This is a genomic window from Flavisolibacter ginsengiterrae DSM 18136 (assembly GCF_059568575.1).
Genome location: NZ_JCANTR010000002.1, coordinates 173015 through 230685, shown reverse-complemented (window position 1 = coordinate 230685; position 57671 = coordinate 173015). Strand labels below are relative to the sequence as shown.

Genomic DNA, 57671 nt, shown 5'->3' with positions numbered 1-57671 from the left:
TTGAATGGCTTCACGCATGAATGCTTCCTGCTGCTCTGTGTTCATTTTGCAAGAATAAGAATTAGAACGTAAACTTATTAAAGCGGGTCAAAATTGCATGGAAAAGACCGTACCCCTGCCCTCAATCGATTGAACCTGAATGGTGCCACGGTGCAGCATCACGATCTGTTTACAAAGACTCAACCCGATTCCACTTCCATTTTTTTTAGTGCTGAAAAAAGGGATAAATATCTTATCCAACACTTCTTCGGGAATACCCGGGCCATTGTCCGCTACCTTTAGGATTACCTTCTTGTTGAGGGTTTGTTCTGCAGATAGGATGATCCTCGGTTCTTCCTGGTCCTTTACTGCTTCTATAGCATTTACGATCAGGTTGATCAGCACCTGTTCAATCAGGCTCGGATCGGCTTCCAGCACCAGGTCTGTTTCTTTTAAAATAATCTCCAGGTCAATCCCCTTTTGCTCAAATGTGGGAGCCATCAGTTGGTGCAGGTTGCCAAATAGTTCCCTTATATACACCTTTTGAAGGTTGAGCTTTGTTATTTTATTCAGGTTACGGTAGGTTTCGGCAAACTTCAACAAACCTTCACTTCGTCTCTGGATGGTATCAATACCTAATTCAAGATCTTCCAAAGTATTGGTATCAGTAGAAGTAAGGCGTTTTTTCAGTGTTTCGGCCAGCGAAGAAATGGGTGCTACGGAATTCATGATCTCATGGGTCATTACACTCAGTAATTTTTGCCATGCCCGGGATTCTGTTTCATCAAGGGCTTCATTTACATTTTGAAAAGCGACCAGTTTGAACTTCTTTCCTTCTGTCTGAAAGGCTGTGGCCGACAATAAGATCTTAAAATGGGATTTTTCCAGGTGGGCCGTGGCGATCTTACTTTCCCCCGGCTTCAGAATGCTGATTTCCGTAAATAAAGTGCTATCTCTTTTTTCCAGTGAATGGATGGTTTTCAGGTAAGGCAACTGCAACATTTTCTTTAAGGATTCGTTCATCCAGACAACTTCGCCAGTTTCCATTTCGTAGGAAAGGATACCTGTATCCACCAGTTCAAGGATCTTTTGCAGGTACTGGTACTGGGTCTCTTTTTCCTTGGATATTACTTTAAAGGTGCTGTTGATCTCATTAAATCCTTTGCGCAGTGGCTGAATATCGGCGGAAGCATGCTTGACATCAAAATACCTTGAGAAGTCCCGGTAATGTACTGCTTCAACAAACTGGTTCACTTCATCATAGGTCTTTTTCTGGAATCGAAGGAATTCTATGATCTGGTAAATAACAAGTGGTGAGATGAGTGCCAGGTAAACATGCCATTGTTTTACCAGGAAAAATGAGGCAGCGGTTAAAGTGATCACCAGGAGTAAGACCCTGGATAAAATGCGCCACTGGAAATCTTTAAAGATCATAATGAATGTATAGATGGATATAGGTCCGGTAACTGGAAAAGATGATGTTTAACTATTAAATATCATATTTATTCAAGCGCCTGTATAAAGCGGTTCGTGTAATACCTAACTCTTTGGCTGCTTTGGAAATATTACCACTATGCTTTTCTATTACGCGAAGTATGGTATTTTTTTCTACCGTGCTCAAATTAGAGAACTGCACTTCCTCCGTGGCCATGGTTTGCTCAATGGGGGAGAAGATAATGTCCTTAGCCGTTAAACTATTGCCTTCTGACATGATCACTGCCCGCTCAATGGTATATTGAAGTTCTCTTACATTCCCTGGATAATTGTAGTGCATTAGTTTTTCAATGGCTTTCTCATCAAATTCCAAAGTAGGCTTCAGGTATTTATTGCTATAGATCCTGCTGAAATGTTTGGCAAGTAAAATAATGTCTTTTTCCCTGCGTCGCAGGGGTGGCACTATGATCTCTACCGTATTGATGCGGTAAATAAGATCCTTTCTAAACCTTGCTTCATTGGCCAGTTCAGAGATAGGTATATTGGTAGCGCATACCAGCCTTATATCAATAGGTATGGCCTCGTTACTTCCCAACCTTGTTACTGTTCGGTTTTGTAAAACACTCAGCAGCTTGGCCTGCTGGTGAAGGGAAATATTCCCGATCTCATCTAGAAAAAGTGTTCCTCCATTAGCCAGTTCAAACCGTCCCATCCTGTCTTCCCTTGCATCTGTAAAAGCCCCTTTTTTATGGCCAAATAATTCACTTTCAAATAGGGATTCTGTCAGTGCACCCACATCTACTTTTACAAATGGCTGTGTTGACCTGGCGGAAAAATGATGGATTGCTTTGGCTATCAGTTCCTTCCCGGTTCCATTCTCTCCCAGTATGAGAATATTGGCATCGGTGGGAGCTATTTTCTGGATCTTGTAAAAAATATCCTGCATGCACTCCGATTTTCCCAGCAACTCGGTTTCAAACAGGGAGGAGGTGGGAAGGGTTGCAGTGCCCGAGCCTTTGGTTTCCTTTCGTTTGACTGCTTCTTTAATGGTTGTGATCAGTCTTTCATTATGCCAGGGCTTTACCACGAAATCAAATGCTCCCTCTTTTAATGAGCGAATGGCCAGGTCAATATCACCATAAGCGGTGATCATGATGACTGCAGCCGCGGAGCGGAACTCTTCCTTTATCTTTTTGAGCCAGTAAATCCCTTCATTGCCTGTGTTAATGGAACTATTAAAGTTCATGTCCAGCAAGATGACATCAAATTCCTGTTTAGCTAAAATTGACCGCAGGTTCTCAGGATTTTTTTCCGTAACAATTTCTTTCACTTCCGGGCGTAATAATAAGCGTACAGCAGTCAATACATCAATATCATCATCAATTACCAGGACTGAAGCAGTTTTTAAAGACATAACTATTAGTACAATGATTTGGTAGTAGCGAAACTACAAATATGCCAGTAATGCAAGGCTTTGAAAATGAAGCCTCCATTTAAGGTGTTCAGTTGAGCGGTGTATCAAAAGCGTACACTTTCTGTACGGTAACGAACAGCTTCGTAGATTGCAAAAATTGTAACTTATTGAAAACCATAATCGTCAAACATTGGCATTGGTTTCGACTCAGTCATGTAATAAAGCAGGACCGGATATTAAGTGCCGGTGCCATTTGAAAGAACGAGTTTACATTAAAACCATAAAATCTAACGCTCAGTGGATAGAAAAATTGAAAAAAAGAAGTGGACCCAAAAAAGGATTCTCACCATTGCAGGTATTACCGGACTTGTGTTGCTTATCGCCGGCAGTCTTTATTTTACCTCAGGAAAGGCCAAGCTGAATGTAGATGCGGAACGCATTACGATCAGTGAAGTTAAAAAAGGCGCTTTCCAGGAATTCATACCTGTCAATGGAGTGGTGCTTCCGCTGACAACTATTTACCTTGATGCCATTGAAGGTGGGAGGGTAGAAGAGAAACTGGTTGATGATGGGGCTCTTGTAAAAAAAGGTCAACCTATCCTTCGCCTTTCAAATACAGATCTTGCCTTAAGCCTGGTGAACCAGCAAACCTCTGTGTACAATTTATTGACCCAGATGCAGATAGCAAGGAATGCGGCACAGCAGAATACTACAACGAAGCTGAACCAGATGACTGATGTTGATAACCAGTTGAAGGAAGCCAAAAGGATCTATGAACTGAACAAGACCTTATATGAGCAAAAGGCAATTGGTTTGCAGGAGTTCAAACAATCTGAGAATAATTATAATTACCAGCTGGAAAAGAAAGGACTCACTGAAAAGATCCTGAAGCAGGATGAATCTTCCAATGCCCAGCAGGTGTCCCAGGCCCAGCAATCCTACCTGGGATCACAGAATGCACTGAATGTAATGCGAAAGAAAGTAGGTGACCTGATCGTAAGAGCGCCCATTGATGGCCAGCTGACATCTCTGGATGCGGAAGTGGGACAGAGTAAGAATAAGGGCGAGCGCCTGGGCCAGATAGACGTATTAAGCGGCTATAAGGTACGTGTAGATGTTGACGAACATTATATCTCGCGGGTATTCATTGGCCTGATGGGTGAAACATCTTTTGCAGGCAAAAATTACAAGTTAAAGATCAATAAAGTATTTACGCAGGTAAACAGCGGCCGCTTCCAGGTTGATATGGAATTCATCGATGCAGTACCAGAAGGGATACGTCGCGGTCAAACGCTGCAAATTCGCCTGGCATTAAGCGACGAAACCCAGGCCTTGCTGCTGGCAAAGGGTGGCTTTTACCAACAAACTGGTGGGAACTGGGTTTTCAAGGTCGACAAAGATGGCAAGACCGCTTATAAAGTAGATGTGCAGCTTGGCCGGCAGAATCCAGATTACTATGAAGTGCTGAGTGGCCTGCAGCCCGGCGATAAGATCGTGACCTCCAGTTATGAGAATTATGGAAATATGCAGGAACTGGTGCTTAAAAAATAAAGTTCAAAACCAACAACACATACACGTAAACTTTCTGCCATGAAACTCTTCTTTTTAATGATCCCGCTTTTAGGTGTTCATTGTATCACAACAGCCTGTTTTCAAAAGATCAAAGAAAGAAAACCTGAGGTGAAGAAAGAAACCGTGGCCTTCCAGATCCTGCCCGGAAACCTGTTATTAAATTTCAATTAATTCCAACTGTTTATAAACAAATCAAAATGATAAAGATTAAAAACCTCGAAAAGATCTATCGCACAGAAGATGTGGAAACTGTAGCATTGAACAAACTTTCTCTTTCCGTAGCAGAGGGTGAATTTGTCGCTATCATGGGCCCTTCAGGTTGTGGCAAATCCACCTTATTAAATATCCTGGGTCTTCTTGACGATCCGGATAGCGGAAGCTTTTTGTTCAATGGAATTGAGGTAGCTGATTTTAATGAAAGAAAAAGAGCAGACCTGCGCAAAAGAAATATTGGGTTTGTATTCCAGAGTTTTAATCTTATAGATGAACTGACTGTTTTTGAAAATGTGGAACTGCCATTGATCTATTTGGGTGCAAGACCTTCTGAACGCAAACAAAGAGTGGAAGAAGTGCTGGATAAAATGCAGATCATGCACCGCCGCAACCACTACCCGCAACAACTCTCCGGTGGACAGCAACAACGTGTGGCAGTTGCCAGGGCAGTGGTGAATAACCCTAAGCTGATATTGGCTGATGAACCTACTGGTAACCTGGATTCCAGTAATGGTAACGAAGTCATGCAAATGCTGACAGACCTGAATGAACAAGGTACAACCGTAGTAATGGTAACACACTCTGAACATGATGCCCGGTATAGTCACCGTATTGTGCGCATGCTTGACGGACAGACCGTACTCGAAAATATCATGGTGTGACAAATAGCCTGATGCACAGGAGGATCTAACTACAAAACCAATTTCATGTTCACCACTTATATTAAACTTGCCTGGCGCAACCTGGTTAAGCATAAAGTTTTTTCCTTTATCAATATCGCAGGACTTACTATTGGTATGGCCTGCACCTTACTGATCCTGGTATGGGTGTATAATGAACGCTCCTGGGACCGGAATAATAAGCATTACGATACTATTTACCATGTAATGTGTAATCGTGATTTTAACGGCGAGATCAATACGGGTCAGGATATGATGTATCCATTGCCTAAGGCTGCCAAAGCAAACTTTCCTGAAATAGAACATGCAGCCATTGTATCTTTTGGAGAGACCACCTTATTCACGGCAGGGGATAAGCGAATGAATAAGGCTACTTTAACTGTATCACCCGAGTTTTTTGACATCTTTAGTTATGAACCATTGCAGGGAGATCTCTCCACTGCGGTTAAAGATGCTGATGCAGTCATCCTTACTGAATCTACCGCTAAGGCTTTGTTTGGGAATGTAAATGTGATCAACCAGCCGGTTGAGATCAACAATCATAGAACGGCCTATGTCAAGGCTGTCATTAAAGACGCACCCCGTAATTCGACCTTGCAGTTTGAAGGTATCATCCCCTTCAATCCTTCTTCTCCTGACATAGTAAAATCTGAAACCGAATGGGTGAACTGTGGCAACCGCGTGTTCTTTCAAACGCATAGCGGTACTAATATTCCTGCACTGGCTTCCAGGGTTATGAAACTGGTACAGGAACATACAGAAGGAGAGAATCCTACTACAAGGGGAAGTATTGTATTACATCCAATGAGTAAATGGAGGTTGTATGGAGATTTCAGCAATGGCGTCAATACCGGCGGCAGAATAGAATATGTTAACCTTTTCACCTGGATAGCCGTGATCATTTTGATCATAGCCTGCGTCAATTTCATGAACCTGTCTACCGCACGTTCTGAAAAAAGAGCCAAGGAAGTAGGAATTCGCAAAACCCTGGGATCAGAGCGCAAGCAATTGCTCTACCAGTTCATTTCAGAATCGCTTTTGCTTTCTGTTTTAGCATTTGTTTTGGCTGCTGCCATAGTCATTGCCCTGGTGCCAACCTTTAGCCAATTATTGAAAGAAGACCTGGTAATACCTTTTGACCAGCCTGTTACCTGGGTACTTGTTGTTGCCATGATCCTGGTCACTGGACTAGTAGCCGGTAGTTACCCTGCTTTTTATTTATCAGGGTTCAATCCCATAAAAGTATTGAAAGGAACTTTCCTGCCAGGGAAGCAGGCCTTACTGCCAAGAAAGATATTGGTGACTTTCCAGTTCATTGCTTCCATCATTTTGATATCAGCTACGGTAGTTATCTATAAACAGTTGCAATATGTAAAGGACCGGGATCTCGGATATGACCAGGATAACCTGGTTATGGTTAATTCTACCCCTGAAACGGACAAGAGTTTTGACGCGTTAAAAAACGACCTGCTGCAGACAGGACTGGTATCGTCAGTTAACCGCACTTCCAGCCCTATCACGGATATCTATATGTCCACTTCTGGCATAAGGTGGGCAGGTGCTCCTCCAAGTTCTAACCTCGTAATTGGATTCATTTTTACCAATGAAGATTTTGCACAAACCGTACGAACTAAAATACTTGATGGAAGAGACTTTCGTAGTGGCGATTCCGATGCTGTAGTTTTCAATAAAGAAGCGATCAGGCTTATGGGTTTAAAAACACCCTTGGGTACAAAGATCAACTGGGCGGGCAAGGATCGTACTATTGTTGGAGTGCTGGATGATATGGTGATCACTTCTCCCTATAAACCTGCAGATCCATTGATGCTGGTGTATGAGAACAAATGGTCCGGAAGATTAAACCTTCGTCTTGCTAAAAATGCAGACCTTAAAAACGCATTGGCGGCTGTAGAAAAGACCTATAAGAAATACAGTATTGAATATCCTTTTGAATACAAATTCATTGATGAAGAGTTTAACCAGAAGTTCATCAACGAACAATTGATTGGCAAGCTCTCTGTGATCTTTGCCGGCCTGGCTATATTCATTTGTTGCCTTGGCTTATTTGGTCTCGTGGCCTCTTCCATTGAACGCAGGCGCAAAGAAATTGGCATCCGTAAGGTACTGGGTGCTTCACTGCAACAATTACTATTGCTCATGTCAAAAGAATTTCTATGGCTGGTTGCTCTTGCCTTTGTAGTGGCTATTCCCATAGCCTGGTGGGGAATGAATAAATGGCTACAAAACTATAGTTACCGCACTGATATAAGTGTTGGGGTATTTGCCATGGTAGGCATCGTCATTCTCTTTATCGCGTTACTCACTGTAAGTCTCAATGCATCCAGGGCGGCCCTGAGCAACCCGGTCAAAACATTAAGAAGCGAATAAACATTGAACTATGTTTTATAATTATTTTAAAATAGCTTTCAGGAACCTGGTAAAATATAAGTTCATTTCCTTCATTAACCTGTTCGGGTTAACACTGGGATTAACCTGTTGCCTGCTGATCAGCACATATATCATCAATGAATTAAGTTATGACCGGTATAATACCAATACCGATCACATATTCAGGGTCGAAAGGACCTTTGTCAATCCTGAAACAGGTGCGCTTAATCTGAAGTTGGCAGCGGTGGCACCTCCTGTGGGTCCATTGCTGAAAAATGATTTCAAGGAGATCAGGCAGGTTACACGCCTGTTACAAAACAGCCCTACACCTTTCCGCTATGAAGATAAAAAGTTTAATGAGCAACATTCTTATTTCGCCGATGAACATCTGTTTGATGTGTTCAATGTGCAGGTGACAAAAGGCAATCCTGCCAAAGCATTGAACGAACCCTATTCGGTCATGCTTACAGAGGATATTGCTAAAAAATATTTTGGCAACGATGAGCCATTGAATAAGGTTCTGAGAATGAATAACCAGTTTGATTTGAAAGTTACTGGTGTTTACAAATCTTTTCCTTCTAATGCACACCTGCATCCTGAGTTGATGATCTCATTTAATTCATTAAATGACACGGCAGTGTATGGCGCGAATAACCTTGCAACCAACTGGGGCAATAATGCCTTCTTTACTTATGTTCTTTTACCGCAGGGATATGACCCCTCCAAACTGGAGGCCCAGTTACCTGCTTTTTTAAACCGCCATATTAATGACGGCGACAAGTACAAGCCTTCTCAGTATACCAGTTTGTCTTTACGTAAACTTTCTGATATCCACCTGTTGTCTCATATGGATGATGAAGCGGAAGAGAATGGGGATATTAAAAGGGTGTACGTATTCTCGGCCATAGCCCTGTTCATTCTGTTGATTGCCTGTATCAACTATATGAATCTTTCCACGGCAAGATCTGTTTTACGTGGAAAGGAAATCGGAATTCGTAAGGTGGTAGGAGCTCAGAAGAAAGAACTGGTATTACAATTCCTTTGTGAATCGGTCCTTATTTGCTGGATAGCCACCTTGTTGGCCATTCTGCTGACCAGGCTTTCACTACCGTGGTTGAATGATATTTCTGGCCAGGATCTTTCCATAAGCAGTTTGTTCAAATGGCAGTTCTTATTGCCTTTACTATCCTTACCATTTGTTATTGGTATCCTTTCGGGCATCTACCCGGCACTATTCCTTTCTTCCTTCCAGCCAATTAAGGTATTGAAAGGTATAATGAAGGTGGGAGGTCATAGCTTGTCTTTTCGCAAAGCACTGGTAGTTGTGCAGTTTTCTATTTCAATTATTCTCATTATTTGTACCACCATTGTTTTCCAGCAACTGCGTTATATGCAGCAGAAAGCCTTAGGCTTTAATAAAGATCATATTATAACACTGGCATACAATTCAGGCCTTAATGACAAGTACGAATCTTTCAAAACACAGATACTGGATAATCCTGGTATAAAAGGTGTCACCCGTTCTTCAAGGATACCCTCAGGACGTTTGCTCGATAACATGGGCGCCCAGATAAACAGGGGTGATTCATTGACTCCTGTCCAGGCGGATATAAAGTTTGTGGTGGCCGACGAGGATTTCATACCTACCTATGGCGTAGGCATGGTGCAGGGCAGAAATTTTTCCAAAAGTTATGGCATGGATACTTCGGCTTTCCTGGTGAATGAAGCTGCCGTAAAAGTATTGGGTTTGGAAACCAACGAAGAAGCCATCGGCAAACAATTTCAATATGGCAGGAAGAAAGGCCAGCTGGTAGGAGTCTTTAATGATTTTCATTTTGAATCCATGCACCAGCGTATCCTTCCCCTAATATTGTTTATTCCCCAGAATGGAAACAATTTCGGTAGGATTTCCATTAAGGTCTCAGGTAGCATTCCTGCTGCTATTGCACATATAGAATCCACATGGAAACAATTTTTGCCTGAAATACCATTTGATTATACTTTTCTCGATGAAAACTTCTCACGTTTGTACCAGTCAGAACACAGGCAGGAAAGCATCTTCACTATATTCTCTTTCATTGCCATTTTCATTGCCTGTCTTGGCCTGCTGGGATTATCAGCTTTCACTATCAGTCAAAGAATCAAGGAAATTGGAATACGCAAGGTGCTTGGGGCAACTGTGAGTACTATTGTTACACTGCTTTCAAAAGACTTCCTGAAGCTTGTGCTTATTGCAGGCATCATTGCTTTTCCTGTTGCGTGGTTTGCCATGAACAAATGGCTGGAAGATTTTGCTTACCGCATCAATATTCCATGGTGGGTGTTCCTGTTTGCAGGGTTTATGGCTGCATTGGTGGCATTTGCCACAATCGGGTTCCAGGCGGTCAAAGCTGCCAGGGCTAACCCTGTTAAAAATCTAAGAACTGAATAAAAAATTGAATGGAAAGGATTGATCAAGGAACCATCATGTAAACCAGGGACTATGCTTAAAAGTTATCTCAAAATTGCCTTTCGCAACCTGCTTCGGAATAAGGCTTTCTCCATTATCAATATTTCTGGTCTTGCCATTGGCATGGCCAGTGCTATTTTGATCCTGTTATGGATACAGAATGAAGTAAGCTTTGAACAGTTTCATGAAAAGAAGGACCGTATATATGAAGCCTGGAATAAGGCTCATTTCAGTGGCAAGCTACAGGCATGGAATACCACACCTAAAATATTGGCGCGCACATTAGAGCAGGACTATCCTGAGGTAGAGCAGGCGGTGCGTGTGTATTGGGATCATGTATACCTTTTCAGCGTAGGCGATAAGCGGTTGACTGTAAGTGGCAATATGGTCGATTCCAATTTTCTCCAGGTATTTAGCTTTCCGTTGATCAAGGGCAATGCAAAAACAGCATTGATGGATATGCACTCCATAGTGATCACAGAAAAACTGGCAAAAAAACTTTATGGTGACGAAGATCCAATCGGTAAGGTCCTTAAGCTGGATAACAAGGATAATTTCCAGGTAACAGGTTTGCTTAAAGATCTGCCCAATAATACCCGTTTCAAGTTTGAATACTTATTGCCCTGGTCCTATTTACGGTATGTGGGTGAAGATGATGCCAATTGGGGCAACAATTCTACGCGCACCTATGTAATGTTGAAGCCAAAGGCTTCTGTGGTTGCATTGAATGCAAAATTGAAAACAATCCGCCAGCGCTATGCAGACAGTGATAAGGAAGGTGAAATGTTCGTGTATCCCATGAGTCGCTGGCGTCTGTATTCCAGCTTTAAGGAAGGTGTGGAGGATGGTGGTCGTATTGAATTTGTCAGGCTGTTTGGAATTATTGCTGTATTCATATTACTGATCGCCTGCATCAATTTTATGAACCTTAGTACCGCACGCAGTGAAAAACGCGCAAAGGAAGTGGGTATCCGCAAGGTTGTGGGTGCGCCAAAAGGAGCTCTGGTGAGCCAGTTCATTGGAGAATCTGTTCTGCTTGCATTCATCGCGGGTATATTGGCCGTTCTTATTGTACAAGTAAGTCTGCCGGCCTTCAACAGGCTTACGGATAAAGAATTATTTATTGATTATAGTAATTACCGGAACTGGGTATTTGCCATTGGCTTTATAGTGTTGACAGGTGTGATTGCCGGAAGTTATCCTGCATTTTTTCTTTCTTCATTCCAACCAGTAAAAGTTTTAAAAGGGGTATTCAGGTCCAGTAAAGCGCTGATAGCTCCACGCAAAATATTGGTTGTTCTACAGTTTTCTTTTGCCATTATCCTCATCATAGGCACCCTGGTAGTCAAACACCAGATCAGTTATGCCAGGGAAAGAGAAGCGGGGTATGATAAAAGAAATTTGATCTACCATTCGCTTTCAGGTGATCTTGATAAGAATTACGAGCTTGTAAAAAATGAATTACTGGAAGCTGGTGTTGCCACTTCTGTAAGCAAGACCAACGCACCCGTAACCCAGGGTTGGAGCGATAGCTGGGATTTTCAATGGGCTGGAAAAGATCCTAATGATAAAACAGATTTCGACAGGTTTTCTGCTGACCAGGATATTGTCAAAACTGCAGGTTTTCAATTGGTAAAGGGCCGTGATTTCAACCTCAAGCAATTCCCAACCGATTCCACTGCTGTATTGTTAAATGAATCTGCCGTTAAAGCCATGAATTTTAAGGATCCTGTTGGACAGATCATTGAAGATATCGGGATAAAATGGCATGTGGTGGGCGTTATTAAAGACTTTATCCTGCAATCACCATATTATCCATTAAAACCTATGGTCATAGAAGGAGCCAGGGGATGGTTTAATGTAATGCATATCAAGTTAAACCCGGCAAGATCCACCGAATCAAATCTTAAAATTGCGGAAGGAATATTTAAAAAATATAATCCAGAATATCCTTTTGAATATAAGTTTATAGATGAAGAATATGCCAGGAAGTTTGATGATGAGAAAAGGACCGGCATACTTACCGCATTGTTTGCCGGGTTGACCATTTTCATTTCCTGCCTGGGGCTATTTGGATTAGCTGCCTATATGGCCCAGAACCGCATCAAGGAAATTGGTGTACGCAAAGTATTGGGTGCATCAGTAACCAGTATTACCACCTTGCTTTCAAAAGATTTTTTAAAACTGGTCATTATTGCTCTGCTGATCGCTTCACCAATTGCAGGTTTCACCATGTATAAATGGTTGCAGAATTATCCCTACAGGGTGAACCTGGAATGGTGGGTATTTGCCGTTGCTGGTATGAGTGCCATTTCCATTGCCATTCTAACTGTGAGTTTCCAGGCCATTAAGGCGGCTATGGCTAACCCCGTAAAAAACTTGCGTACAGAATAAACAATAAGCAAACACTCGTATAGCAACCGTTATCTAGAAAAGTAAGAATTACATACCAGGTAAATCAGAAGATATGTTCAAAAGTTACGTAAAACTTGCATGGAGAAACATTTGGAGAAATAAGGCATTTTCCATCACTAACCTCTCAGGTCTTACAATCGGTATGACCTGTACCATGCTAATACTGTTATGGGTACAGGATGAAATGAACTGGGATAAGTTTCACCCTGACCACAAGCATATTTACCAGTTAATGGTGAACAGGGATTTTAACGGGGAAGTAAATACTGACAAGTCTGTACCATTTCCTTTAGCCGGCGAACTGAAAAGAAACTTTCCACAGGTAAAAAATGCAACTACAGATAATTATGGCAGTGATATCATTTTAAAATACAATGAAACGATCATTAAAAGAAGGGCATTGAATGTTTCGCAGGAATACAATGATGTGTTTCAATGGAAGGTTGTGAAAGGTTCAGCTGTCAGGGCCCTTGCCAACCCCGAGGATATTATTTTGACTGCTTCAACTGCCAGGGCTTTATTTGGAGATGCTGATCCGCTGGGAAAAGTAGTCCGTATTGATAATCATTCCGATCATACCGTAAGTGCTGTAGTGGAGGATGTGCCGTCCAATTCCTCCATCCAGTTCAATGCACTCTTGCCTTTTAATCCCTACAGTGATTTTGTGAAACAGGCCAGTACCGATTGGGTTAATTGTTTTAGTGAAACTTTCATTCGGTTACAGCCGGGAACCAATGTTGCTGCCTTGAACAAACAGATATCTGATTTAGCCAACAGCCGGGGAGAGAAAAAGAACTTTGTCTATTTTCTTCATCCTATGGATAAATGGAGATTGTACAGCGATTTTAAAAATGGCATTAATACGGGAGGTATGATATCCTATGTCAAATTATTTACCATTATTGCCATAATCATTCTATTGATCGCCTGTGTCAATTTCATGAATCTCAGTACAGCAAAATCTGAAAAAAGGGCTAGAGAGGTAGGTATTCGTAAAACACTTGGATCGGAGAGAAGGCAATTGCTTTTACAGTTTTACAGTGAGTCTATGATATTTTCATTTATTGCCTTCCTGTTTTCTGTGATTGCAGTATGGATACTGTTGCCATTGTTTAACAGCATGATCAATAAACAATTGCATCTTAATATTTTGGATCCATTGTTTCTTTTGGTTGCTTTTATTCTAATAGTAATTACAGGCCTTGTCGCAGGGAGTTATCCTGCCCTTTACCTGTCTTCATTTAATCCTGTTAAAGTGTTGAAGGGAACATTTCTTGCAGGAAAAAATGCAGCCATTCCCCGCAAAGTATTGGTCGTGCTGCAGTTCAGCATTTCCGTTTTACTGATATCATCCACTATCCTTGTGTACCAGCAGATTCAGCATGTAAAAGGAAGGGATCTTGGATACAATCCCAATAATCTTATTTCCATTCCTTCATCTGATGATGCCAATAGAAATGCAGAAGTGATTAAGAATGAATTGCCCCAGACAGGGTTGGTATCTGCTGTTACCCGCACCTCTTCTCCAATAACTGATATATGGAATTATACGCCTGCACCTAACTGGAAAGGAAAGCCACAGAACGAGGACCTGATCATGAGCGCTATGCGCAGTGATATTGATTTTGGGAAAACTGTAAGTGCCAGGATGATAAAGGGGCGGGACTTTATGAATACGCCGGGAGATTCATCAGTGATGTTATTGAATAAAGAAGCAGTATCGCTCATGCAGTTAAAAGACCCGATTGGTATGGAAATGCAATATGGAAACAGGAATTATACGGTTGTGGGAGTTACAGATAATATAGTCATGACATCTCCCTATGCACCTGTAAAGCCCATGATGGTGTTGCTGGAAAGAAAAGGCTCCGCATTTTTTCTGGTTCGGTTAAAAGATGGTGTGCAGCCACAACAGGCGCTTACCCATATAGAAACCATCTTTAAAAAATACAATCCACAATATCCTTTTGATTTCAGTTTCGTCGACCAGCAGTTCAACCAGAAGTTTGTAACCGAAGACCTGATTGGAAAACTAACCAATTTGTTTGCCGGCCTGGCCATATTTATATGTTGCCTGGGGCTCTCCGGTCTCACAGCCTTCACCATTGAAAAGAGATTTAAGGAAATTGGCATCCGCAAGGTGCTTGGTGCATCCATTCGCCAATTATTGTTTTTGATATCTAAAGAATTTTTGTACCTGGTTTTACTGGCAGCCCTGATCAGCATACCGGTTACCTGGTGGTTATTGCACAATTGGCTGGAAGGTTATGAATACAGGGTCACGATCAGCATTTGGTTATTTGCCGGTAGCTGTGCAGGTGTATTGCTTTTAACCATGGTGATCGTTTGGCTTAATTCATTGAGGGCAGCTTTAGCGAACCCTGTGAATAGTTTACGATCTGAATAAGACAATACATAATCTGAAACCTAGGGAAAGCTTTTATGGCATGAGGATTAGATAACCAATAAATCTTTTTTATGCTCAGGAATTATCTTAAAGTTGCGTTACGCAACCTCTGGAAAAACAAAAGCTTCTCAGCGATTAACATCTTTGGCCTGGCCATTGGTTTAGCTACCTGTCTGCTAATCGTATTATATGTAGTTGATGAACTGAGTTACGATACTTACAATGATAAGGGTGAACGAATTTACAGGGTAAATACGGATATCCGGTTTGGTGGGGGAGATCTTCACCTGACTGTTGCCAGCGACCCGATGGGTCCTACATTAAAAAGAGATTACCCGCAGGTAGAGGAATACACACGTATGTATGCATCCAGCGGATCAAAACTAATCAGGAAAGGTGGACAGTTTATTGATGAACCTAATGTAGCACATGTTGATTCAACCTTTTTCAATGTATTTACACTGCCGGCTATTGAAGGAAATACCAGGACTGCACTAAATGAACCCAATACAGTCGTTATTTCTGCTTCCACTGCCAAAAAATACTTTGGTACCACGCATGCTTTGAACAAGATTGTTGAAGCGGATAAAATACCCTATAAGGTAACAGCTGTTATCAAGGACATACCAAAGAACTCGCACTTCCATTTTGATTTTATGTTCAGTATGGATAATGCAGATTATAAATGGGGCAACTTCCTGAGCAATAATTTTCAAACCTATATTGTTTTAAAGGAAGGGACTGATTACAAAGCCTTTGAAAAGAATTTTAAAACGGTAGTAGCCAAATACCTGGTGCCGCAGGCAAAACAATTCATGCAGATCAACAGCATGGAAGAATTTGAAAAGGCAGGTAATAAGCTGGAGTACAGCCTCATGCCGCTGAAAGATATTCACCTGCGTTCAGACAGGTTTCCCGAATTGTCAGTAAACGGCAATATCCAGTATGTGTATGTTTTTAGCGCCGTTGCCTTTTTTGTACTCCTGATTGCCTGCATCAATTTTATGAACCTTTCCACAGCCCGTTCAGCCAATCGTGCCAAAGAGGTGGGCATACGAAAGGTCCTTGGCACTGAAAGAAAGACACTGGTTTACCAGTTCCTGATCGAGTCATTTCTCACTGTTGTTATAGCACTCCTGCTGGCAATAGGTATTGCATTCCTTGTATTGCCCTTGTTCAACGATGTGGCAGCAAAAACGCTTTCTATCAAAGAGTTACTGGGTAAAAGAATTCTACCTTTTTTAATTATACTACCATTCATAGTTGGATTGCTGGCTGGTACTTACCCCGCGTTATTCTTATCCCGGTTTAAACCCATTGTTGTCCTCAAAGGCTCGGCAAGTTCAGGGTTTAAAAAAAGCAGTTTGAGAAGTGCCCTTGTCGTTTTTCAATTTGCTACATCCATTATCCTGATTATTGGCACTATCATCGTTTACCGGCAGTTAAATTATATTCAGAATAAAAAGTTGGGATTTAATAAAGAGCAGGTTCTGATCGTCAACGGAACAGGAGCCCTGGGTAATAATGTACGGTCATTCAAAAATGAAGTACTGAATATGCAGGGAGTGAGCAGTGGAACTATCAGTGGTTTTCTGCCAGTGTCCAATTCCTCCAGGAATGACAATTCGCTTTCTAAAACACCTGTAATAGATGCCAAAAACGGAATCAATATGCAGCGATGGGCCGTAGACTATGATTATCTAAGGACGATGGGTATGCATATGGTGCGGGGCAGGAACTTTTCTCCTGATTACGGTTCTGATTCCTCTGCCATTATCATCAATGAAACTGCAGCCAGATTGATTGGATACGATAATCCGGTAGGTAAAAAGATATATAGCTATAATGATGAAAATAAACCAATAGCTTACGAGATCATAGGAGTGGTTCAAAATTTTAATTATGAATCATTGCGCCAATCCATAGGTCCGTTGTACATGGTTTTAGGAAATTCGCCCTGGCTGACATCCTTTAAAGTGCAAACAGCCAATATTACAGCGTTGGTTAGCCAGGTGGAGACAGCATGGAAGTTAATGGCGCCGGGAATGCCTTTCAGTTACAGGTTTTTAGATGATTCTTTTGATGAAATGTATAGGGGAGAAGAAAGGGTGGGAAAAGTGGCCATTACATTTGCCATACTGGCCATACTTATTGCCTGTCTTGGTTTGTTTGGCCTGGTTACTTATGCTGCTGAACAGCGTATCAAGGAGATTGGTATCAGGAAGGTATTAGGCGCATCGATCGGTAATATTGTGGGACTGCTATCCAAAGATTTTATGTTACTGGTAGGATTATCTGCCTGTATTGCCTTCCCCTTAGCCTGGTGGGCCATGCATAAGTGGCTGGAAGATTTTGCCTTTAGAACCAATATTTCCTGGTGGATGTTCATGGTAGCTGCCTGTATTGCCATATTGATTGCATTGGTCACCATTAGTTTCCAGGCTATAAAGGCTGCTATGGCCAACCCGGTAAAAAATTTAAGAACTGAATAAAGAATATGATCGCTAATTATATCAGGATCGCGTGGAGAAATTATACCAGGAACTGGTTTTATCCTTTATTGAATATTGCCGGTTTATCCATAGGCCTTGCTTTTACTTTTTTGATCGGGGCATTTGCCTGGAAGGAAACCAGGGTAAATAAGGACCTGGCAGATTACAGGAACCAATATATTATACAAAGCAAATGGGCAAACCCTGATATGGGATTGGAGATTACTTCTGTTGGTCCGATGGCTAAAGCCCTTAACGAGCAATACCCTGATCTTGTAGCCAATTATTACCGTTGGGATGGGGTAACTACTAATGTATCCAAAGGTGATAAGGTATTCAGGGAGGGGTTGCAAATAGGGGACAGCACATTTCTTGGAATGTTCGGGTTTCATTTGCTATACGGAGATAAGACCTCAGCCCTCAAACAACCATATACTGTTGTGATCAGGGAGGACAAAGCACTTAAATACTTCGGTAAAAAAGACGTAGTGGGTCAAACACTCAGCTTACAAAGTTTTACAGGAACCAGTCATGAGTTTCTGATTACAGGCGTTTTGCAGGCGCCGGAAGAAAATTCTGTGACCTTTCTGAACAAGGAAAATGATAATGGGTTCTTTGTGTCTGATGCGAGTATAAGTTTTTTCGGCAGGAACCTTGAAGACTGGAACAATCCATACATCGTTGATTACATTCAATTAAGGGAAGGCGTTTCCCCGGAAGCTTTACAAAAACCCATGCAACAGTTGCTGACAAAGAACGCCTCGGTATTGATCGCTAAAGATATGCAACCCTGGCTGGCACCACTGCATAACTATTATTTGGAAAAAGACAATGGTTCGGTAAAGAAGATGTTATATACCATTTCATTTATTGCAGTGTTTTTGCTGGCAATGGCCGTTATCAATTTTATTACACTTTCCATTAGTCGTTCTTCAACCCGCATTAGGGAGATCGGTGTTAGGAAAGTAATGGGTGGTACCCGCAAACAATTGATCGTTCAATTCCTTGTGGAATCTTTTATTATGGTATTGCTTTCAGCCATGATCGCAATAGTCATTTATTCATTAGCACGACCTTTCATTTCAGGTATCCTTTTAAAACAGGTGCCCACGCTCAGCCAGCTACCAGTTTCATTTGGAATTGCCGCGATGATGTTGGTATTTCTGGTAGCCTTCCTGGCAGGTATTTATCCTTCCCTGGTATTATCCGCATTTAAGGCGGTTGATTCTCTCAAAGGAAAATTGCAGGTAAAAGAAAAAACATATTTGAGAACAGGCTTATTGGGATTTCAATTTTTTACAGCCTCACTTGTATTGGCAGGAACCCTGATAGTTACCGGCCAGGTAGCTTATTTTTTTAACAGGGATCTTGGTTATGATAAATCATTCGTGGTTTCAGCACAGGTGCCAAGGGATTGGAGCAGGGCAGGTGCCAGCCATATGCAGGCTATATCCAGGGAATTTGCTTCCTTGCCACAGGTAAGTCATGCAAGCCTCTCCTGGCAGATACCCAATGGATGGGATAATGGTTTCCTCCCTGTTTATAAGGAAGGAAAAGACTCTTCTGAGGCTGTCAATACAGAGCAAATGGAAGCGGATGAAAATTATTGCGCCACCTATGGAATACCCCTAATTACAGGAAGGAATTTCAGTGATAACAGGGATACGCTTAACCTGTTGATCAACGAATCGGCCGTTAAAGCTTTCGGATGGAAAGAGCCTGCCAAAGCTATTGGCAAAAGAGTATTCTTTCCGGGCAATTTTCCAATGAATATTATTGGAGTGGTCAAAGATTTTCATTCAGCATCTATGAAGGAAAAGATACAGCCAACAGTTATTTCGCACGTTTCGCTTAATAACCGGTATCGCTTCCTGTCTTTTAAATTGAAGCCGGGAAATGTAGCTTCTTCTATAGATGCACTACGCAAAAAATGGTCAGTCTTGCTTCCTGGTTCAGCATTCGAGTACGGTTTTATAGATGATACCCTGGCAAGGCTTTACCAGTCAGAAATACGTTTGAAGAAAGCATCACAATTGGCAACCATGCTGGCCCTGGTCATTGTTGTACTTGGCGTTACAGGACTTGTTTCCTTAAGTGTTCAAAAAAGAACAAAGGAGATAGGAATTCGTAAAGTATTGGGCGCCACCATTCCTTCTATTTGTTACCTGTTTATGAAAGATTTTTTGCCCATAATGATTATAGCTGGTATCATTTCCATTCCTGTTGCCTGGAACATTATGCAGGGGTGGCTGAATAGTTATGCCTACAGGATACCCATTACACTTTTGCCATTTATATATTCCTTATTGTTTTTGTCCTTATTGACCTTAGTGCTTATCTCAGTCCAGGCAGCAAGGACAGCCCTGGCCAACCCAACCAAAAATTTAAGAACAGAATAGTAAGCTGGATGCTTTATTCAACTATACAAAAATGAACAACCACTGTATCAAAAACGTACACTTGATCTTTCCGGGAAACCATAAACTATTGTATTTCAGTAGCCAAAAAAACTGGTACGGCTTTGATGCAAATGCAGGTATTAGTTTAAGTTTCCAGGCTGGGTCCCTTTTCGATCAGGCCATTCCCATATATGCCCTAAATACATTAAACCGAAATTCAATAATTATTAATACCTCATTATGATTCAACTTCAGCATATATCAAAATGGTACAATGTAGGAGGAAAGCCCACATTCATCCTGAAAGACATTAACATCAAGATTACGGAAGGAGAATTTGTTTCGATTATGGGTCCTTCAGGTTCAGGTAAAACAACCCTATTAAATATCATAGGTATGCTTGACCTTCCATCAGAGGGCTCTTACCAGTTTTTTGACCAGTCAGTATACGACCTGAGAGAAAAACACAGAACGGAATTGTATAAAAAGAACATTGGTTTCATCTTCCAGGCTTATCACCTTATTGATGAATTGACTGTTTATGAAAATATTGAAACTCCTCTTTTGTACCAGGATGTAAAGTCGTCTGAAAGGAAAGCTATGGTCTCAGACATGCTGGACAAGTTTAATATAGTTGGCAAAAAAGATCTTTTTCCTTCACAACTTTCCGGTGGCCAGCAACAACTGGTTGGTATTGTAAGAGCGCTGATCGCCAAGCCTAAATTGCTGCTGGCGGATGAACCTACAGGAAATCTTAATTCAAAACAGGGCGAGGAGATCATGGATCTCTTTCAAAAAATAAATGAAGAAGAAGGTGTTACCATTGTGCAGGTAACACATTCAGAAAAAAATGCCGACTATGGCCATCGTATCATCAACCTGCTTGATGGACGCGTAGAATCAATTGCAGAAAAACCTCTAAAACAAGTTTAAACAATGAACCGTGTATTGATCTTATTATTTTTATTGGTAGCTGCCCAGGGCCATGCCCAGACCTATACCCTTGACCAGGCCATTGATACAGCCCTTTCTTCCAATATACCTGTTAAACAGGGTGGCTTGTTGGTTCAAAATTCGAAAGTGTACCTGAACCAGGCTATGTTAAATCGTTTGCCCTACCTGACAGCTGATGTTAGTCATGGAATATATAATGGAAGAAGTATAGATCCTTCCTCCAATGGTTATGTAAACCAAAACCTCAATTCCGCCAATTACCAGTTGAACAGTGGCTTTGTGTTATTCAATGGCGGAAGCATTCAAAGTACTGTCAAACAAAATGAGGCGGCTTATGAATCCAGCAAATTGACCTGGCAACAAGCCAAGGATAACCTGGTACTGAATGTCATCCTGGCTTACCTGCAGGTACTTAATAATGAAGACCTGGTTGCCTCGGCAACCAACCAGGCTGGCGTTAGCCAAAAACAATTGGAAAGACTGGATGTTTTAAATAAACAGGGTGCAATAAAACCTTCAGAGTTTTCAGACCTGAAAGGACAACTCATGAACGACCAATTGGCGATTGTTTCGGCAAAAACTGCTTTGGAAGAATCCAAGCTTACCCTGGCCCAGCTAATGAACAAGCAATACGATAAGAATATGAAGCTGGAACGGATAGATGTAAGCGAATTCCTGGCAAATTATACTGCTTCACCACAGGAAGTGTATCAAAGTGCATTGGAGCAATTCCCGCTGGTTAAATCCGTTGAACTGCAAACAAAAAGCTATGCCTATGGATCAAAAGCTGCAAGGGGTGCTTTATTTCCAACAGTATCAATCGGTGGAGGTCTCAATACCAACTATTCCAGTATTGCTCAAAATGCGGCTGGAAAGATCTCCTATAACAACCAGTTAAAGAACAATGTTTCCACATCAGTGGGGCTTGGAATCAGTATCCCGATCTTCAACAGGTTACAACAGCGCAACCGCGTTAAGTTGGCAGATATACAATTAAAGAACAGTGAGCTGGAAGAAGAAAGAACAAAGACTTTGCTGCAGCAACAGATCGACCAGGCATACCTAAATATGACAAATGCATATGACCGTTATAAGGTTCTGCTGGAACAGGTAGCAGCCTATACGGAATCTTTTAAAGCGGCAGAAGTACGTTACAATTCAGGTGTTGGCACTTCTATAGATTATCTAACGGCCAAGGACAGGCTTGACAGGGCTAATATAAATCTGATCATAGCTAAATATGATTTTGTATTAAGAAAGAAAGTGCTGGATTATTATTCCAACCCCTCAACTTTAAGGCAATAATAAGCGAAAGGAAGAATAGGTCTAAGGCTGCAATCATTTGCAGCCTTTTATTCTCATGAAATATATTCAGTAATGGTTTTTTTCATTTCATTCTTTGATAATGCGTTTTCGTGCACTATGCAAAGTATTCATTCATGACCTGTTGCAATTTTATGCTTTGAGGAAGGATCTGTAAAAGTTTTGTTAATGCAATCATTCCTACCCAACGGTTTTGTGAGCCACAGGGGTATTCCTATAAATGATCACCATGAAAAAAAATTTTACCACCAATGAAGCAATAGTAAAAACCAGTTCAGTTTCTACATACAGGTATACAGCACCACTAAGCCTGCTGATAATTTTGTTTTCCTGCACAACGGCCAAACTTTCAGTGCCTGAAAAATTCAGTACACAGGCTACCAGGATGCATGTAAAAGGCATTAATGGATGGCAGGTTGGACATAAATTAACTTTCGGTGCTTTTGCCACTTCTACCATCAAAAGAGGATGGGATTTTACTTCATCATTACAATACACCAAATTCCGGATTCGTCCTGAAGAAGCTGTACTAAAAGTTTTTGATATCTCAACGGATAACAACATTAATAAACAGCGCAGCAAATTCCAGTATAGCATCACTGACGGCGATAACCTGGCGGAAATATTTGCCACCGAAAAATTTAGCGAAAAGCAACTGGTATATAAAAGCAACAATCCCTGGATAGGCAATGCATCCAGGACAAAGAAATACGAATATTCGTTTACTGCTGCCATTGTGCCGGTAGAAAGAAATGTAGAACCATGGTCGTTGGTGCTGGTTAACTCTTATGACATCAATAAGGACACCGCTCATAGAATTTTTGACAAACCTTATGTTGAAGAAGAAGGATATGCTACTGATGGAAAAGAAAATATTACCATTCGCCCATTACGCATCGAAAAGTTGACCACTAAAAATGGCAGGCAAACCAGGGTGCTTGGGGGTAAGATGTTATCAGGCTACGAACTGCAATGGGATGGTGGGGTAGTGGCCATCATTGATATACTGGACAATAATATCTGGATCTACAATGACCTGGAGCCCAAAGAAAAAATGATATTGTCTGCTATTTCCTCTGCTATACTGTTGAAAAGAATGCAGGATGTGGAGAAAGACAGGGAAAGCTTTGACCAATAAAATACTATTTCGAAATTCTTTATAAATAAACAATCAAACCATCACCCTTAACCTTAAATTTTATTCAGATGAATTACAAAGTAAAATCAATTGTAGTTGCGGCTGCCATTGGAATGATAGGCTTTAGCTCCTGTAAAAAAGATGATGTGCCTGCAAAAGCATCGATTGTAAAAAACAATCTTATGGCTCATACCTGGCAAATGGAAAAGGTCATTGAATATACATCAGGTAATTCCACCGTTTCCTACCAGCGTGGGGCAGCCGATAACCAGGAAGACTATTCCATGATCCGTCAAACGTACAAAGCAGATGGCTCCATAACCTATATTGACCAGGGCGGCGAGTCTGGCACAGATGGTATCTATGAATTGTTGAATAATGATACCAGGATCAGGATCGGATTGGCTTCCATGGGGCTTAGCGTAATAGGTAATAATCTAAAAGTGGATCATAGTTCTTTTGGCTATACCATCAACACAGCTGATGGAGATTCCACCCGATTTATTTTCAGTGTACAATAGCAAGCTACCAGGCCATCAGATTATATAGATGGTCTGGAAATTATAAAGAGCTCCCTTTCATGCAGGCCGTAGAACAGGATATCAACCAACTTATTGAAGGCTGTCTCGCGAATGACCGCAAGGCGCAGCATGGTTTATATCACCAGTTCTACGGCTTTGCCATGAAGATAGCCCTGCGTTATTCCCGTGATGAACATGACGCTGCGGATATTCTCAGCCAGGCTTTTATAAAAGTTTTTAAAAGCATCAGGGCCTTTGACCCTTCCAAAGGAACTTTTCATGCCTGGCTCAAAAGGATCGTTGTCAATGAAGGTTTGGATCATATTAAAGGGCGTTATCGCTTTAGTGAAAACATGGAACTGGAAACTGTGGCTGAGCCCTCCGTCAACAATAGTGTGCTGGCTGAAATGGGTGCAGAAGAGATCATGGATATCATTAAAAAATTACCTCCGGCTACCCATGCGGTCTTTATACTTTATGCGGTGGAGGGATATAACCACCGTGAAATCGCCCAGCAATTGGGTATCAGTGAGGGAACCTCAAAATGGCACCTGAGCGAAGCAAGAAAAACACTGCAAAAACAAATACAGTATTTGAGAACAGGATGAATCAAAAGCTTACATATGAACAAACTATAACCGGGAAACTGGAAGCCCTTCCTGTACCGGATATGGAGGCAGCCATCTGGAAGCGTATTGAATTCCAGCTAGATATTGATATGCCATCAGGGGGAGATGCAGATGCTACGCAACCTCCCCGTTTTCCAAAACCCGGGCCCTTGATGTTAGGTGCAGTGAGCATTGTTTTCTTAACCGTATTATTAGTTTACTACCTGTTTAAAGATAAAGATCATACTAACCCTACAAAATTTTCCAATCCGATAACAGCACCCACCATTGTTTCAAAACCGAATGATCGCGAGCCTCAACGACCAGTGAAAAAAGTTAAGCCATCATCTTCTGTAAATGCTGTTGCAAACCCATCAACTATACTGGTAGATTCAAATAGATTTGTGCAACCAACTGTCCTTCCACCAGACAGCAATGCGTTAATTAAGGATCGGGGTGATGTGATCATTATTCCACCTGCCGCTCCCGGGAAGGATGCTGAACACATCCCCAAAAAGAAAAAAGGAGTAAAAGGATTAACAGACGAAGACTACCGGATTGTACCAGGGAACAAGGATAGCTTACCATAAAACCAGTTCCCGGATAGTGCTACCAAAATAGACCTATTAATTCTGCAAGCTTTAATGAGACAAACAATATACCTTTTGGATCTGGTCTTGCATGTTTTGAATATTTAAATGAGTATTGCCATATTGCTGTGGCCGTATAATGAAAGATTATTCGTAAATTTACGTATAGCTCCAGTAAAAGTCCTCCCTTGTTTACGTATATACCCTAATTGGAAAATGAAGCATAAATGCCATTGACGGGCCTGGTTAAGTAGTATAGCTTTGTGGTAGAAGTTGATTGATAGTATATCAATCCATCCAGTATCCCAGGAAGACAGCCCTTAGAATGTATGATCCAGCCGGCAAAAGACCGGTACCGAAATAATCCAATATCGATCAACTTCTCCTTTTCCTTACGAAGGCTTTTACATCCATCCGTTCATTCCAAACCTATAGAAGATCCAGGCGTCCGGTATCGATTAACCAGAACATGTAACATTATCGCCTGAACATACTGTCCCCTTTGTAAAGGGGATTATTTTTTGAGGAAAACCATATTTGACCTTACAGGTTAAAGTTTTTTTAGGTTTTCATAATTAGGATACGGCTTAAACGGGCTGAGGTTTCTACCCCAGCCCTTCTTTTTGCCCTCTCACTTGCAGTTTCACATCCTTTCTTGTATTTTGCTCCCGGCTTTTAATCAAAACGTACCCCTGTTATGAAAACTGTTACCCTCCGTTTTCCATCCTTTAATGTGCTATGGGAATTCAAGCTAACGACCAACACCAGCAATTTTAAGATCAATACCATCCAGCTTACCTTAACAGCAGAATTCAATGACACGCAGATCCAATTGGCCGTTTCTGGCTTTGATGCGGTGATCGTAGAAGAGAAGGTAGCTTAATCCCTTTTGTATAATTATTGAAAATCAATAGCATACAAATTTTGTTGAATAAAATATCCCAGCGGGCTTGTATTTTTTCAACAAATGAATTATTTATGTCTCGTCAAAAAATCCAAATCCTGTTGAAGGATCTATAATCCGTCAATGGCTTAACCCTTTTGTTTCAACATGAGGTTGTTGTTTTTTGATCATTATAAAGCTCCGCACCCTATGTGGCAGGAGCTTTTTTTATTTCAATAATTCAATCTGGTGATTCCATAATTATTGATCCTTCACCGCAACATCATACACTACCACCTTTTCCCATAGCGATGAACAATCAGCAATAAATTGCTGGTGAACAGGATGTTCCTGGTAAATATGCTGGTCCTCCAGTGTGTCGAAGATCAATAACTCAGAAGCACTATAGCTGTCATCGATCACAGGTCTTTTTTCTGTTGCTGCCGGAACACCTATATAAATATCTTTAATTACTTCAATAGACCTCAAGCTTTCTAATCCTTTCAGCAATCGTTCCAGGTCTTCTTGGGATGATGGGTTTTTAAGCCAGAAAAATACATGGTGAACTACAGTGGACATAACAAACAGGAATTAAGTTTAAATATTGATATCAAGATCGTCTTCATGGTGTTTTGGCTTTTCATAATCTTCATTAAGCCTGTGCTCGAGTTCCTTCTTATCCTTCTGGTTTTTAAGTACCAGTAATACAATCAATACCAGCAGCACAATGATGACCAGGATGGTAATGGGGAGGTTGAAATGCATAACAGATATTGTTAGCTAAAGGTAGTTCATTGACATTCTTTGCTGAGTTAAGTTTTAGTTTTTCAAAATCCTGGAGAACTATGTATATGCAGTCAAGCCATCGCTCACATTCACTTACCGCTCACAGTAAACAGGCGTCATTTGTAATAATTTTTTAAACCCCCGTTGAAATGTTTCTATTTTTGTCCTGATACCTCCCTTTGTAACACCCAATCTACTCTACGATTCTGATCCTCTCTACGTAAAGATCCCGTTCCACCCCGATCCTTTCTCTATTTAATTGTCCTGGTTGATTGCTTTTTAACCATTTAAAGGGATACCGTATGTCTCAGGATAAGTTATGCCAACTGCTGCAACGCTTTCTGATCTGTTCATTGACAATTTTTATTGTAAGCCGCAATGCAGAGGCTCAATCTATTATTAAAGGCGTTGTGGTAGATGCCAACCAAAAACCGATGCCGAATGCAAGTGTTTTATTGACCAGTAGCTCGGATTCTGCATTAATCAAAGGATCACTTACAGATAAAACTGGCATGTTCCTGTTTGCTAATGTCCCTCCAGGCAAATACCGGGTCATGTCAACAGGCGTAGGGTATAAGCCAGTATATACAGATTCTTTTGAGTACGACAGTAAAAAAGAAGTGCAATTGCCATTCATCCGGCTTGCCGAAAAGCAGGCAGACCTGCAGGCAGTAACTGTTACCGCTAAAAAGCCATTATTCGAGCAAAAAATGGACAGGATGGTCATCAATGTGGCTTCCAGCATCACGGGTGTAGGAAGCACAGCGTTGGATGTACTGGAACGATCACCAGGCATTACGGTTGACCGCCAAAATAATGCTCTTTCCATGAACGGCAAGGATGGGGTGGTGGTCATGATCAATGATAAGATCAGTCGCATGCCCATGGCTGCATTGGTACAGCTATTGGCAGGCATGAGTGCAGGCAATATTGAAAAAATAGAACTCATTACCACCCCGCCTTCCAAATATGATGCGGAAGGTAATGCGGGATATATCAATATCGTGCTGAAAGAAAACACCCTCTTTGGCACCAATGGGTCTTATACTGCCACCGTAGGTTATGGCAATGGTCTTTCCTTTTCGCCCAGTATAAATTTCAATCACCGCACGCTCAAGACCAATTTCTTCGGAGATGTTTCTTTTTCAAGGACCGCTGTTGACCAGGAGTTTTCCTTCTACAGGAAGGTAGATAAACAGGGCACCCAGGTGGAAAGCGATATTGTTTCTACAAGGGACCCGCTGGTTTATTTTACCAATCTAAGATTGGGGATGGATTACCAGGTGAATAAAAAGATGGTAGCCGGTGTATTATTTTCCGCTTTCGACCGCCAGTGGACCATGGATGCTAATAATCTATCCAAAATTTTCCTGGATCATATGCTGGATACAATTGTAAGAATAAAAAACAAGGAGGTACATAACCTGCGCAACTATGGTTTTAATGGAAACATAGTGTACAATTTCAGCGATCGCGAAAAGATCAGTTTTGACGCTGATTATATATTCTATAAAGATGATAATCCGGTTGATTATAATAATTATTATTTCAATGGCAATGACATGCCCCTGTTTGATCAGTTAACGAAAAGCGGTAAGGAAACACCGATTAAATTCTGGGTCAGTAATGCTGATTATTCGATGAAACTGGGAAGAAAAGTGGACCTGGAAGCTGGCGTCAAAGGAACTGTCTCCCGGTTTAAAAACAATGTATCTGTACAAAATTACCAGCAGGGGTCATGGATAAAGGATCCGGAGCTAACCGCCAACTATAACCTGGAAGAATCCATTTTCGCAGGTTATGCCTCTGTGGGAATCTCATTGAATGAAAAAAATACCATGAAGCTGGGCATGCGTTATGAACGTACCAATTCAACCCTTAATACCGAAGTGCAAAAAGGTATTGTTGACAGGCACTATGGCAATTTCTTTCCTACGGCTTTTTACTCCCATAAGATCAACGATAAAAATTCATTTAACCTGTCTTATAGCCGGCGTATCACCAGGCCAACATTCAATGATATGGCCCCCTTTGTCATCTTTGTAGACCCTAATACTTTGTTCTCTGGTAATCCTGGTTTGCAACCCGCCATTTCCAATGATTTCAAAACTGATTACCTGTTTAAGAGTTTCGTGCTTTCCTTTCAGTACACAGTGGAGCAGGATCCTATAACTAACTTTTCTCCCAAGGTAGATCCTGTTACCAATAAGCAAACACTGGCAGCTGAGAACCAGGACAACCGCAAGACCTTTAATATCATTGTATCGCTCCCCATACGGATTACCAAATGGTGGAATATGCAAAACAATTTATTTGCAACTTCCCAGGAACTCAATGCTATCTATAAAGGCGATCCGCTGGTGTTGAAGCAAAAAACATTCTTTGGCCGCAGCACGCAGACTTTCCGCTTGCCAAAGGATTTTTCTATGGAAGTTTCGGGCTTTTTCCGTTCACCCGGGTTGTTTGGTATTTACAAATCCAATTCATTTGGAGTGCTGGATCTGGGGGTACAGAAAAAGTTCAGTAAAATGCGCTCATCTCTTCGCCTTGCCTATGATAATGTGTTGAACAGCCTGAAGTTCAAGCCAAGTATTGACCTGCCCGATCAAAACCTGGTAGTCAGGGCAAAGTTGCAGTTCAGTTACCCAACCATCCGGCTCACCTGGTCACAGAATTTCGGGAATGATAAATTAAAAGGAAAAAGAAATCACTCTTCAGGAGATGATGCCAGGGAAAGGGTGCAGGTAAATTAAAGTAAAGCATTCAATATTAGCTATGGCCTTATTTCTTATAGTATCTTTCTATGAAGTCGCCATATATGATTGAATCATTTTTATAGATAATCCAATCATTGATATCGTGCTTTTTGATATTGAACTCGTGTCCCAATTTGAGCCTGGTAACATAGGTGGGCGTATTATTTAAAACCGCTTTAAAAGAACTGCCATCAAAATCAACAATATATGACCACATGTATTCAATTTTTCCAGCTTGTTTAAAAGTGGAGTTGATCATATAACTGTAGCTGGTATCATTTGAATGCTGCTGGTAATGCTGTACAAAAAAATCAATACTGTCCTTTGCCTTGAAAATCGTTTTTTGATAGAGAAAATCATCATCGGCGATATCATATGAGGTTCCTGCTTGTTCAGAAGAAGCTTTGGTATTATCGCATGAAGATATAGTAAGTGATAGGGTGCAAATCAGAACCAGGTATTTCATTGTAAGAATGTTAAAACCCGCCGGTATTGAAATGGTTATAATAGGCTATTCCATTTTTTAATCGGCCAGTTTTGGTTGTATAAAAGGTTCGTAAGGTAGAAAACGTAAAGGAAAAATAAAATATGGTTACAGGTATTTTTGAGTTTAAAATGATGGGCTGACGTACTTTGGGAGATTTTAAAAGAAATAATTCAAAAAAATTTTTTAGAAAAAGGCTCAGCCCTTATCTTCGCACTCCCAAAACAAAAAAGGGAGTTTAGCTCAGCTGGTTCAGAGCATTCCGCTTCAATGCGGAAGGGTCGACGGTTCGGTAAAAGATCTCACAAATATTGGGAGTTTAGCTCAGCTGGTTCAGAGCATCTGCCTTACAAGCAGAGGGTCGGCGGTTCGAACCCGTCAACTCCCACAACAATAACCTCAGTAAAACACTGAGGTTTTTTTATGCCTTTTTACACCTACATATTGTATTCGCTGACCAGGGGTCGATACTATATTGGTCATACTGGAGAAGAGCTTCAGGAACGATTGCGTAAACACAATTCAAACCATAAAGGCTTTACTGGTAAAATCGGAGATTGGGAGATAGTTTACAAGGAGATTTTAGATAACAAAGAGTTGGCCTACAAACGAGAAAGGGAAATAAAAGCATGGAAGAGCAAAATAAAAATTCAAAGGCTTATAGCTGGTTCAAAGCATTCCGCTTAAAGGCGGCAGGGGCGGCGGTTTCCCGCAACATGCGGGATCAACTCCCACAATATTAACCTCAGTAAAAAACTGAGGTTTTTTTATGCCTTTTTGCGCCTACATGTTGCATTCACCAACCTTAGGTCGTTAAGGTATTGGTCTTACAGAAGATAACCTTCAGAAGGGTTTCACACTTCAGCAAGTTTAAGCGTTAACAAATTTTTCCTCCACTACTTTTTTTAACCCATTTAGAACCTTATTCCAATTCTCCTCAGAATGCGCTTTCATCTTTTCATCAGGAATATTTTCCTGGAGAACAGTAAGCTTGACATTTTGGTTTTCCCCTGATAATTGATAAGTGACAATTACATAATTCTCTGGTTTGTCTTCAATGCCAGACATAGAACTCCAATAATCATATTTCAGTAACTTATTTTTTTGAATGTCCAGGATGGTCCCTTTGTCTCTGTAAGACTTTCCTTCCCATTCTCCTTCGAATTTGATTGGATGACCAACCTTCCAATCCGTTATCGTATTTGTGCCAAAGAAATATTTCTTAATTATTCCAGGATCAGTTAATGCCTCCCAAACATTGGAGATGGGTGCATGAATATGAATGCTGGCCTGTGCTTTTATAGTACTTTTCATAACCGTTTTTTATAAAGGCTTGCTCAAAATCCGGACCCAATTGCAGATTGTTAAACTAAAATTTTGAGTACTTCGCACAACAATCTGTTTGACAATTAGTAGCAGGGGAAAGAACGATTAGCATTATTGTGAAGTCAGAATGCGGCTGAATGTAAACGGAACTATATAGGAAAATGCCAGGCGTATGACTGTGTTAAGTTAAAATCTTCTTTGTAAAAACGTTCTGTATAGCTTTGTTTATTGAATGGGTAAGAATATATTAATAATAGATGATGAAGAAGGTCTTAGAAAACTTTTAGGCCGAATCATTGGTTTGGAAGGGTTTGCTGTCAGTGAAGCTGGGACTCTTCAAGCTGGTTTTGAAACATTAAAAAGGAAAGAAATTGATGTGATCCTTTGTGATGTCAAACTTCCTGATGGCAATGGAGTTGACTTTGTAAAACAAATAAAAACTCAATATCCGCTTACCGAGATTGTTTTACTGACTGCCTATGGCAATTTGCCAGATGGCGTTCAGGCAATTAAAAACGGAGCTTTTGACTACATCACTAAAGGAAATGACAATGATCGCATACTGCCTTTATTATATCAGGCTTTGAATAAAGTAACGATCCAAAAAGCAAATGCCATAAAGATTAAGGAAAAAGGCACTTACAATTTCAATGACATTATCGGAAACAGTCCTCTTATAAAAGATGCTATATCCTTGGCAAATAAAATTGCCCCCTCTGATGCTACTGTTCTTCTTCTAGGTGAAACAGGTACCGGAAAAGAGGTTTTTGCCAATGCCATTCATTCAGCAAGCAAGCGTTACCTAAAACCATTTATTGCGATCAACTGCAGCGCTTTTACCAGGGAATTACTCGAAGGAGAACTTTTTGGACACAAGGCTGGAGCTTACACCGGTGCAACCAAAGATAAAAAAGGATTAATTGAGCTGGCAAATGATGGTACACTATTCCTTGATGAAATTGGTGAAATGGATTATGAGCTGCAAGCAAAGTTATTGAGGGTTTTAGAGAATGGTGAATTCATCAAATTGGGAGATATAAAAACAACCAGGGTAAATGTCCGCATTATTGCCGCAACAAATCGGGATCTCGAGAAAAGCGTTGCTATGGGAACATTCAGGGAAGATTTATACTATCGCATTAATGTATTCAGCATTGTGCTTCCGGCATTGAGAGATCGGTCGGAAGACATCCTTTTACTTGCCAATCATTTTTTGTTCACATTTGGCACTAAAGCACATAAGCCCTTATTACACCTTGGAAAAGAAGCTTTATCATTATTATTACAACATCCCTGGAAAGGTAATATCCGTGAACTTCGGAATGTAATGGAAAGAGCAGTGGTGTTAACAGACGGTAATACTATATTGCCGGAACATCTCCCTTACGAAATTCAAAAGCACAATACTAATAACGCCTCTAGCCTGACATTGGCATCTGTAGAAAAAAAACATATTGAAAAGGTGCTGATCTATACTAAAGGAAATAAGACCAAGGCTGCAGAGTGCCTGGATATAGGGCTTACAACGCTATACCGTAAAATGGAAGAATATGGCATTCCTAAATAATACAACCCTTCCATTTTGATAATTCACCCTTTCATTTTGAAAGGGTTTTTTATTTCCTTTCCTTTTCTCCAATTGTTTAGAAACAGTATAAATGCTTACCTGGCATGACTTACACCCTGCCTTACTCAAAGCAAAAAAGATAGGCATCCCGTTTGGCATTTGCCTATAAACAAAATTTTCCAAAATGTTGAAGGACAAAAATATAAGGCCTAATCTCTATGGTGATGAAGCGCCGGGTGTAAAAGATTTTTTAATTGTGCTTCTTATAGTTGCAGTGCTTATTGCTTTTGCCTGGATGGCATATTATAAGTTCGGTTGGTTGCATTAATCCCGTTTGATGGTTAACGATATAAATATTCTCATACCTGTATTAAAAATAAAATAAGAAACATGTTGACAATTCTGTTACTCCTGGCCGGGCTTCTTTGCTTCTGGCTGTTTTTTAAATCCATTGATTTTTTTGAAAAAATGTAAAGCCATGATGAATGCACTCTTTATTCTCTCGATCCTGGTGTTTATATACCTGGTGTATGTATTAATCAAACCCGAAAAATTCTAACTAAAACAAACGTATGAATAACGAACTCCCAGGCGTTGTCATTACTTATGGGTTGACCGTTTTGCTGGCCATTCCCTTAGGCATTTACATCGCCAATGTATTCAAAGGCAAACCAAGCGCCATGGGATTTATGGCTCCTGTAGAAAGAGCTATTTACCGCTTTTGCGGTGTCAATCCCAGTGAGCCAATGAACTGGCAACAGTTTTTAAAAGCCATGCTTACCATAAACCTTGTATGGTTTGTATATGCGTTTTTTATGTTGCTGTTACAGGACAAGTTCCCGCTCAAACCAGATGGTAATCCTGCCATGTCAGCCGACCTGTCTTTCAATACAGCCATTTCCTTTTTGGTGAACTGTAACCTGCAGCACTATTCAGGTGAAACAGGATTGACCTACCTTACTCAACTCGCTGTAATCACCTTCCTGCAATTTGTAAGTGCAGCCACAGGTATTGCCTGCCTGGTGGGTGTTATGAATGGGTTCAAAGAAAAAACTTCGAATAACCTTGGTAATTTCTTTGAGATTTTCACCAAAACAATTACAAGAATATTATTGCCCATCAGTATAGTGATTGCCATCATCTTGGTATTTAACGGAACGCCTGCCTCTTTTAAAGGCAAGGATAGTTTTGTTTCCCTGCAGGGCGATACGGTTCATGTTAGTCGGGGCCCGGCTGCGGGTATGATCGCCATTAAGCATTTGGGAACAAATGGTGGTGGATGGTTTGGCGCCAACTCGGCACATCCGCTGGAGAACCCCAATTATTTTACCAACTCAGTTGAACTGATCGCACAGGTGGTCCTTCCCATAGCCATGCTTTTCGCGTTGGGCATCTATATCCGGAATAAAAAATTTGCCTACGTGGTTTTTGGCATCATGACACTCGGGATGCTTTGTCTTGTTGTTCCTACCATCATCAGTGAATTGAATGGCAACCCTGCCATAGCAAAAATGGGTATTAGCCAGGCAACCGGAGCCATGGAAGGAAAGGAAGTCAGGTTTGGTCCTGCCATTTCTGCTTATTGGAGTACTGTGACAACCATCATTTCCACTGGCTCGGTGAACAGCATGCATGATAGTACGATGCCGTTGACAGGTTTGTGGCAATTACTGGGAATGATGATCAATTCATTTTACGGGGGATGTGGTGTAGGATTTTTGAACTACTTTATCTACATCATTATTGCTGTCTTTATTTCCGGCCTGATGGTGGGCCGTACACCGGAGTTTATGGGTCACAAAGTGGAGGCAAGAGAGATCAAGATCGCTGCCTTTGTAACCATATTCCTGAATTTTTTAATCAAAGCCGGAACAGCCCTGGCAGCGTATTATGTGGTGCATCACTCCGATATTGCCTGGAGCGTCAAACCTTCGGCATGGCTCAATAACCCCGGCTATCATGGATTTACAGAAATGTTGTATGAATACACTTCTTCCACCGCCAATAACGGAAGTGGTTTTGAAGGTCTCGGTGATAACAATGTCTTCTGGAATGTTACGACAGGTTTTGCTTTGATCACTGCCCGGTACTTACCCATTATTGGTCCGGTGGCCATAGTAGGTCTTTTGGCCAACAAAAAATACATTCCCGAATCTGCAGGAACACTGAGAACCGACTCGTGGACATTTGGTGTCATGACCTTTGCTGTCATCATCATCATTACTGCCCTGTCATTTTTCCCTGCGCTAACCCTCGGACCCCTTGCAGAATATTTCAGCATGAATTACTAAGAATGATTAAAATGAAACACAAGAAAAAAATATCCATGTTTGCTCCCGAACTGGTACTGCCAGCCCTGAAGCAATCTTTTATAAAACTCGATCCACGGATGATGTTCCGGAATCCCGTAATGTTTACAGTGGAAATCGGAACGGTGGTGATGCTCTTCGTCACCATCTATTCCTTCACTGTTCAGGATCCAACCATTGGCCGTTTCGGCTATAATATCGCCATTTTCATTGTACTCTTCCTTACTTTACTGTTTGCCAATTTTGCAGAGGGTTTGGCCGAAGCAAGGGGAAAAGCACAAGCGGAAAGTTTACGCAAGACAAGAGAAGAAACACCTGCCAAAAGAGTTCCATCCCTGGAAAATATTTACGCTGATAACATCGAAATGATATCATCTTCTCAACTAAAGCTGAACGATCTTTTTGTGTGCGAAGCAGGAGATGTAATTCCTATGGATGGGGAGATTGTCAAAGGCATTGCCACCATAGATGAAAGCGCCATCACAGGCGAATCAGCTCCAGTCATTCGTGAAGTTGGTGGAGATAAATCTTCCGTTACAGGAGGAACCAAGGTGCTCTCAGACCATATCGTTGTTAAAGTAACCACACAGCCTGGCGAAACATTTTTAGATAAAATGATAGCATTAGTGGAGGGTGCCACAAGACAGAAAACGCCAAATGAGATTGCATTAACCATTTTACTGGCAGCTTTCACGTTGGTGTTCATCATCGTTTGTGTAACCTTGAAACCCTTTGCCGATTATGCAAACACACCCATATCAATTGCAGCATTTATTTCACTTTTCGTTTGCCTGGTACCCACAACGATCGGTGGCTTATTAAGTGCCATCGGTATTGCCGGGATGGACAGGGCACTAAGGGCCAATGTGATCTCTAAAAGTGGTAAGGCGGTAGAAACGGCTGGTGATGTGGATGTCTTGCTGCTCGATAAAACAGGAACTATCACCATTGGTAACCGCAAGGCCACCAATTTTTATCCAACCGACAGCATTGGTGAAAAAGAGTTCATGGAATATGCAGTTTTGAGTTCCCTGGCTGATGAAACACCTGAAGGAAAATCCATCGTGGAACTGGCCAAAACAAAAGGCGTTACCCAAACCAAAGAATTGGGGATGGAATTTATTCAGTTCACTGCCGAAACAAGGAGTAGCGGTGTGAATACATCCAACCTGAAGATCCGGAAAGGTGCTTTTGATTCCATTAAAAACATGGTGACGAAAGCTAATAACCTGGTGCCTGCGCAAACAACTGACAGGGTAAAACTAATTGCAGAAAATGGAGGAACGCCACTGGTGGTTTCAGTAAATAATGAAGTGAAAGGTGTAATTGAGTTGCAGGACATCATCAAACCCGGCATACAGGAACGTTTTCAACGGCTGCGGAAAATGGGCGTAAAAACAGTAATGGTTACCGGCGACAATCCGCTTACAGCAAAATACATAGCGGCAAAAGCTGGCGTAGATGATTTTATTGCCGAAGCAAAACCGGAAGATAAAATGAACTATATCAAGGCAGAACAACAAAGTGGGAAGCTGGTAGCCATGATGGGTGATGGAACAAACGATGCTCCGGCTCTTGCACAGGCCGATGTGGGCGTGGCCATGAACAGCGGAACACAGGCGGCTAAAGAAGCTGGCAACATGGTCGACCTGGATAATGATCCCACCAAACTGATTGAAGTGGTGGAAATTGGAAAGCAGTTGTTGATCACCAGAGGTACGATCACCACCTTCTCTATTGCCAACGATGTGGCTAAATATTTTGCCATCGTTCCGGCATTGTTCATCACCTCTATTCCAGCATTACAGGCATTGAATATTATGCACCTAACCAGCCCTGAAAGTGCCATATTATCCGCCGTTATTTTTAACGCCATCATCATTCCATTACTGATTCCTCTTTCCTTACGCGGCGTTGCCTACCGGCCGATCGGTGCTTCTGCACTTTTGCGCAGGAATCTATTGATCTATGGCGTTGGTGGAGTGGTCGCTCCTTTTATCGGCATCAAACTCATTGATCTTTTGCTGGGATTATTCATGTAAAAAACAACTGGTAATGAAAAAGAATTTATTGATATCACTAAAACTCACACTTGTTATGATCCTTCTTTGTTCGGTGCTTTATCCCCTGCTGGTTTCTGTTGCAGGGAAGGCCGCACCAGGCGGCGGTGATGGAGAAAAACTGGTGGTGAATGGAAAGGTGGTTGGCTATGCCAACATCGGTCAAAAATTTACAGAGGATAAATATTTCTGGGGCCGTCCATCGGCTGTTGATTATAATGCCGCAGGATCGGCAGGCAGTAACAAAGGTCCTTCCAATCCTGGTTATTTAAAAACTGTACAGGATAGGATAGATACATTTTTAGTACACAATCCCGGTGTCTCTAAAGAACAAATTCCTGCTGAAATGGTAACTGCTTCAGGTAGTGGATTAGACCCTCATATTTCTCCTGCATCGGCGTATATACAGGTAGCACGGGTAGCAAAAACAAGGGGACTTGATGAATCGAAAGTGAAAGATTTAGTTGACAAAATGGTTGACGTCAACCCCGTAGGCCCCGATGTAGTCAATGTATTACAACTAAATGTGGCTCTAGATGCTTTGAAATAAACAATGGAAATAAATCAAACAAGCGGGTTGCATACAAGTGTGCTACGCAACCGGGGGTAAATAGAAACAAGTTGTCGAATAAAAGTCGGACCTTAAAGATAATCAAATGAAAAGAACAATGATGAGTGCGGCCATGCTCCTTAGCCTGGCTGCCAGTGCACAGGACACTACATCAAACACGCAACCACAATCATCAGGTGCATTAAATTTTAATGGTTTTGTCGAAGGTTATTATAGTTACGATTTAAACCAACCGAAAAACAATAAGAAACCTGCCTTTTTATACAGTCATAACCGGCACAATGAGTTTACTATTAACCTGGCTTTTGTACGGGGAAGCTATACTAAAGAAAGAGGAAGAGCCAACCTAGCCGTGGCGGTGGGCACGTATATGAATGCCAACTATGCAGCTGAACCGGGAGTGCTGAAAAACATCTATGAAGCCGATGCCGGCTATAAGTTAAATCGGAATAAAAACTTGTGGTTCGACATTGGTATTATGCCTTCGCATATTGGATTTGAAACAGCCCATTCTCCCAGTTGCTGGACCTTAACCCGCAGCCTTGGAGCAGATAACTCTCCTTATTTTGAAAGCGGTGCTAAACTTACCTACACAACCAACAATGGTAAATGGGTCTTGAGTGCCATGGCCCTGAACGGGTGGCAACGCATACAGCGGTTGGATGGAAACTCCTTAATGAGTTGGGGAACACAGGTTTATTTTAAACCATCTGGAAAAGTTTTACTGAACTACAGTACATTTTTAGGCACCGACAAACCCGATACCGCAAGGCTGTGGCGGAACTTTCATGATATGTATGGTATTTTCCAAATCACTGATAAAATTGGATTCATAGCCGGTTTTGATATTGGAATGGAGCAAAAAACAATGAACGGCAAAGACTGTTATACCTGGTATACACCCATTGGAATATTGCGGTATACACCTGACAACAAATGGGCCGTAGCTTTACGTATCGAATATTACAGCGACGAACATGGTGTGATCATTGGCACTGGAACGCAAAACGGATTTAAAACCATAGGGGGTTCTACAAATGTGGATTATCTGCCCATGAAAAATGTAGCTCTCAGGCTCGAAGCAAGGCATCTGGATAGCAAGGATGCAATTTTTGCAAAAGAAGGAACAGCAAAAAATAAGAATACTGCCATAACTTTTTCCACTGCTATTAGTTTTTAATGAAAGAAGATCTTAAATATACCGCCGAAGAATGGTTGAAACGGGTGCAACGCAACGAGTCGCAAAAAGGCAAGCTCAAAATTTACATCGGGATGAGTGCCGGTGTAGGTAAAACTTACCGTATGCTCCAGGAGGCACATCAACTGATGCAGGATGGCATAAATGTCCGAATAGGCTATGTTGAAACGCATGGGAGAAAGGAGACGGAAGCGTTAATTGAAGGGCTTCCGATTATTCCAAGAAGAGAGGTTTTTTATAAGGGGAAAAGACTGGAGGAGCTGGATGTACAAGCAATATTATTATTGCATCCGCAGGTAGTCCTGATTGATGAATTGGCCCATACCAATATTCCCGGGAGTAAAAATGAAAAACGTTGGCAGGATGTGTTGGAGGTACTGGAAGCTGGCATTGATGTGATATCTGCAGTAAACATCCAACACATAGAGAGTATTAATGAAGATGTAAAAGAAATAACCGGCATTGAAGTAAAAGAAAGAGTGCCGGATAAGATACTGCAATTAGCAGATGAAGTTGTGAATATTGACTTGCCCGCAAATGAATTGATTCGCCGGTTGAGGGAAGGGAAAATTTACGACCATACTAAGGTTCAACAAGCTCTGGCAAATTTTTTTCAACCCGAAAAGATTTTGCAGTTGCGGGAACTTGCATTAAAAGAAGTAGCTGGCCAGGTTGAAAGAAAAGTAGATTATGAGATCACAGCAAAGACAAAGCCATTCAGGCATGAACGGTTTCTGGCCTGCATATCCAGCAACCATGAAATTGCCCAACGCATTATTCGTAAAACTGCCAGGCTGGCTTCATATTATAACAGCCAATGGTATGTCCTGTATGTACAGACGCCAAAAGAAAGCTCACATAAAATTGGCCTGGCAGAACAAAGACATTTAATCAATAACTTTAAGAACTCCACTCAACTAGGGGCGGAATTAATTCAGAAAAAAGCGGAAAATATTGCAAGTGCAATTATTGAAACAATAGAAGAAAAAAGTATAACTACAGTATGCCTTGGAAAGCCGCATTTAACACTTTGGCAAATAATTTTAAAAACTGGCGTATTTAATCAACTATTGAAAACACTTTCCAAAAACGACGTTGACTTAATTATTTTATCCTGATGCAAAGCGTAAAAAATAAAATTCGCCTGGGAACGATCTTTCTTTTTCTGCTCGTCCTGGCTTCAGGTGGCTTCAGTATATATTTCCTCACCCAATTAAAAAGTCAATCTCAAAACGTTTTAAAATCCAATTATGAAACCATTCAATTCTGCCACAATATGCAGAAAGCATTGGACAGTATTAAGGATAATAAAAAAAACTTTATTGATTCTTTTGATGCTGAATTAAAAAAACAGGAAACAAATATTACTGAACCAGGAGAAACAGAAGCAACAGGGAATCTTCACCTTTCCTTTAATAAATTAAAATCAGGAAATACAACTAAATTAAATTATGATCAGATCAGCTATCAACTTCAACATATCCTGTTGCTCAATATGGTAGCTATCAAAAATAAAAACGATAAGGCTGAAAAATCTGTGACAGATGCAATGTCTCTTCTTATTACGGTTGTCGCTATAATTTTACTGGTTGGATTTAGTTTTGCGTATAATTTTCCTAACATCCTAACAAATCCAATCCGGAAATTGACACAAGCCATACAGGAAATTGGCCAAAAAAACTATTCACACCGCATTCACATAGATTCAAAGGATGAATTTGGAGAGCTGGCCAGGGCATTTAATGAAATGGCGGAACGACTTGAATATTTTGAAAATAGCAACCTTAACAGGTTGATGTTTGAAAAAAGCCGTGCCGAAGCAGTTATAAACAGTCTGAAAGATGCCAGCATCGGCATAGACAAGGATAACAAAGTATTGTTTGCAAACGAACAAGCCTTGCAATTGTTGGGTTTAAGGGCAGATGAAACGGTAGGCAAATTAACAGAGGATGTTAAGAAACGAAATGATTTGTTTCAGTTTTTACTGGATAATGAAGGAAAAAATCCATTTAAAATTGTCGTTGATGGAAGAGAAAATTACTATGTGAAAGAAACTATAGACGTGGTTCAGGGTGAGGCTTCCAATAAAGTGATCGTTCTCAAAAATATTACATCCTTTAAAGAGTTGGACGCTGCTAAAACCGATTTCATAGCTACAATTTCCCATGAATTAAAAACTCCTTTGGCTTCTTCGGATTTTAGCCTGAAACTTTTGGAAGATGAAAGAATTGGTAGACAGGAACAAAAAGAATTAGTAACTCAGTTGAAGAAGGACAATCAACGAATGCTTCGGATTTTGAGTGAGCTTTTAAACATGTCGCAGGTAGAAGCTGGGAAGATACAACTCGATATTCAATCTGCTAATCCCTTCCAGATCATTAAAAATTCCACAAACGCAGTGTATTCAGCAGCAAAAGAAAAGGATATTAATATTGTAGCGGAGACTAAACCAGGCTTGCCTAATATCAAAGCTGATTTAGATAAAATAAGCTGGGTACTGAATAATTTTCTAACAAATGCAATTAAATATGCACCTGCTGGCAGTACTATTACGATAGATTGCCATAAAATAGATGACCTGATTTCATTTTCCGTAATAGATAAGGGCCCAGGAATTGATGAAGCCTACTTAGGCCGCATTTTTGAACGTTATTTTCAGGTACCCGCCCGATCAGATAAAAAAGGCTCAGGTATCGGGCTTGCTATATGTAAAGAATTCATAGAGGCTATGAAGGGACATGTTTGGGTCAAAAGTCAAATTGGTGAGGGGAGTACTTTTGGGTTTGATATTCCGGTTTATTAAAGATTAATGACCATGATATATGGACAAAAGCCAGACTTTAGCCTGGCTTTACATAATTACTGAAATAACGCAGATGATCGGAGTATTTTTACATTATTCTTTCATTTTCATCCCGCAATAAAAGATGCATGCAAAAAGCACCAATGGCCATCACAATATCCCTGACGGCAATATCAAAATATTGACCAGTTAACAATAAATTGATTGCTATGGCAAATAGCCAGCAACTCACGATTATACTTCCAAGCCTGGGCCTGGTCAATACAATGATTCCAGCTACTATTTCTATAATCCCTACAATACTCATGAAAGTATGAGGCTGCAATGGAATGATCCTGGTTACTACAGGTGACAGGTATTGGTCCCAATTGGTCAATATATCAGTGAATTTATCTGCTCCTGCCACTATAGGTACCAGCCCATAGGTCCATTTTAAAATGGTTCTTACCTTTTCAATATTACTGATGGCCCGGGCACCCGTTTCATGGGCATAGTTTGCTGTGATCGTTGACATAATTTGTGGTTTTTGTAAAATAGAGCAGTCAAGTGATCAATTGGTTACAGCATTTCAACAAAAAAATGGGCGGTCGTGTTTTAAATGGTCAACAGTAGGGTTTGAATGAGTAAAATGATTGACATATAAACTAACTGATCTGTGTTTTTTTCACTATATAATGGTAGCTTTAATGATTAAAGATTTTACCTCCTGTTGGAAATGTAATCTCCTGTCCATTACTCTGTTTCAGTGCATATCAAACCTACCACAGTCCTGCAACTATGAACCAATTTTCCTTTCCATTGTGAACTCCATTTTCTAACAATTAAACTTTTTTACAATGAAAAGAACATTAGTTTCTGCATCATTCATTGCAGTAGCCCTGCTTTCTTTAACTAGTTTAAGCAGCTTTAATAAAAGAATGGATCAAAAGCCAAGTCAACAATTGTCCATCCAACAAGGCGGGAATGCGCCGGTCACTATCCATACTTCTATTACGGGGGTTCAACCTGACGGAACAACCTATACCGGGACTGTTTCTATTATTGGTGCCATCAGTCAAACCGGGACCTTTGTAATGCAAACGGAAGCCCTGGGCATGGCCTTACACTGTAACCTGGTGCTTGAACTTCCGGATGGTACACTCACGATACGCATGAATTGCAACATGGGTACCTTGAATGGACGCTGGAAAATTTTATCTGGTACAGGTGCCTATGAAAATGTAAAAGGAGAAGGATCACTGGTGATGCCGGTGCCTGAAGAAATTATGATAGGTGTTGTTTCCGGTACCTGAGAAATTATTGAAAAACAAGGTTATACATCTGTACAATGATCATTACTATTTACCGGGTATGAATTACATAATCATGAGTTTTATACCCGGTAAATAGTTCTAGGATATTAAGGTTTCAGCCTGCCTTCAATGGAATCATCCATAGTTTTACCCAGCACGGCGCCTGCTGCCATTTTCATTAATGCCACCGCATTGCCATGTTTATTGTCCCAATAATAGCCTTCATTGACCTTTACATGAATAACCGTGATTCTCGGATCATTCTCACCTTCAGTGAACCATGTCTTTAAAATGGGTTCCCATAGTTCTTTGATGAGTTCTTTATCCCTGTTAATAGAAGCCTCACCATACAGGCTTAAAAAATCGGAATGCGCCGAACCCTGGAACAATAAATGAACTTTGCTATCTGTTTCAATTTCCTTGTTTTTATAGCTGTCGGAAGCACTTAAAAACCAGAAGTTCCCGCTATCATCCATTTTCTGCACCGACATAGGTCTAACGGTTAAAGGTTTGCCTGCCCTTATATCCGTACAGAAAAAACAGGTATTACTTTTCCCTGCCAGTTCCTTTATTTTTTTACCCGCATTCGAAGCCTGCAGGTCTTCATGATTTTTTTCCTCTTGCTGTTGATTGATACTGTCCATTGGTTATAATTTTTAATGAATAGGAAATACATTCAAAGGGTAGTACTTCACCATTTAAAATATTATACCAATTACCATTAACTATTAGGTAAAATCTATGGTTTTACAAACGGGTAGGTATGTTGTTGAGGCTTTAGAAAGGCAAAAGATGTAAACCTTATACAAAGCAGGGAAATACTATATCCTGGTTTTTGCATTTTACAATCAGTTTGTTTGGAGCTATGCCAGGAAATATTGAGCAGGTTGAACCGTTTCCCCAAAAAATTATGTTTTACCTGTGAAGAAAGATCCTGAATTTGACCACTACGAGGTACACTAGGGCCAGTGCTATCAACCAGGAAAGCAAAACAAAAAACAGGTCTTTTATTTTTTGTTTGGAGTTAACCATATTGCTTTTCTACTCTCTTCAATTTCAGGTTACTAACTGGTGATACGATCAATGGAAACTTTTCTACTGTCACACTGCCGGGATCCAGTCCAAAACCCCGTTCTTCGGAAAGGCTGATGGCCTTGATCCAGAAATGCAGCTTCATGATCATTCTTTCCAGTATAGGCAGGTCATTATCCTGGCTGAGGTATTTTTCCAAAACAATAAATTGAAAATCACCCGCCACTTTGTCTTTCTCCAGGCTATCGTAACGGCTGATCACATTGACCTCTTTATTGGCCACCAGGTCTTCTACCACTTTTCTAAACAGCAGGTTAATACGAGGTTGCACCCTGAAGCCCAACCGGAACTCCACCCTGATGATGTCATTGGGAATAATGTGGTCCACTTTATATTCAGCCGTATAAGGATCATCTACTGTATCAACGTGAATCAACCAATAGATATCCGCCCGCTTGGGTTTTTTATTGAGAATGGAATAAATGATCTTATGTTCTATTTCTCTTGGATTATCGGCACTGGTCAGGTACACCAGGTGTGTAGCATATTTAATCACCGACCTGTCATTGCTTAATTCCTGTATTTTAGGAATGTAATGATCCAGCCTGACAAATTCAATATACCTGTTTTTAATCCTGCGGGCCCTGAACCAGTTGTACATGACCATGAAGAGCAGACCTCCAACCAATACGGTAACATAACCGCCGTGCGGGAATTTATCCATGTTCGCATACAGGAAACTCACTTCGATGGTCAGGTACACCAACAGGTATAAATACACAAGCAGGCTCCTGGTGCGTCGTATGACCAGGTAGTTGGAAAACAGGATGGAAGTGGCTATCATGGTAATGGTGATGGCCAGCCCATATGCCGCCTCCATATTGGATGCTTTTTGAAAATGGAGCACGATGCCAATACATCCCAGGTAGATCAGCAGGTTCACTGCCGGTACATATAATTGTCCCTTGGCCTCCGTAGGATAGCTGATTTTCAGTTTGGGCCATAGGTTGAGACGCATGGCCTCACTGACAAGTGTAAACGAACCAGATATCAACGCCTGGCTGGCAATGATGGTGGCTGCCGTGGCAATGGCAATGCCGAAATACAAAAACCAGTCTGGCATCACCCCATAAAAAGGATTAAAGCCACCCTCTATCATGTCCGATGAAATCCGCTCTCCCGCATGGTGTGAAAGCAACCAGGCACCCTGGCCCAGGTAATTGATCACCAGGCAGGTTTTTACAAAGATCCAGGAGTACCGGATATTCCATTTGCCACAGTGCCCCAGGTCAGAATACAATGCTTCGGCACCTGTAGTGCACAGGAATACACCCCCTAAAATGTAAAACCCCTTGGGATAGGTCATTAATAACCTGATACCATAATAGGGATTGAAGGCCTTGAATACGGTTAACTGGTCCATGAAATGAAATGCGCCCAATGTGGCCAGCATTAGGAACCAGACAGTCATGATGGGCCCAAAGAAGCGCCCGATAAAGGCAGTGCCAAATTGTTGTATAAAAAAAAGCACTGATAAAATGCCAATGACGATATAGATGATGGTCCACTGGGTGATATGACCCAATGATGGAATCTGCTTGAGTCCTTCAATGGCGGAGGTCACCGAAATAGGAGGAGTGATCATACCATCTGCCAGCAATGCTGCTCCCCCCATCATAGCCGGTATCACCAGCCATTTCTTCCTTCGGCGCACCAGGGCGAATAAAGAAAATATCCCGCCTTCACCCCGGTTGTCCGCCTGTAAGGTGAGAATGACGTATTTGACCGTTGTTTGTAAGGTTAGTGTCCAGATAATGAGTGATAAAGATCCTATTACCAGGTTTTCAGTAATGGTCTTTCCGCTGATAATGGCATTCAGTACGTACAGAGGGGAGGTACCAATATCACCATAAATGATCCCAAGTGCAATTAAAAATCCTGCCAGCGAAACCCTGTTGTGTGAAGACATTCAAAAATATTCAAGGGATCAAAACTATAGTGATGCACCGGATATTCAGGTATATTGGGGCTGGTTGCCATCAAATCTTTATAAAATCTTTACACTCTTTTTTAATCATTTTCTATCCTGCTTAGTCATCTACATTTGTATAGTTTTCAGAGATGAGTACCTATTTGATGCATACAGTAAAAAAAGGGAAGCAGTACCTATACAGTACAGCTATTGTAATCCTGGTATCTGCGGTTTGTTTTGCGCTCTCGCATTTTATGGGATACCGTGTTATCGCCCTGGTGTTGTTACTGACCGTATCGTTCCTGGCCATTACATTTGACATCCTGCCGGTATTGCTGGCGGCTAGTTTGAGCGCCTTGATCTGGGGTTATTTTTTTATACCTCCTCGTTTTACGGTTCATGTGGAGACTACGGAAGATAAAATTCTCCTGGTCATGTATTTTGTCATTGCACTGATCAATGGTGTGCTTACCTACAAGATCAGGCAACTGGAAAAGGCCTCCCATTTAAAAGAAGAAAGGGCCAACAGTGTAGCCTTGTATAATACCTTGCTCAATTCCCTTTCACATGAATTGCGAACACCCATTGCCGCCATTATAGGGGCAGCTGACAATTTACAACTGAATAACAACCTGACGCAGGCCAACAGGGATATGCTTATAGCCGAGATCTCCAAGGCTTCGCTGCGCCTGAACCAGCAGGTAGAAAACCTGCTGAATATATCAAGATTGGAGTCAGGACATATACAACCCAAAAAGGATTGGACCGATGTGGTTGAATTGATCTATGATGTTGTAAAAAGAGTGGAAGAGAACAATCCTTACAGGAAAATTGATATCAGCATCAACCAAAATATGCCATTGTGTTCTGTGGATAAAGGCATGCTGGACCAGGTGATCTATAACCTGGTAAATAATGCAGCCATTCATACGGAAGCGGGTAGCGAGATACTGGTATCTGCCACCTGTCCTGCCGATGTGCTTGAAGTGATAGTGGAAGACAATGGAAAGGGTTTTAATGAAAAGGAGATCAAGGATGTTTTTCATAAATTTTCCCGGGTAAGAAAATCTGGTACAGCCGGATCAGGGTTGGGCCTTTCCATTGTAAAAGGATTCACCGAAGCGCTGTCAGGTAATGTAAGTCTTGAAAAAAGTGTAATGGGAGGTGCCAGGTTTATCATTCTTATACCGGTAAAAACGAGTTCCTTTAATTATATACATGAATAGGCAGGAAATATTGGTCATTGATGATGAGCCTCAGATCCGCAGGCTTTTGGAGATAACCTTGCAAACCAACAATTACGTGGTCAGGCAGGCAAGCAATGCAAAAGAAGGATTGATCATGGCCGGCAATCATCCCCCTGAATTAATATTGCTCGACCTTGGCCTGCCTGATGAAAGCGGGCATGTGGTGTTGCAAAAACTGCGGAACTGGTACACCAAGCCAGTCATTATTCTTTCAGTTCAGAAAAATGAAGAAGACATTATCAGGGCATTGGATAATGGCGCCAATGATTATTTATCCAAGCCATTTCGGGCCGGTGAATTGCTGGCCCGAATTAGGTCGGCACTCAGAAGCCTGAACCTGGATGATGGAGAGCCATTCCAACAATTCAGGGATCTGCAGGTAGATCTTGTCAACAGGACAGTGAAGAAAAAAGGAGAGCTACTGAAACTTACCGGGACGGAATACAGCCTGCTTGCTCTGTTGGTGCGCAATGAAGGCAAGGTATTGACTCACCAGTATTTGCTGCGGGCCATCTGGGGACCCGGTTATATCAACCAATCACAATATTTGCGTGTATTTATTGCCCAGTTGAGAAAGAAAATTGAAGATGATCCTAACAGGCCGGTTTATTTACTGACAGAATCGGGAGTAGGTTACAGGTTTGTTGGTTGAAGGCAAACCTGCAACCTGGATGATCATATCTTTTGATCAATTATTAAAATCCTTTTGCAGAAGCTGACTTGGCGCATTCATAACAATTGCCATCCTTATCCAATACAACATCAGGGTGCATGCGACAGGTATAGATCTTTGCAGACATAGACCTGGTGCATTCATAACAGTTGCCATCCTTATCCAATACAACGTCAGGGTGCATGCGACAGGTGGATATTTTAATTACTTCAGTTTTAGCTTGTTCTTTTGATGACACATCTGTTTTTTTACAGCATTTGAGTCCCTGGACAGTTTGATGTGATATGGCATTTTTAGATGCCTTTACCTGCGAAAATGCAGTTGTAGAGAAAATACTCATTATTAAAAAAAACATGATCGTTTTCATAATAAACTATTTATATGATGGTTGAATTTTTTACAATTGATTGGGGTATATATTGATTACTTGTTTTTACGATGACATGTTGTGTAACATGGCCATCTCCAAAAAATGGATCCAGGTTAGTAAGAAGAGGAGATATAGCAACCAGGTTTTTCACATGTTTCTCTATTCGCGGCACAAAACTGTGAAATATAAAACTCAAAATTGATGACCTGCATCAGACCTTTTTATGATAATCACTGATATTAGTTATTGAAACTGAAGCTTAAAGGGGGACCAGGCAACAAAATGTATGTTTTCAATCAGGTGGTTGGTCCTGTTTCAATGGCATTGATGCAGGCATTCCTTCCGAGGTCTATCATGTACTGCGCCTTGTAGAATTCAAAGGTGGAACAACTATTCCTGGGTATTTCAACTAAAACATCAGGGGGATAGTTCTTCAGCAAAAAGGAGGTCAGGCGGTCCTGGGTCATATTATAGGTAGAAAGAAGCAACTCTCTTAATGAATATTCCGAAATGGGCAACAGGTCCCTGGGTTTACTGGCCTTTTGCATCAGTGGGTTGAGCCATTTCCATAAGGCGGTCACTTCCTGCTTTACCTCCTGTGTGGTCATAGTGGGAGATGCAGCCCCATTTACATTGACAGCAACAATGTACTCGTCGTCCTTCTTATTAACAAGGTTCAGGGGCAAGGGGTTCAAAACCCCGCCATCCACCAAAAATTGTCCGTTTTCCAGCACCGGGGTAAAAACACCAGGTATGGCAATGGAAGCACGCAGCGCTCTATACAGATCGCCTGAATGATAATAAACTTCCTTGTTTTGAACCATATCTGTGGCAACAGCTACAAAAGGAATATGCAATTGCTCAATTTGCTGGTGTCCTGTCACTTTTTGCAACAGGTTGAAAAGGCGTTCCCCTTTTAAAAATCCCTGCCTGGTAAGGGTGAAGTCCAATATTTTAAAAAGAAGTGTTTTGGTAAGCCTCAGCATCCATTCCTTATAGGCTTTATGATAACCAGCCGCATACATCCCTCCAACTACTGCCCCCATCGAGCAGCCCGTAATACTGATGATCTCGTGCCCTGTTTCTTCCAGCACATCTATGACACCTATATGTGCAATGCCCCTTGCGCCACCACTACCCAGTACCAGGTGAACCTTTTTCATGAAAGTGAATGTATTCCAATTTTCTGAGGACATGTAGCTTTCCTTGTAGCCTTATTTTTTAGTGATACGCAGCAATAAAAGGTTAAATGGAAAGTTGGAAGATAATGAAAGATGCAGGAGCTATGAATCAAATAATAATGCAACATTTTTCTGCAATGCTGTAAGCAAACCACTTATATAATTGTGACCTTTATAAAACACTGAAAAACTATACAAATGACAGATAGTACCGGAAAAAATATAAATGATGAAACCATTCATACTTTGAAACTTCAATTGACTACTGAACCTCTCAATGCCCAGGTTGACCTTGGTGCCCGTGTATTCAAATACCCTTCATTGGATAGAGTATTTATTATGGAAAGTGATTTGTATGGCAATAAAATGCCCCAGGGCTCCTGTTTCCTTGTTTTCCAGGGCAACCATGGTATGATAGGTAAACATTTATATATTGAAACCCTTAAGAATTCAAGTGCTGAAGAAATTAAAACCATGATAGAAACCTATGACCAGGGCTAGCTTTCTGGTGTAGGTTTAGTTCATCCACTGCTGTAAAATAATAACTCCTGGTCTTGTAGTTATTATGAAGCTCTCTTTATAAGCGTTTTTGTTATCTCCCTGTAATAAAACAACACTGTTAAAAAAACCTGCTTTTTTCTGTAACCTTTTAGGTTGGAATCACTCTATTTCTTAAGTAATGGTCTTTACCTGTTATGCACGAATACAGGTGAGATGATTGATCGCAGGAGAAAGACCTGTATGATAGAATAGGATCCACTCACTATTGCTTATTAAATCAAACTGAGAACTATGCGCTACAGAAATCAAATGATGGTAATTGTTTCATTGATGACAATTACCATCCTGTCACAATGCAGAAAAGATGATCACAATAAAGACAAGGACAGGGATAATGACCCGGCATTGATTGCCGAAGGAAAGGATATCTTCAGGCATGATACTTTTGGTGATGAGGATTTCTGGAGCGGATTGCTGCATTTGGACAAAGCCATCATAGGTGCTAAATACGGCGGATATGGTGGAGGTGTCAGTCCAAAAACAGCCCTTGCAGTTGGACTAAAAGTAGATGCCGATGCGCTGCCTGCTGATGTAGTATCTGCTATAAAATCCGGGGCTATTAACCTGGATGATCCTGCCACCACGGTGGCGCTTTTAAAATTGAACGCGGTTGTTGGCGTTAAAGGAAGCTTTAATACTTCGGGTAATTTAACATCGGTAGGTATTACCTGCGCTTCCTGTCATTCCACGGTAGATAATTCCTTTGCTCCCGGAATAGGCAAGCGGCTTGATGGCTGGCCTAACAGGGACCTCAATGTAGGAACTATAATTTCATTAACTGATAACGCGCAACCCATAGCCAGCATGCTTCATGTGGATGAACCCACTTTGCGTTCGGTATTGGGCGCCTGGGGACCTGGAAAGTTTGCCGCTGTTTTGTTCATGGATGGAAAGGCATTGAAACCTGATGGAAAAGTAGCTGCCAATTTAATTCCTGCAGCCTTTGGATTAAAAGGCATAGACCTCACTACCTATACCGGTTGGGGAGATATCAGCTACTGGAATGCATTTGTAGCCAACCTGGAAATGCATGGTAAAGGAAACTTTCACGATGACAGGTTGAATTATCCCATAAAATATCCCATTGCAGTTGAAAATGGATTTTGGAATGTGACCCACAATCCCGACCTGATCACCTCCAAACTACCAGCACTTAGGGCTTACCAGCATTCCATAAAGGCACCCACACCGCCAGCAGGAAGTTTTGACCTGCAAATGGCTGGAAGAGGCAAGGGGATCTTTATGTCAAAAGCTAAATGCAACACCTGCCATGCAGCACCCTTACTGGCGGATAATATGCTGCACACCGGTGCAGAACTGGGAATAGATGATTTTGAAGCCATGCGGTCACCCACAGGAAAATATAGAACCACACCACTGGGAGGATTATTTGCAAGAGCCAAAGGCGGGTTTTACCATGATGGCAGGTTTGCCACCTATGCTGATGTGATCGAACATTATAATGATCATTTCGCCCTTGGTTTAACTGCTGCCGAGAAGCGGGATATTATTGAATACCTCAAATCATTGTAGGATAGGAGACGAAAGAAGAATGAATAGGGTCAACCTTTGGTTTATAAATCATCGTTTTCATTCCATGTCATCCAGGTTGACATTGCCCATGGAAATGTCAATTAAAGACAGCACAAATACTATTACATATCTTGATCTCCAAGCTTTTAAATAACGGTCATGTATAACCTGTGTATTGCTATTGAAGATGTATGGCTGAAAAATCAGCATGTATTTAAGGAGATAACATCAGGATTTGGCTTTACTGAACCTGGGTCCAGCCAGGTCTTACAACAGGTAAGGTGTTCTTTCTCTTCTGAATGGTCCAATGACTTAGAAATATCACCACGTTTGTGGCTCGCAAAGCAAATTGTCCGTCAATGTGTGTTCCTGGTAAGCCGGGATATGTTCCTGGCAAAACCAGTTCCCGGCAACCCGGAACAGGCACTGAAACCTTTTCCAAAGTCTTTAACTTTCCATAAAACAAGACCTATGAGCTTGCCAGTATGGACCATCTATTTATTAGTGGATATCATAGGCTTTAATGATTTGGAAGCAGCCATTATTCTCAATGTCCATCCCTTTAAGCTCCGGGAACAATTAAGTATTGCCCGTGGCCTGGTTGCCTGAAGAAAAAGTATCTCTGCAGTAAGATATTTTCAGAACAATTGATTGATATGCGTCTGAAGTTATGACTGGTTTTATGCTTTTACTTGCCTATCTTAATAGGTAATACCAGACTCATATGCCAATTGCCCCATCTAAGGAAGGATTAAAACGTGTAATTGGTATCGGCGGACTGGCCCTTGCAATTGTTAATGGTACCCTGGGTGCGGGCATTTTTGTTTTGCCCGGGATCGTTGGAGTTGAATTGGGAGCTTTTGCCGTATTCGGGTATCTATTCTGCAGCATTATGATGGCTGCCATTATGCTGTGTTATGCAGAGATTGGAACACGTATTACCTCAAGCGGGGGATCCTATGCATACGTAGAAGCTGCATTTGGCAAGTTTCCCGGTTATATAATCAACTGGCTCTATTTTTTTGGCTGGGGCATTTTAGGAAGTGCTGCATTGATGAATATCATTGCTGATTCATTGGTCCTGTTATTTCCAATTTTTGTAAACCCCGGTATCCGTATTGTTTTCTTTTTTATCCTGATAAGTTTTATGATCCTTGTAAATGTGCGTGGTACAAAACAAGGCATTGGGTTCGTAAAAATCATTACTGTCATTAAATTATTGCCCTTACTCTGTATTATAGTTTTTGGCCTTAAGCTGGTAAAAGTTGACAATTTGTTTTGGGAACGGGTGCCTGCCCTGCCAACCTTTAGCCATACTGTATTCATTTTATTTTTTGCCTTTGCAGGTTTTGAAACATCACTAGGGGTGAGTGGTGAACTTAAAAATCCCAAACGAACCATTCCTATGGGGATTTTATTAGGGGGGATCATGATATTGATCGTTTACATGTTATTGCAAATGGTTACGCAGGGGATCCTGGGTGGAGATATTGGAACTTTTAAAGATGCCCCATTGGCAGCGGTGGCCCAAAAAATTGCCGGACCCCTGGGCGCAACCTTACTACTGGTTACAGCGGCAATTTCCTGTTTTGGCGCTGTTGGTGCCGACGTGCTTGCCACTCCCCGGTCACTTTTTGCGGGTGCCAATGACGGAACTTTTCCCAAATTTCTCGGCAAGGTTCATCCCCGGTTTGCCACTCCCTACCTGGCAGTGATAACTTACGGTACATTGATCTTTATTTTTTCAGTTTCCGGTGGATTTAAACAATTAGCCATCATGGCCAGTGCAGCCATATTGTTTATCTACCTGGCAGTTATTTTATCCACCATTGAAATGAGAAGGAAGAAAGCTGGTAATACAGAAAATATATTTATTATCCCATTTGGGTTGACCATACCTTTTATCGGGATTGCTACGATCGTGGGGTTACTAACCAGTTTAAGCTTTTGGGAAATTCTTTCAACCCTTATTTTCATTGTCATCATAAGCGTAATCTATTTCATCATGCTGTCGATAAAAAGCAGAAATAAAATAGCGGTGGATCTTCCAGGAATAAAATAAAGAAACTCTATACTGAACTACATTTTCATTTAATATTTCTTTCTCCTAAATAATGACTTCAATACCCAAAATCTTATTTTTCTCTCCCTTGAAAATTGAGCATTGAGCGTTGAAAATTGAAAATTTCTAAATCCTTAAAGCTGTCTGCTGTAATAAAGCCTCACGACCTAAACCTTCGTCATTCGATAATCCTTGTTCACCTGTTCGATATGCCCTTCCTCCTCAATAATCCTTTTAATCCCATAAATCTTAGATCTACTCCCTACCTGCGCCCTATCTACAGTATAGCAACGGTATAGATACTCCGTGTTCGCACGGAGTATCTATACCGGAAATAGGGAGTAGTCCGGAAGTAGCCAGGGAGTAGCTATGCACCAGCTCACCCTATGGATAGTTGATTTGCCTGCTGTGGATAAATAAAATAGGGAGATCGATTTTCAGGTACTAAAAATTTTAGTAATTTGCCAATTAACAAACAAATTCGTACACCTATGCCAAAACAAGTAGGTTCTATTAAAGGTATTGGCACCATTGATGGCAATTTAAATTTTTACCGCTCCGAAGGGGAATACCGGCTCCGCACCAAACCCGGTGTGGACACTGATCGTTTTAATTCAGATCCTGCCTTTGAAGGTCCCAGGAGAACTTCCGGATTTTTTGGAAGGGCCAATACACTGGCTTCACTTATTTACCGCTATGTATATACCAACCGGAAGTGTAATACGCTATATAACCTTTGTAAGAAAAAAGCTATAGCTTTTAAAAACCAGGGAATAGAAGATGATCAGGTGATCCGGTCATTGTATGATTTGTTGGCTTCCCTGCATTGCATACCCATTTTGCCTGAAGACCTGGAGTTGTACCTGCCCGGCATGATCAGGGAAGCAGACGCCCGCAAGGCACAGAAAAGAGAAAAGCCTCCAAAACCCGGGAAGGAAAATTTCCTGCTGGTCATTGATGCACCTCTTGACGGGGAAGCTGAAGAGTTTTTTAGCAATGATATGGATGACTACAACTGGAAAGCAGTCTTTAATGGTGAATTTCCCAAAGATTACAAGATCCCCATATGCTTTGCAGGCCACCTGGTGGCTGGTAATAAATCATTAGGAGTCCAAACCATATTGACCAAACCAAGGGAAAAGATCATAGATGAATGGGTGCCGATGGAATAAAAATATTTTGTAGTAACTATTATCACCGGGTAGAAAAGCTGCTGCTACAAAAGCTTTCATATATTCATGATAATGCTGTAAAGGGTAATTAGATGTTAGCTAAAGACAATGAAGTTCATTCTTCCTGTTTATTCTGTTATAAGAACAACCATAGATACTGTAAAGTGATACATTATTTAGAAGGATTGAATCGGGAAAATATGTATCAATGTATCCGCGAGTCACATTCAGGCACCCTAGCCGGATACTCACAGGGGAAGTAAATAGCCTGGCTTTATTTTTTTGATAAACAGCGGAAAAAAATCAACACTTAGACACCAATTGTTGGTTATGTTTATGGTTTCATAAACCTGAATTCATGAAGACTTATTTCGTAGATTCTTTTACCAATCAGAAATTTAAGGGTAATCCTGCTGCTGTATGCATTGTAGAAAGTGATGTAGAGAGTCAAACAATGCAAAACATTGCCAATGAAATTGGTTTCTCAGAGACGGCATTTATCAAATACATTTCAGGGAATAATTATAGCATTAAATTTTATACACCAAAACTGGAAATCCCGTTATGTGGGCATGCAACATTAGCGGCATCAAAAATACTATTTGAGACTTCATCCCTGGACAAAATCAATTTCATTAACTGCGAAAACATTGAATTAAATATTGAGCAGGTTGATGGAAAGATCGTGATGCAATTTCCAGTCTATGATACCACTGCAATCACTGTTCCTGAACCTGTATTTAATGCCCTGGGTATTGAAAACGCAACAGATACCAGATTTAGCTCCAAAAACAAGATCATTCTTATTGAATTAGGTGACACTGATAAACTTGCCGATTTGAAGCCTGATTTCGTTGCTTTGATAAATTCCTATAGTGGCATCAATGGCGTTTTAGTTACAGCCAAATCCAATGATACCAGTTTCGACTTTCACTATCGGTATTTTTGGCCATGGGCAGGCACGAATGAAGATCCTGTGACTGGTGGTGTACAAACCTTTCTTACAAAATATTGGGCTAAAAAACTCGGCAAAACAAAATTTAAAGCATATCAATCCTCTTCACGAACCGGGATTATGACAACAGAACTAATCAATGACAAAGTATTAATTTATGGAGAGGCTGTCATAACATTTGAAGGCGAGTTTAAACTTTGAGATTTAAAACAACAAAATAAACAATGAGCGTATTAAAGGATTCAATGACAATTACAATTTCAGATAGGAGGGATCTTAAAGTCGAAGAAATCATTGAATTATACAAGGCAAATAAATGGAGTTCTGCGGACAAACCAACTGAATTATACAATGCTTTGATAAATTCTCATTCACTGTTTTCTGCATGGGACAAAGACAGATTAGTGGGTATTGGCAACGCCATTTCAGATGGTCATTTGGTCGTTTATTACCCGCACTTACTTGTTCATCCAGACTATCAAGGTAAGGGCATCGGCCAGATGATCGTAGCAAGAATGCAGGAAAAGTATGGGCATTTTCATATGCAAATGTTAACCGCAGACGGAAAAGCGATTAATTTTTACAGTAAAATGGGATTTGTGCGTGCGGGGCATACTGAACCCATGTGGATCTATGAAGGAGATGAACACTGAGAGAATAAACCGGTAAATATTTGAATCTTTTAATTTGAGATTATTCTATTTTCTTAAGCAAATGATTTGAAATTGCTGTAATATTGTGTATCAGAACTCCACGCCCTTAGATAATCATCTCCTCTTTTATACTTACCTGTTTCTCCTTGCACTGTGAAATCATTCTAATGAGAAGTTTTAATTGTATCAATTTTTTAAATGATTTCTTATGCAAACAAAATCATCAACTGCTTTTCTATTATGTGTATTAATGACACTTTCTATCTCTTTAATTGTTCCTGGCTGTCAAAAAAATAGTTCGGTTAAGGAAGAATCATATTCTACGATATCAAAAACAATTGCCCTCAATGAAGAAAAAGCACCAACTCCGGCCAATCCCAATTTTAATTTGGAAGTCATTCTCCGGGGTGCGGACAATAGCTTTGGACATGTAAAATTCCGGCAGGACAATAACGTAGCTAAAATTGTAACATTAGATGTTTGGGTGCGGGATTTAGATCCCAACCATCAATACCTGCTTCAACGTGCCGTTGATACTAATTTAGATGGCAATTGTAGCAGCACAACCTGGCTTACTTTGGGAAAAGGACTACAGCCACAAACAATTGCTACCGATGATAAAGGCACCGGAACCGTACAATTATGGCGTGATCTTTCAGCGGCAGCTACCGGTGCTACATTTGACATTCATTTTCAGGTAATAGATGCTGTAACCCGGGAAGTGGTTCTGACAAGTAATTGCTACCAGTTTACGGTGCGGTGAAATTTTAATTAAAGGCATCGTTAAGAAAAATGGCCAAACAATTAAGTTTTAAATAATGCAGATGGGAAACCTTTGTAGTAAGGAAAAATAATCGCAGTTGAAATCTAAGGTTGTATTCCAGGTACTTCAGCTATCAAGCCAAATTTGAAATAGGATTAAGTAGTACTTGCTTTGTTATAAAAACCTGTTAATAGGTATACACTCCTGAACCTTTTCACACCTTGTATGTTTATGTAAATATTGTTTACCTTTTGAAATAAAATTTTTATCAACCCACATTCATCTGTTGATAAGGCAAATCCATGTGATGTTTTACCCAATTGGAAAAAGGCTTCGGCTGCTTTTAGCTATTACATTTTTATTCTTTTATATCGCAGTAGGCGCCCAGGGCAATGGCCGATTGTCTGGTACGGTAGTAGACCGTGCAACGCAAAAGCCCCTGGCTGGCATTACGGTTGCGCTGCAGGATATTGGAAGAATCACTTT

The 57671-nt window shown here is 41.0% G+C and carries 51 protein-coding genes and 1 tRNA gene (2 of these 52 running past the window's edge); 40 read left to right on the top strand and 12 right to left on the bottom strand.

Annotation, left to right across the window (positions count from 1 at the left end; all coding sequences use genetic code 11):
• The 3 genes in view from BP74_RS02885 to BP74_RS02875 are tightly spaced (at most 55 nt apart) and all read right to left on the bottom strand, a layout consistent with a single transcriptional unit that may run on beyond the window.
• Positions 1-45, bottom strand: partial view of a nucleoside deaminase gene (locus BP74_RS02885; RefSeq protein ID WP_496370886.1) — the start only. The gene continues 435 nt to the left of window position 1, outside the view; only the first 45 of its 480 coding nucleotides appear in the window; the start codon lies at positions 43-45; the stop codon falls past the left edge of the window.
• Between the two features lie 42 nt (positions 46-87).
• The gene (locus tag BP74_RS02880) at positions 88-1413 is read right to left on the bottom strand and encodes a sensor histidine kinase (RefSeq protein ID WP_496370884.1); all 1326 of its coding nucleotides are present in this window, start codon (positions 1411-1413) and stop codon (positions 88-90) included.
• 55 nt (positions 1414-1468) lie between these two features.
• Positions 1469-2827, bottom strand: coding sequence for a sigma-54-dependent transcriptional regulator (locus tag BP74_RS02875; protein WP_496370882.1), 1359 nt, complete (start codon positions 2825-2827; stop codon positions 1469-1471).
• Positions 2828-3124: 297 nt separating this feature from the next.
• On the opposite strand from BP74_RS02875, the gene BP74_RS02870 reads away from it, so the two are divergent.
• From BP74_RS02870 to BP74_RS02795, 16 genes are all read left to right on the top strand, one after another.
• Positions 3125-4378, top strand: a complete 1254-nt coding sequence (locus BP74_RS02870) for an efflux RND transporter periplasmic adaptor subunit (protein ID WP_496370880.1) — start codon at positions 3125-3127, stop codon at positions 4376-4378.
• A 39-nt stretch (positions 4379-4417) separates the two neighbouring features.
• Positions 4418-4570 (top strand): hypothetical protein, encoded by a 153-nt coding sequence (locus BP74_RS02865; RefSeq protein WP_496370878.1) that lies wholly within the window; start codon positions 4418-4420, stop codon positions 4568-4570.
• Positions 4571-4596: 26 nt separating this feature from the next.
• A complete protein-coding gene (locus BP74_RS02860) occupies positions 4597-5274 on the top strand; it encodes an ABC transporter ATP-binding protein (protein WP_072833603.1) in 678 nt (225 codons plus the stop codon).
• Positions 5275-5319: 45 nt separating this feature from the next.
• Positions 5320-7680, top strand: a complete 2361-nt coding sequence (locus tag BP74_RS02855) for an FtsX-like permease family protein (protein ID WP_496370875.1) — start codon at positions 5320-5322, stop codon at positions 7678-7680.
• A gap of 10 nt (positions 7681-7690) precedes the next feature.
• Positions 7691-10111 carry an ABC transporter permease gene (locus BP74_RS02850; protein ID WP_496370873.1) on the top strand — a complete coding sequence of 807 codons (2421 nt, stop codon included), beginning with the start codon at positions 7691-7693 and terminating at the stop codon, positions 10109-10111.
• Between the two features lie 51 nt (positions 10112-10162).
• Complete coding sequence (locus tag BP74_RS02845) at positions 10163-12523, top strand: ABC transporter permease (protein ID WP_496370871.1); 2361 nt, start codon at positions 10163-10165, stop codon at positions 12521-12523.
• 73 nt (positions 12524-12596) lie between these two features.
• Entirely contained in the window at positions 12597-14951 is a 2355-nt protein-coding gene (locus BP74_RS02840; RefSeq protein WP_496370869.1) for an ABC transporter permease, read from the top strand.
• Between the two features lie 71 nt (positions 14952-15022).
• On the top strand, positions 15023-17443 hold the full coding sequence (locus BP74_RS02835; protein ID WP_496370867.1) for an ABC transporter permease: 2421 nt from the start codon (positions 15023-15025) through the stop codon (positions 17441-17443).
• 5 nt (positions 17444-17448) lie between these two features.
• Complete coding sequence (locus BP74_RS02830) at positions 17449-19842, top strand: ABC transporter permease (protein WP_496370865.1); 2394 nt, start codon at positions 17449-17451, stop codon at positions 19840-19842.
• 240 nt (positions 19843-20082) lie between these two features.
• Positions 20083-20775 (top strand): ABC transporter ATP-binding protein, encoded by a 693-nt coding sequence (locus BP74_RS02825; RefSeq protein ID WP_496370863.1) that lies wholly within the window; start codon positions 20083-20085, stop codon positions 20773-20775.
• A gap of 3 nt (positions 20776-20778) precedes the next feature.
• Complete coding sequence (locus BP74_RS02820) at positions 20779-22101, top strand: TolC family protein (protein ID WP_496370861.1); 1323 nt, start codon at positions 20779-20781, stop codon at positions 22099-22101.
• Positions 22102-22348: 247 nt separating this feature from the next.
• Entirely contained in the window at positions 22349-23257 is a 909-nt protein-coding gene (locus BP74_RS02815) for a hypothetical protein (protein ID WP_496370859.1), read from the top strand.
• Between the two features lie 68 nt (positions 23258-23325).
• Entirely contained in the window at positions 23326-23778 is a 453-nt protein-coding gene (locus BP74_RS02810; RefSeq protein ID WP_496370857.1) for a hypothetical protein, read from the top strand.
• Positions 23779-23837: 59 nt separating this feature from the next.
• Positions 23838-24386, top strand: coding sequence for an RNA polymerase sigma factor (locus tag BP74_RS02805; RefSeq protein WP_496370855.1), 549 nt, complete (start codon positions 23838-23840; stop codon positions 24384-24386).
• Positions 24323-24976, top strand: coding sequence for a hypothetical protein (locus BP74_RS02800; RefSeq protein WP_496370853.1), 654 nt, complete (start codon positions 24323-24325; stop codon positions 24974-24976). Before BP74_RS02805 ends, BP74_RS02800 begins: the two co-directional genes overlap by 64 nt.
• Before the next feature lie 697 nt (positions 24977-25673).
• On the top strand, positions 25674-25859 hold the full coding sequence (locus tag BP74_RS02795; RefSeq protein WP_496370851.1) for a hypothetical protein: 186 nt from the start codon (positions 25674-25676) through the stop codon (positions 25857-25859).
• A 261-nt stretch (positions 25860-26120) separates the two neighbouring features.
• Here BP74_RS02795 and BP74_RS02790 read toward each other — a convergent pair whose 3' ends face one another.
• Positions 26121-26438, bottom strand: a complete 318-nt coding sequence (locus tag BP74_RS02790) for a Dabb family protein (protein ID WP_496370849.1) — start codon at positions 26436-26438, stop codon at positions 26121-26123.
• An 18-nt stretch (positions 26439-26456) separates the two neighbouring features.
• A complete protein-coding gene (locus BP74_RS02785) occupies positions 26457-26624 on the bottom strand; it encodes a hypothetical protein (protein WP_496370847.1) in 168 nt (55 codons plus the stop codon).
• Between the two features lie 323 nt (positions 26625-26947).
• Here BP74_RS02785 and BP74_RS02780 point away from each other — a divergent pair, with 323 nt between their 5' ends.
• Positions 26948-29398, top strand: a complete 2451-nt coding sequence (locus BP74_RS02780; protein WP_496370845.1) for an outer membrane beta-barrel protein — start codon at positions 26948-26950, stop codon at positions 29396-29398.
• A 28-nt stretch (positions 29399-29426) separates the two neighbouring features.
• Here BP74_RS02780 and BP74_RS02775 read toward each other — a convergent pair whose 3' ends face one another.
• Complete coding sequence (locus BP74_RS02775; RefSeq protein ID WP_496370843.1) at positions 29427-29867, bottom strand: DUF2314 domain-containing protein; 441 nt, start codon at positions 29865-29867, stop codon at positions 29427-29429.
• A gap of 331 nt (positions 29868-30198) precedes the next feature.
• On the opposite strand from BP74_RS02775, the gene BP74_RS02770 reads away from it, so the two are divergent.
• Both BP74_RS02770 and BP74_RS02765 read left to right on the top strand, forming a co-directional pair.
• Positions 30199-30273: transfer RNA gene (locus tag BP74_RS02770), tRNA-Val, on the top strand.
• Between the two features lie 35 nt (positions 30274-30308).
• Positions 30309-30572 carry a GIY-YIG nuclease family protein gene (locus tag BP74_RS02765; protein ID WP_496370841.1) on the top strand — a complete coding sequence of 88 codons (264 nt, stop codon included), beginning with the start codon at positions 30309-30311 and terminating at the stop codon, positions 30570-30572.
• A 183-nt stretch (positions 30573-30755) separates the two neighbouring features.
• Here BP74_RS02765 and BP74_RS02760 read toward each other — a convergent pair whose 3' ends face one another.
• Positions 30756-31199: an SRPBCC family protein gene (locus tag BP74_RS02760; RefSeq protein ID WP_496370839.1), complete on the bottom strand. Its 444-nt coding sequence runs from the start codon at positions 31197-31199 to the stop codon at positions 30756-30758.
• Positions 31200-31443: 244 nt separating this feature from the next.
• Here BP74_RS02760 and BP74_RS02755 point away from each other — a divergent pair, with 244 nt between their 5' ends.
• The 9 genes from BP74_RS02755 to BP74_RS02715 all read left to right on the top strand — a co-directional run bounded on the left by BP74_RS02755 (position 31444) and on the right by BP74_RS02715 (position 41719).
• Positions 31444-32778 carry a sigma-54-dependent transcriptional regulator gene (locus BP74_RS02755; protein WP_496370837.1) on the top strand — a complete coding sequence of 445 codons (1335 nt, stop codon included), beginning with the start codon at positions 31444-31446 and terminating at the stop codon, positions 32776-32778.
• A gap of 184 nt (positions 32779-32962) precedes the next feature.
• A complete protein-coding gene (locus BP74_RS02750) occupies positions 32963-33106 on the top strand; it encodes a hypothetical protein (protein WP_496370835.1) in 144 nt (47 codons plus the stop codon).
• A 150-nt stretch (positions 33107-33256) separates the two neighbouring features.
• On the top strand, positions 33257-33337 hold the full coding sequence (gene kdpF / locus BP74_RS02745) for a K(+)-transporting ATPase subunit F (protein ID WP_496371242.1): 81 nt from the start codon (positions 33257-33259) through the stop codon (positions 33335-33337).
• 13 nt (positions 33338-33350) lie between these two features.
• The gene (gene kdpA / locus BP74_RS02740) at positions 33351-35069 is read left to right on the top strand and encodes a potassium-transporting ATPase subunit KdpA (protein WP_496370833.1); all 1719 of its coding nucleotides are present in this window, start codon (positions 33351-33353) and stop codon (positions 35067-35069) included.
• An 11-nt stretch (positions 35070-35080) separates the two neighbouring features.
• On the top strand, positions 35081-37129 hold the full coding sequence (kdpB, locus tag BP74_RS02735) for a potassium-transporting ATPase subunit KdpB (protein WP_496370831.1): 2049 nt from the start codon (positions 35081-35083) through the stop codon (positions 37127-37129).
• A 13-nt stretch (positions 37130-37142) separates the two neighbouring features.
• On the top strand, positions 37143-37697 hold the full coding sequence (locus BP74_RS02730) for a K(+)-transporting ATPase subunit C (RefSeq protein ID WP_496370829.1): 555 nt from the start codon (positions 37143-37145) through the stop codon (positions 37695-37697).
• 106 nt (positions 37698-37803) lie between these two features.
• On the top strand, positions 37804-38898 hold the full coding sequence (locus tag BP74_RS02725; protein ID WP_496370827.1) for a porin: 1095 nt from the start codon (positions 37804-37806) through the stop codon (positions 38896-38898).
• Positions 38898-40034, top strand: a complete 1137-nt coding sequence (locus BP74_RS02720; RefSeq protein WP_496370825.1) for a sensor protein KdpD — start codon at positions 38898-38900, stop codon at positions 40032-40034. The genes BP74_RS02725 and BP74_RS02720 overlap by 1 nt, the downstream gene beginning before the upstream one ends.
• Positions 40034-41719, top strand: coding sequence for a sensor histidine kinase (locus BP74_RS02715; protein WP_496370823.1), 1686 nt, complete (start codon positions 40034-40036; stop codon positions 41717-41719). The genes BP74_RS02720 and BP74_RS02715 overlap by 1 nt, the downstream gene beginning before the upstream one ends.
• Positions 41720-41807: 88 nt before the next feature.
• On the opposite strand, the gene BP74_RS02710 is transcribed toward BP74_RS02715, so the two are convergent.
• Positions 41808-42233, bottom strand: coding sequence for a hypothetical protein (locus BP74_RS02710; RefSeq protein ID WP_496370821.1), 426 nt, complete (start codon positions 42231-42233; stop codon positions 41808-41810).
• A gap of 322 nt (positions 42234-42555) precedes the next feature.
• On the opposite strand from BP74_RS02710, the gene BP74_RS02705 reads away from it, so the two are divergent.
• Positions 42556-43011: a hypothetical protein gene (locus tag BP74_RS02705; RefSeq protein ID WP_496370819.1), complete on the top strand. Its 456-nt coding sequence runs from the start codon at positions 42556-42558 to the stop codon at positions 43009-43011.
• A gap of 107 nt (positions 43012-43118) precedes the next feature.
• Here the strand turns inward: BP74_RS02705 and BP74_RS02700 are convergent, their stop codons facing one another.
• On the bottom strand, positions 43119-43655 hold the full coding sequence (locus BP74_RS02700; protein WP_496370817.1) for a pyridoxamine 5'-phosphate oxidase family protein: 537 nt from the start codon (positions 43653-43655) through the stop codon (positions 43119-43121).
• Positions 43656-44035: 380 nt separating this feature from the next.
• A complete protein-coding gene (locus BP74_RS02695) occupies positions 44036-46012 on the bottom strand; it encodes a KUP/HAK/KT family potassium transporter (protein ID WP_496370815.1) in 1977 nt (658 codons plus the stop codon).
• A gap of 152 nt (positions 46013-46164) precedes the next feature.
• On the opposite strand from BP74_RS02695, the gene BP74_RS02690 reads away from it, so the two are divergent.
• On the top strand, positions 46165-47241 hold the full coding sequence (locus BP74_RS02690; protein WP_496370813.1) for a sensor histidine kinase: 1077 nt from the start codon (positions 46165-46167) through the stop codon (positions 47239-47241).
• Positions 47234-47914, top strand: coding sequence for a response regulator (locus tag BP74_RS02685; RefSeq protein WP_496370811.1), 681 nt, complete (start codon positions 47234-47236; stop codon positions 47912-47914). The genes BP74_RS02690 and BP74_RS02685 overlap by 8 nt, the downstream gene beginning before the upstream one ends.
• 43 nt (positions 47915-47957) lie before the next feature.
• Here the strand turns inward: BP74_RS02685 and BP74_RS02680 are convergent, their stop codons facing one another.
• Together BP74_RS02680 and BP74_RS02675 are read right to left on the bottom strand one after the other, a co-directional pair.
• Positions 47958-48302 (bottom strand): hypothetical protein, encoded by a 345-nt coding sequence (locus BP74_RS02680; protein ID WP_496370809.1) that lies wholly within the window; start codon positions 48300-48302, stop codon positions 47958-47960.
• A 299-nt stretch (positions 48303-48601) separates the two neighbouring features.
• Positions 48602-49468, bottom strand: coding sequence for a patatin-like phospholipase family protein (locus BP74_RS02675; protein ID WP_496370807.1), 867 nt, complete (start codon positions 49466-49468; stop codon positions 48602-48604).
• Between the two features lie 216 nt (positions 49469-49684).
• Between BP74_RS02675 and BP74_RS02670 the strand changes: the two genes are divergently transcribed.
• The 9 genes from BP74_RS02670 to BP74_RS02630 form a co-directional block, all read left to right on the top strand.
• On the top strand, positions 49685-49987 hold the full coding sequence (locus BP74_RS02670; RefSeq protein ID WP_496370805.1) for a hypothetical protein: 303 nt from the start codon (positions 49685-49687) through the stop codon (positions 49985-49987).
• 291 nt (positions 49988-50278) lie between these two features.
• The gene (locus tag BP74_RS02665; protein WP_496370803.1) at positions 50279-51580 is read left to right on the top strand and encodes a hypothetical protein; all 1302 of its coding nucleotides are present in this window, start codon (positions 50279-50281) and stop codon (positions 51578-51580) included.
• 159 nt (positions 51581-51739) lie between these two features.
• Positions 51740-52189, top strand: coding sequence for a hypothetical protein (locus BP74_RS02660; RefSeq protein ID WP_496370801.1), 450 nt, complete (start codon positions 51740-51742; stop codon positions 52187-52189).
• Positions 52190-52304: 115 nt separating this feature from the next.
• Positions 52305-53642, top strand: coding sequence for an APC family permease (locus tag BP74_RS02655; RefSeq protein ID WP_496370799.1), 1338 nt, complete (start codon positions 52305-52307; stop codon positions 53640-53642).
• A gap of 491 nt (positions 53643-54133) precedes the next feature.
• Complete coding sequence (locus BP74_RS02650) at positions 54134-54814, top strand: hypothetical protein (protein WP_496370797.1); 681 nt, start codon at positions 54134-54136, stop codon at positions 54812-54814.
• Positions 54815-55172: 358 nt separating this feature from the next.
• Positions 55173-55970, top strand: a complete 798-nt coding sequence (locus tag BP74_RS02645; protein ID WP_496370795.1) for a PhzF family phenazine biosynthesis protein — start codon at positions 55173-55175, stop codon at positions 55968-55970.
• Positions 55971-55993: 23 nt separating this feature from the next.
• Entirely contained in the window at positions 55994-56422 is a 429-nt protein-coding gene (locus BP74_RS02640; protein WP_496370793.1) for a GNAT family N-acetyltransferase, read from the top strand.
• Positions 56423-56630: 208 nt separating this feature from the next.
• On the top strand, positions 56631-57185 hold the full coding sequence (locus BP74_RS02635; protein ID WP_496370791.1) for a hypothetical protein: 555 nt from the start codon (positions 56631-56633) through the stop codon (positions 57183-57185).
• A gap of 307 nt (positions 57186-57492) precedes the next feature.
• A protein-coding gene (locus BP74_RS02630; protein WP_496370789.1) for a TonB-dependent receptor crosses the window boundary here: on the top strand, positions 57493-57671 show its 5' portion. 2290 nt of this gene lie beyond the right edge of the window; the window shows 179 of its 2469 coding nt (coding positions 1-179); its start codon is at positions 57493-57495; its stop codon lies beyond the right edge, outside the window.

Bases quoted from the DNA above. Each gene is read 5' to 3' on its own strand.
- BP74_RS02880 (WP_496370884.1), bottom strand. From the start codon at position 1,413: ATGATCTTTAAAGATTTCCAGTGGCGCATTTTATCCAGGGTCTTACTC.
- BP74_RS02875 (WP_496370882.1), bottom strand. From the start codon at position 2,827: ATGTCTTTAAAAACTGCTTCAGTCCTGGTAATTGATGATGATATTGAT.
- BP74_RS02865 (WP_496370878.1), top strand. From the start codon at position 4,418: ATGAAACTCTTCTTTTTAATGATCCCGCTTTTAGGTGTTCATTGTATC.
- BP74_RS02860 (WP_072833603.1), top strand. From the start codon at position 4,597: ATGATAAAGATTAAAAACCTCGAAAAGATCTATCGCACAGAAGATGTG.
- BP74_RS02855 (WP_496370875.1), top strand. From the start codon at position 5,320: ATGTTCACCACTTATATTAAACTTGCCTGGCGCAACCTGGTTAAGCAT.
- BP74_RS02850 (WP_496370873.1), top strand. From the start codon at position 7,691: ATGTTTTATAATTATTTTAAAATAGCTTTCAGGAACCTGGTAAAATAT.
- BP74_RS02845 (WP_496370871.1), top strand. From the start codon at position 10,163: ATGCTTAAAAGTTATCTCAAAATTGCCTTTCGCAACCTGCTTCGGAAT.
- BP74_RS02840 (WP_496370869.1), top strand. From the start codon at position 12,597: ATGTTCAAAAGTTACGTAAAACTTGCATGGAGAAACATTTGGAGAAAT.
- BP74_RS02835 (WP_496370867.1), top strand. From the start codon at position 15,023: ATGCTCAGGAATTATCTTAAAGTTGCGTTACGCAACCTCTGGAAAAAC.
- BP74_RS02830 (WP_496370865.1), top strand. From the start codon at position 17,449: ATGATCGCTAATTATATCAGGATCGCGTGGAGAAATTATACCAGGAAC.
- BP74_RS02825 (WP_496370863.1), top strand. From the start codon at position 20,083: ATGATTCAACTTCAGCATATATCAAAATGGTACAATGTAGGAGGAAAG.
- BP74_RS02820 (WP_496370861.1), top strand. From the start codon at position 20,779: ATGAACCGTGTATTGATCTTATTATTTTTATTGGTAGCTGCCCAGGGC.
- BP74_RS02815 (WP_496370859.1), top strand. From the start codon at position 22,349: ATGAAAAAAAATTTTACCACCAATGAAGCAATAGTAAAAACCAGTTCA.
- BP74_RS02810 (WP_496370857.1), top strand. From the start codon at position 23,326: ATGAATTACAAAGTAAAATCAATTGTAGTTGCGGCTGCCATTGGAATG.
- BP74_RS02805 (WP_496370855.1), top strand. From the start codon at position 23,838: ATGCAGGCCGTAGAACAGGATATCAACCAACTTATTGAAGGCTGTCTC.
- BP74_RS02800 (WP_496370853.1), top strand. From the start codon at position 24,323: ATGGCACCTGAGCGAAGCAAGAAAAACACTGCAAAAACAAATACAGTA.
- BP74_RS02795 (WP_496370851.1), top strand. From the start codon at position 25,674: ATGAAAACTGTTACCCTCCGTTTTCCATCCTTTAATGTGCTATGGGAA.
- BP74_RS02790 (WP_496370849.1), bottom strand. From the start codon at position 26,438: ATGTCCACTGTAGTTCACCATGTATTTTTCTGGCTTAAAAACCCATCA.
- BP74_RS02785 (WP_496370847.1), bottom strand. From the start codon at position 26,624: ATGCATTTCAACCTCCCCATTACCATCCTGGTCATCATTGTGCTGCTG.
- BP74_RS02780 (WP_496370845.1), top strand. From the start codon at position 26,948: ATGTCTCAGGATAAGTTATGCCAACTGCTGCAACGCTTTCTGATCTGT.
- BP74_RS02775 (WP_496370843.1), bottom strand. From the start codon at position 29,867: ATGAAATACCTGGTTCTGATTTGCACCCTATCACTTACTATATCTTCA.
- BP74_RS02765 (WP_496370841.1), top strand. From the start codon at position 30,309: ATGCCTTTTTACACCTACATATTGTATTCGCTGACCAGGGGTCGATAC.
- BP74_RS02760 (WP_496370839.1), bottom strand. From the start codon at position 31,199: ATGAAAAGTACTATAAAAGCACAGGCCAGCATTCATATTCATGCACCC.
- BP74_RS02755 (WP_496370837.1), top strand. From the start codon at position 31,444: ATGGGTAAGAATATATTAATAATAGATGATGAAGAAGGTCTTAGAAAA.
- BP74_RS02750 (WP_496370835.1), top strand. From the start codon at position 32,963: ATGTTGAAGGACAAAAATATAAGGCCTAATCTCTATGGTGATGAAGCG.
- kdpF (WP_496371242.1), top strand. From the start codon at position 33,257: ATGATGAATGCACTCTTTATTCTCTCGATCCTGGTGTTTATATACCTG.
- kdpA (WP_496370833.1), top strand. From the start codon at position 33,351: ATGAATAACGAACTCCCAGGCGTTGTCATTACTTATGGGTTGACCGTT.
- kdpB (WP_496370831.1), top strand. From the start codon at position 35,081: ATGAAACACAAGAAAAAAATATCCATGTTTGCTCCCGAACTGGTACTG.
- BP74_RS02730 (WP_496370829.1), top strand. From the start codon at position 37,143: ATGAAAAAGAATTTATTGATATCACTAAAACTCACACTTGTTATGATC.
- BP74_RS02725 (WP_496370827.1), top strand. From the start codon at position 37,804: ATGAAAAGAACAATGATGAGTGCGGCCATGCTCCTTAGCCTGGCTGCC.
- BP74_RS02720 (WP_496370825.1), top strand. From the start codon at position 38,898: ATGAAAGAAGATCTTAAATATACCGCCGAAGAATGGTTGAAACGGGTG.
- BP74_RS02715 (WP_496370823.1), top strand. From the start codon at position 40,034: ATGCAAAGCGTAAAAAATAAAATTCGCCTGGGAACGATCTTTCTTTTT.
- BP74_RS02710 (WP_496370821.1), bottom strand. From the start codon at position 42,233: ATGTCAACGATCACAGCAAACTATGCCCATGAAACGGGTGCCCGGGCC.
- BP74_RS02705 (WP_496370819.1), top strand. From the start codon at position 42,556: ATGAAAAGAACATTAGTTTCTGCATCATTCATTGCAGTAGCCCTGCTT.
- BP74_RS02700 (WP_496370817.1), bottom strand. From the start codon at position 43,655: ATGGACAGTATCAATCAACAGCAAGAGGAAAAAAATCATGAAGACCTG.
- BP74_RS02695 (WP_496370815.1), bottom strand. From the start codon at position 46,012: ATGTCTTCACACAACAGGGTTTCGCTGGCAGGATTTTTAATTGCACTT.
- BP74_RS02690 (WP_496370813.1), top strand. From the start codon at position 46,165: ATGAGTACCTATTTGATGCATACAGTAAAAAAAGGGAAGCAGTACCTA.
- BP74_RS02685 (WP_496370811.1), top strand. From the start codon at position 47,234: ATGAATAGGCAGGAAATATTGGTCATTGATGATGAGCCTCAGATCCGC.
- BP74_RS02680 (WP_496370809.1), bottom strand. From the start codon at position 48,302: ATGAAAACGATCATGTTTTTTTTAATAATGAGTATTTTCTCTACAACT.
- BP74_RS02675 (WP_496370807.1), bottom strand. From the start codon at position 49,468: ATGAAAAAGGTTCACCTGGTACTGGGTAGTGGTGGCGCAAGGGGCATT.
- BP74_RS02670 (WP_496370805.1), top strand. From the start codon at position 49,685: ATGACAGATAGTACCGGAAAAAATATAAATGATGAAACCATTCATACT.
- BP74_RS02665 (WP_496370803.1), top strand. From the start codon at position 50,279: ATGCGCTACAGAAATCAAATGATGGTAATTGTTTCATTGATGACAATT.
- BP74_RS02660 (WP_496370801.1), top strand. From the start codon at position 51,740: ATGTATAACCTGTGTATTGCTATTGAAGATGTATGGCTGAAAAATCAG.
- BP74_RS02655 (WP_496370799.1), top strand. From the start codon at position 52,305: ATGCCAATTGCCCCATCTAAGGAAGGATTAAAACGTGTAATTGGTATC.
- BP74_RS02650 (WP_496370797.1), top strand. From the start codon at position 54,134: ATGCCAAAACAAGTAGGTTCTATTAAAGGTATTGGCACCATTGATGGC.
- BP74_RS02645 (WP_496370795.1), top strand. From the start codon at position 55,173: ATGAAGACTTATTTCGTAGATTCTTTTACCAATCAGAAATTTAAGGGT.
- BP74_RS02640 (WP_496370793.1), top strand. From the start codon at position 55,994: ATGAGCGTATTAAAGGATTCAATGACAATTACAATTTCAGATAGGAGG.
- BP74_RS02635 (WP_496370791.1), top strand. From the start codon at position 56,631: ATGCAAACAAAATCATCAACTGCTTTTCTATTATGTGTATTAATGACA.